Source organism: Massilia sp. 01N410, assembly GCF_056399665.1.
This window is the reverse complement of record NZ_JBFTRV010000007.1, coordinates 57,050-112,174: the sequence shown is the minus strand read 5'-3', so window position 1 is coordinate 112,174 and position 55,125 is coordinate 57,050. Positions and strand designations below refer to the sequence as shown.

Sequence of the window (55,125 nt, the reverse complement as noted above, 5' to 3'; positions counted from 1 at the left end):
TCGCCGGGCTCCGCCGCTTGCGGACGCGGCTCGACGGTCGGGCGCGGCCGCGTGACTTGCTCGGCGGCGCCAGGGATTGGCGGCTTGGACTGCGCTGAGCCGCTTTCGTTGAGATCCTGCAGGAGTTGAGGCTTCATGGTGCGGTAGATCGCTTCTGCTTCCCCGCAGTTTAACGAATCGCCGACCATGCCGGAGCGCGCCTGAACACGGGCGCGCCCCCAACTCAAGCGTATGGGGCCCTGCTCAGAGCGCGATCGCCACCGCCATCGGCGCCTGGCGCAGAGCCGGCAGGCTCACTTCCAGCAGGCGCCGGCGGGCGTCCCAGCGGAAGACCTGGGCCTTGCCGTTGACCTGCACGGCACGTGGTTGTCGCCCCACGTTGTGGACCTTCAGCGTGAAGGCATGCGAAGTCGGGGCATAGCTGGCGCCGGTCTCCGGTTGCAGGGCGATCTCGAGCCTGCCGGCATCGAGCCGGCTGCTGAAGCGCACCAGCTCGTACTTGCCGGCCTCGAAGGCGTTCGGGGTCTTGCCGTCGTCGTCGTACAGCTGGCCGGACGAACTCTTCACGCCGGCGTCGTGCCAGTAGTGCAGGTCGAGCGCACGGGTCGAGTAGTCGCGGGTGCTCTGCACCACCTTCGCCAGCGGCACGAAGGCGCCGGCCCGCACATAGGTCGGAATATGGTCGGCGACGGGCTTGACCACTTCGGTGATGCCGCCACGGTGCGGTTCGTCGGTATGGAAATCGAACCACGTAACGCCCTTGTCGGGGAAGTGCACTTCCTTGCGCGTCGCACCCGGCTCGACCACCGGCGCCACCAGGAAGCTCGGGCCCCACAGATAGGTCGAAGAGATCGCCGCCGCCGCTTCCTCGTCCTGCTCCTCGAACAGCATCGGACGCATCATCGGCATGCCGCTGCGGCTGTTCTCGAAGGCGATCGTGTAGCTATACGGCAGCATCGCGTAACGCAGGCGCACCGCCTCGCGCGCCAGCGCTTTCGTCTTCGGTTCGCGGAACACCGGCTCGGCCGCCACCTCTTCCTGGGCGTGCGGGCGGAACAGCGGCTGGAACACGCCGTACTGCAGCCAGCGCACATAGAGTTCGTCGTCCAGCACCGGACCGGCAAAGCCGCCGAGGTCGGAATGCATCCAGGCCTGGCCCTGCATCCCCATCTGCAGCGAGATCTCCATCTGCGACTGCAGGCCGCCCCAGCCGCGGCTGACGTCGCCGGACCAGGGGATCATGCCGAAGCGCTGCGAGCCCGAATAACCCGAGCGCATCAGGATGAAGGGGCGCTCGTCGGGATAGTCGCGCGCATAGCCGTCGTGGATCAGGCGCGCCCACTCGTGGCCGTAGATATTGTGGACCTGGTCGGCCGTGCCGGCCGCGTGCCGGGCTTCGGCCGGATGCACTTCGGGCTCACCCAGGTCGCCCCACCACCCGGCCACGCCGCCCGACTTCAGGTTCTTGTAGATGTTCCAGAACCAGGTCTGGGCTTCCGGCTTGAAGACGTCGACCAGGCCCGTGTTCCCGAAATAGAAATCGTAGCGCAGGGGCTTGCCGTCGCTGCCGGTGGCGAGCACGCCCCGCTGCGCGGCTTCATTCCAGCGCTTCGAGGTCGTCAGGATGAAGGGCTCGGTGATCAGGACGGTCTTGACGCCCTTCTGCAGGAAGTCCGCCATCATCTTCTCGGGCTGGGGGAAGTTGTCGCGGTCCCAGGCCAGGTTGCCCATGGTGCCCTTGACGGTCTTGCCGAACCAGTAGAGGTCGAGCACGACCGCGTCCAGCGGAATGCCGTCGGCGATGAACTTGTCGACCACGGCGCGGGTTTCAAGCTCGGTGTGATAGCCGAAGCGGCTCGCGAAATTGCCGAAGGCCCAGCGCGGCGGCAGCGGCTGGCGGCCCGTCAGGCGGGTATAGCCGTCCATGATCTGGGCCCAGTCGTCGCCCGCCACCACCTGGTAGGTCTTGGGACCGCCGATGGCTTCGAAGCGCAGGGTGCCGTCCTTGCGGCTGTCGAGATCGAGGTAGCCGGCCTGCGGATTGTCGAAGTGGATCGCATAGCGCTTCGAGGACAGCGCCATCGGAATCCCGTAACCCATCTGCTCGGCGTGGCTGCCGAAGCCGTAGGAGGCCTTGTTATACAGCGGGAAGCGGTAGCCGCGGCGGTTCATGCCGACCGCGCGCGAACCGGCGCCGTACAGGACTTCGCCGCCGTCGACCGCGAATTCGATCGACTCCAGCTGGTCGCCGCGGCCGTAGCCGCGCTTTTCGGCCACCAGCGGCTTGCCCTTGTAGCTGTAGCCGATGCGGAAGGGCGACTTCTCGACCGTGACCGTGATGCCCTCGGTGGCGAGCACGACGCGCGCCGCGTCTTCCTGCACCCGGACCGGCACCTGGCCCGCCGCCAGCACCACGGCGTGGGAGGCGGCCTGCGGCATGCCCTCTTCCGCGCTGGGCACGAAGCTGGTCTCGACGATGTTGGGCGCGTAGGGCTTGATCAGGTAGCGGCCGTCGCTGGTGGCGATCTCGTAGCCCTTGCCGCCGACGCTCTTGAAGCCGAGGAAGTGGCGGTCGGCGTTCTGGGCCTGGGCGAACGGGCTGGCGGTCAAGGCGGCGAACGCGCAGGCGAACGCCACCGCAAAGGTGGTGAATTTCATGGTCTCGTGGTCGTTGTCGTGATCTTGGCGGCCTGGGCGGCCGCAGGCAAGAGCATGCCAGAATTTACATGGTTGAGGTAGTTAATTTACACGCACGGGGCAAACGAGCTGGTATACCTCAGAAATTGCATGCGACAGCCTTACGTAGTTTGACTACGCCGGCTCAGCCCCTAACCGGTGCGGCAGCCCCTCCTCTGCTTGAGGTAACATCCAGGGGCCAGCCAGGAGAGCCATGAGTCCGACTACCCAACCCCAAGTACCGCCGCTTGTTCACACCGTCGTTTTTGATCTCGGCAATGTTCTGATTCGATGGGATCCGCGCATCCTGTACAGGAAGCTGTTTGCCGACGACGAAGCGGCAATGGAGCATTTCCTGTCCGAGGTGTGCAACATGGAATGGAACGAGCAGCAAGACCGGGGCCGTTCATGGAAGGATGGAATCGACATGGCGATTCAAACACACCCTTCCCATGAACGTCATATCAGGGCTTTTCGTGAGCGTTGGGAAGAGATGATACCGGGCGCGATCGAGGAGACCGTAGAGGTCCTCGCGGAACTCCGCGCGCTCGATGTCCGTCTGCTGGCCCTCACCAACTGGTCGGACGAAACCTTCCCCATCGCTCTCAGGCGTTTTCCATTCCTTGCCTGGTTCGAAGGCATCGTGGTGTCCGGCCGCGAACAACTCGTGAAGCCGGATCCGGCGATCTTCAGGCTTCTGATCGATCGCTACAAACTGGTCCCGGAGAACACCGTTTTTATCGATGACAGCATTCGCAATGTCGAGGCCTCCACCAAGGAAGGCCTGCGCGGCATTCATTTTCAATGCGCCGCCGACTTGCGCTTCAGGCTGAGGGCATTGGGACTTCCCCTGCCTGTGACGGAATAAGAATGGAAAACGAATGGCTGACGTATGCCAAGCGCCTGCAGGCTTCGGCGCTGACCGGCCTGGCATACGCCAAAGGGGAATACGACATCGAACGCTATCGGGAAATCAAGGAGATAGCCGATGCCATGTTGTCGAAGCTGTTCATGGCACCGACTACGCAGATCGCTGCGCTTGCGCCAGGCTCCAGGACCTATGTGACCCCGATGAACGACGTCCGCGGTGCCGTGATCGAAGATGACCGGATTCTGCTGGTTCGGGAAAGGGTCTCGGGCTTGTGGACTCTGCCAGGCGGATTCGCCGATGTCGGGCTCTCCGCCGCGGAGAATGTCGTCAAGGAGATCGCGGAAGAAGCATGCATCGATGTCGTCGCAAAGCAGCTCTACAGCGTCAGGCACAAGGCCAAGGGGCCGTTCAAGCCCGATGCCCGCGAGTTCTACAAATTCTATTTCCTTTGCGAGCGTACCGGCGACGCAGTCCCCAGGCCCGGCCCCGAAGTGTCGGACGCCGCATTCTTCCCGCTGGACCGCCTGCCCAGGCTGTGCAAGGATAGAATCGTCGAGGAGGACATCGAGCGGGCATTCGCGCACTATCGTAGCCCTGGCCAAAGCACATTGTTCGATTAAAACAACCACATGGATACGGACCATGAAGCGAAGAATGAGAGTGGCGACCTTCAACGTCAACGGCATCAACAGCCGCCTGCCCGCCCTGCTGCAATGGCTGGAAGAGACCCGGCCTGACGTCGCCTGCCTGCAGGAGCTGAAGGCGCCGCAGGAAAAGTTCCCGGAAATGGAGATCCGTGCCGCCGGCTATCATCCGATCTGGCACGGCCAGAAAAGCTGGAACGGCGTCGCCATCCTCGCGCGCGATACGGAACCGCAGGAAATCGGGCGCGCCCTGCCGGGCGACCCGGAGGACGAGCAGAGCCGCTACATCGAAGCGGCGGTGAACGGCATCCTGATCGGCTGCCTGTATCTCCCGAACGGCAATCCGGCGCCGGGTCCGAAGTTCGACTACAAGCTGCGCTGGTTCGAACGCCTGCATGCGCGCGCCCAGGAATTGATCGACACCGGCGCGCCGGTGATCCTGTGCGGCGACTACAACGTGATGCCGACCGAACTCGATGTCTACAAGCCCGAGCGCTGGCTCGACGACGCCCTGTTCCGCCCCGAGACCCGCGCCGCCTACCGCAAGCTGCTCGACCAGGGCTGGACGGATGCCCTGCGCACCATGCATCCGGACGAAGTGATCTACACCTTCTGGGATTACTTCCGCGATGCCTACGGCCGCAACGCCGGCCTGCGCATCGACCACCTGCTGCTCAGCCCGGCGCTCGCGCCGACGCTGAAAGCGGCCGGCGTCGACCGTGACGTGCGCGGGCGCGAGAAACCGAGCGACCACGCGCCGACCTGGGTGGAACTGGACTGGCCATGAGCGAAGACATGAGCGCAGACCTGAGCGAAGACCAGCAAACGCCGGTGCCGGCCATCTGGCGGCCAACCCTCGCCGCCATTGTCGACGCCTTCCGCGAGGGCGACTTCGAACTGGCGCGCGGCATCCCCGAGGTCAGCCCCCTGTCGCCGGAGGACGCGCAGATCACCGCCGATAACATCGAGGATTATGGCGCGACCCTGGTCAGCCTGCCCGACGAAGCCTGGGAGACCTCGGTCTCCCAGTGGATGGACGGCTACTGGCATGTACTGGTCGACCTGTACACCGAGGCCGAAGGCGCCAGCGACCTGGTGCTCGATGTGCGGGTACGCGAGCATGGCGCAGGCTACCTGTTCGAAGTCCACCTGGTGTACGTGCCGTGAGCGCCGGCCGCTAGGCGTCCAGCAGCGCCGTCCCGTAGGAATTATCGATCGCGCACAGCCAGCGCCCGTCCGCGCCGCGCCTGAACACATAGGTGGCGCGGCGGTTCGCGTGCACCTGCGTCCCGTCCGCGTCCATGTAATCGAGGGTCGATTCCATGATCACCAGCGCGCTGTCGCCGGCCTCCAGCACCTCCATCCTGCCCTGGCCCACGCGCAGGGTATGGCGGACGATTTCCGCGATCTTCACGAAGGCCGCGCGAATGCCGTCCTTGCCGGCCACGTTCAGTCCGGGCTTGACGACCAGGACGGCGTCGTCGGTATAGAAATCCATGAGCGCGTCGAAATCCTCGGCGGTGATGGCGCGGTCGGCGGACTGGATGAGTGCTTGCAGCGGATGCGGTGCCATAGGTGAGTCTCCTTGAAGTGAATGCGCGGAGACAGGCACTGGACAACCCGCCTCCAGGCGGGTTGCGATGATTGACAAGCGCTAACCCACCATCGAGGGAATGGCGGGAATAATGATGGCCAGGGTGGCGGATGCGCTCTTCATGCCTTCAGGCTAACAGCGAATCCAGGGCCGTGCAAGCTCAGGGCGCGGGCCTGGGCCTGGCGTCGACCATCACCAGGCGCATCGCGCTGTCGGTGACGCTGTCGATGTCCGGGCTGTAGTCGTCCTCGATCCAGCGCAGCGCGATGTGGATCACGCCGCCCACCACGCCGGCCTGCAGCAGCGGGTCGGCGCCTTCCGCTTCGGGTCCGGCGATGCGGCCGACTTCCTCGCCGATCGCGCGCAGCGATGCATCGAAGGCCTTGTCGACGGCACGGCTGACGCCACGGATTTCGACCAGGAACACGCGCGCCGAGCGCGGATCCCTTTGCAGGGCCGTGAAGTAGGCGCGCAGCATGGCGCGCGCGCGCCCGGTGCGGACCGGCCCCGCTTCTTCGGCGGCCTTGCGGATCTCGCCGAACACGGAATACGTCACTGCGTTGTACGACGCGATCAGCAGGTCCTCGCTGTTGGCGAAGGATTCGTAGAAGTAGCGTTCCGTCAGGCCTGCCGCTTCGCAGACCGCCTTCACCGTGGCCTGGCGGTAGCCGCGCTCTCCGTACACTTCGATGGCGGCGGCGATCAACTGGCTGCGGCGCTGGGCGCGGCGCTCGTCTTGCGACATGCCGCGGTAGGGACGCGCTGGGAGAGTTTCTCGAGACATCCCTCTATTCTGGCATAGAACATTGCAAAATTGTTGTCAGACATAAACTGACAATGTACAGTGTCAGTACCAAGAACCAGAACAAGAGACACCATGCCCCAAGCTTCCACTGCGGGCGGCGAGATCCTGGACGTGCTGATCGTCGGCGCCGGCCTCTCCGGCATCGGCGCCGCCCGGTACCTGCAGCAGCGCTGCCCGGACAAGCGCTACGCGATCCTCGAGGCGCGCGCTGCCATCGGCGGCACCTGGGACCTGTTCCGCTATCCCGGCGTGCGCTCCGACTCGGACATGTACACCCTCGGTTACGGCTTCCAGCCATGGACCGCGGGCAAGGCGATCGCCGACGGCCCCTCGATCCGCGGCTACATCCGCGACACCGCGCGCGACAACGGCATCGACCGCCACATCCGCTTCCGGCACAAGGTGGTCGCGGCCGCATGGTCGAGCGCGGACGCCTGCTGGACCATCGAAGCCGACCACGACGGCACCCCTGGCACGATCCGCACCCGCTTCCTCTACATGTGCAGCGGCTACTACAGCTACGAGGAAGCCTACCGTCCCGCCTTCGAGGACGAGGACCTCTACCTCGGCCGCATCGTGCATCCGCAGTTCTGGCCGCAGGACCTCGACTACGCCGGCAAGCAGGTCGTGGTGGTCGGCAGCGGCGCCACCGCCGTGACCCTGGTGCCGGCGATGGCCGGCGCGGCGGCCCACGTGACCATGCTGCAGCGTTCCCCGAGCTATGTGGTGACCCGGCCCTCCGAATACGGCTTCGCGCAGCGCTTCCGCAAGTGGATGCCGGAACGGGCCGCCTACTGGGCCACGCGCTGGCGCGTGATTCTTGAATCCATGCTGCTGTACCGCCTGGCGCGCAGCAAGCCGGATCTGGCCAGGCAGAAGATCGTGGCGATGGCGCGCCACCAGCTCGGCAAGGATTTCGACGTCGCCACCCACTTCACGCCCGATTACAAACCCTGGGACCAGCGCGTCTGCGTGGTGCCGGACGGCGACATGTTCAAGGCCATCCGCAAGGGCCAGGCCTCGGTCGTCACGGACCACATCGAGCGCTTCACCGAAACCGGCATCCTGCTGAAGTCCGGCAAGGAGCTGGCGGCCGACGTGGTGGTGCTGGCGACCGGCCTGAAGATCAAGGTGCTGGGCGGCGTCGCCGTCACCGTCGACGGCAAGCCCTTCCACGCCGGCGAATCGATGTCCTACAAGGGCATGATGCTGAGCGAGCTGCCGAACTGCGTGATGACCTTCGGCTATACGAACGCGTCCTGGACCCTGAAGGCCGACCTCACCGCCGCCTATGTGTGCCGGCTGCTGCGCTACATGGACCGCAAGGGCGTTGCCATCGCGGTGCCGCGCCGCGAAGCCGGGGTCGAGCCCGAACCCTTCCTGAACTTCACCTCGGGCTATGTGCAGCGCGCCAAAGGCGAATTGCCGCAGCAGGGCTCGCGCCGCCCCTGGCAGGTCTACCAGAACTACCTGCAGGACATGATCACCATCCGCTACGGCCGCATCGCCGACGGCGTCATGCATTTTGGAGCGAAAGGAGTACTGCCTTGAAGCTGAAAAACCGGGTTGCCCTGATCACGGGCGCGGGCGGCGGCATCGGCCGCGCCACCGCGCTGGCGATGGCCAGGCGCGGCTGCCACCTGGCGCTGGCCGACATCGACCATGAGAGCGTCGCCGAAACTGCGCATCTGGCCCAGGGATTCGGCGTACGCGCCACCGCCCACCGCCTCGACGTCGCCGACCGCGAGGCCGTGCGCGCCTTTCCCGACGAGGTCCGGGCCGCGCACCGCAAGCTCGACATCCTGATGAACAATGCCGGCGTGGCCCTGGGCGGCACCTTCGAGCAGGTCAGCGAGGCCGATTTCGACTGGCTGCTGGAGATTAACTTCCAAGGCGTGGTCAGGATGACGCGCGCCTTCCTGCCGCTGCTGCATGGCTCGGACGATGCCCGCATCGTCAATGTCTCCAGCATCTACGGCATCATCACACCGCCCGGCCAGGCCGCCTACTCGGCCAGCAAGTTCGCGGTGCGCGGCTTCTCCAACGTGCTGCGCCACGAACTCGAAGGCAGCACGGTCGCCGTCTCCGTCGTGCATCCGGGCGGCGTCGCCACCTCGATTGCGAGGAATGCGCGGATCCCTCACGGCGCCCCGCAGGACGAGGTCGAGCGCGGGCGCAAGACCATGGAAAAGCTGCTGCGCATGCCGCCCGAACAGGCCGGCGAGATCATCGTGCGCGGCATCGAGAAGCGCCAGGCCCGCATCCTGGTCGGCAGCGACGCCAAGGCCGCCGCCCTCCTCGAACGCCTGGCTCCGGTCGGCTACTGGAAGCTCCTGAAGAAAGCGATCAAGCGATGACTACCCTCCTGACCGTCGCCGGCTTCCTGCTTGGCGCGCTAGTGGTGCTGGCCGCCATCCTGGTCCTGTTCAGCGCCTGGACGGCGCGCAAGGTGCAGTCCGTGCTGCCGCCCAAGGGACGCTTCGTCGACGTACCCGGCGCACGCCTGCACATCCGTGAATTCGGCGAAGCGCGCGCAGGCGAACCGGCCATCCTGATGATCCACGGCCTGGCCGGGCAGCTCTCGCACTACACCTATGGCGTGGTCGGCCGGTTGGCCGCGCATCACCGCATCGTGGTGGTCGACCGCCCCGGCTCCGGCTATTCGACCCGCGCGCCGGACACCTCCGCCGACCTTTCGGCCCAGGCCGCATCGATGGCGGCCCTGATCCGCACCCTGGGTCCCGGCCAGGCCTTCGTGGTGGGCCACTCGCTGGGCGGCGCGGTCGCGCTGACGCTGGCGCTCGAACATCCGCGGCAGGTGGCGGGACTGGCCCTGCTGGCGCCGCTGACCCATATGCGCGACGACGTGCCGCCGGTGTTCAAGGGCCTGGCGATCGAGTCGCCCTTTGTGCGCAAGCTGGTGGCCTGGACGCTGGCGATTCCGGCCTCCGTCAAGAACAGCGCCGCCACGCTGGAAGCCGTGTTCGGGCCGGAAGCGGTGCCGCGCGATTTCGCGACCAAGGGCGGCGGCCTGCTCTCGCTGCGTCCTTCCGCCTTCCTGTCCGCCTCGGCCGACATGCAGGCCCTGCCGGCGCACCTGCCGCTGGTACAGGCGCGTTACGAGGAATTGCGGTTGCCCGTACACGTCCTGTACGGGAAGGACGACCGCATCCTCGACTGGAAGGCGAACGGTCAGGCGCTGGTGGACAAGGTGCCGGGTGCGAAGCTGGAGCTGGTCGAGGGCGGCCATATGCTGCCGGTGACGCAGGCGGCCCTGAGTGCGCGCTTCATCGAAGAAGCGCTCAGCGCTGCCGGCGCCGGCGCCGGAGTACAATAATCGGATGACCACGATCCGCCCAGCCCTCGCCGCCGACGCCCCGCTCGTCGCTCCCCTGTTCGATGCCTACCGCCAGTTCTACGGCAAGCCGGCCGAGCCCGACGTCGCCCTGCGCTTCGTGTCCGAGCGCCTGGCGAACGCGGACTCGGCGATTTTCCTGGCGCTCGGCGACGATGGCGAGCCGCTCGGCTTCACCCAGCTCTACCCGTCCTTCTCCTCGGTGTCCGCGGGCCGCATCTATATCCTGAACGACCTGTTCGTGGCGCCGCAAGGCCGCGGCAAGGGCATCGGCCGCGCCCTGCTCGACGCCGCAGCCGCCTTCGGCCGCGAACAGGGCGCCCTGCGCCTGGCGCTGTCGACCGCGCGCACCAATACCACCGCCCAGGGCTTGTACGAGTCGCAGGGCTGGGTACGCGACGAATCTTTCTACGAGTACTCGCTCAAGCTGTAACAGCCACGTTGGTCAGCACTGCCGCCAGCGCCATCAGGTCGTAGGGCTTGCGCAGCACCACCGCATCCGGCCAGTTGCTGACCTCGCCCTTGCCGGTCGCGAACACGATCCGGATCCCCGGCGCCAGCACGCGCGCCTCGGCCGCCAGCATGTCGCCGGACATGCCCGGCAGCTGGACGTCGGTGATCAGCACGCCGGATTCGTTCGAGATCAGCGCCAGCGCATCCTCCGCGGTAGCGGCCGAGCGCACCTCGTGGCCGAGGTGGATCAGCAGGGCTTCGGTACTGTCGCGGATTTCCTCTTCGTCCTCCACCAGCACGATGCGCAGCGCCGGGCCCACCGTACTCTCGTCGGCACGCGGGCGCAGCGGCGCCGGTCCGCCCAGCGCGCGGCTGCGCTGGTTGGCCAGCACCTGGCGGATCCGGCGGGCCAGGCTTTCGCGGGTGTAGGGCTTACCGAGCAGCTCGACCCCAGGATCGAGGCGCCCGCCGTGGACGATCGCGCTTTCCGTATAGCCCGACGTGAACAGCACCGCCAGGTTGGGCAGGCGCTCGCGCGCCATGCGCGCCAGTTCCGGACTGCGCAGGGTGCCGGGCATGACCACGTCGGTGAACAGCACGTCGATCGGCACCCCGGATTCCACCACCGCCAGCGCGCTGGCGGCATCGGCCGCCTTCAGTACGCGATATCCGAGGTCGGTCAGCATCTCGACCACCGTGGTGCGCACGGCTTCGTCGTCTTCCGCCACCAGGATGGTCTCGGTGCCGCCGACGGGCGGCGAGGGCTCGACCGGCGGCGCCATCGCGTCCTCGGCGGCCAGGGTGCGCGGCAGGTAGATCTTGACCGTGGTGCCCTGCCCCGGCTCGCTGTAGATCTTCACGTGGCCGCCGGACTGCTTGACGAAGCCGTACACCATCGACAGGCCGAGGCCGGTGCCCTTGCCCTCTTCCTTGGTCGAGAAGAAAGGCTCGAAGGCCTGGCGCAGCACCTCCGGCGTCATGCCGGCGCCGGTGTCGGTCACGCCGATCATCACGTACTGGCCGGGCGCGACGTCGGCATGGTTGCGGCAGTACAGGTCGTCGAGCACCGCATTGTTCGCCTCGATGGTGAGCCGGCCGGCCCCGTTCATCGCATCGCGCGCATTGATGGCCAGGTTCAGCACCGCATTTTCCACCTGGGCGACGTCGACCGCGGTATTCCACAGGCCGCCCGAGATCACCAGCTCGACCTCGATTTCCTCGCCCAGCGACCGGCGCAGCATGTCTTCCATGCTCATCACGACGCGGCTGATCTTGACCACGCGCGGCTCCAGCGGCTGGCGGCGGCCGAAGGCGAGCAGATAGCTGGCCAACTTGGCGCCCTTCTCGACCGCCGAGCGGGCATTGCCGATCCAGCGCAGGGCTTCGCCGCCCTCGCACTGCACCTCGAGCAGCTGCAGGTTGCCGGAAATGATCTGCAGCAGATTGTTGAAGTCGTGGGCCACGCCGCCGGTGAGCTTGCCGATGGTCTCCATCTTCTGCGACTGCTGCAAGGCCAGCTCGGTGCGGCGGATCTGCTCGGCCTGTTCGCGGTCGGCCGTGATGTCGCGTCCGATCGCGTGGATGTAGACGGTGTCCGGCGCGGCCGACCACGACAGCAGGCACCAGCTGCCGTCCTTGCGGCGCAAGCGGTTCTCGAACTTGTACACGTGATGGCCTTTGCCCAGCGAATCCATCTGCGTCGTCGTGGCGGCCTGGTCTTCCGGGTGCACCAGATCGAGGAAGTTGCGGCCGACGACGTCGGCATCGCTCCAGCCCAGCAGCGAGCCGAAAGCCGGGCTGACCGCTTCGACCCGTCCGTCGAAACCGGCCACCAGCATGATGTCCTTCGACAGCCGCCACATGCGGTCGCGCTCGGCGGTGCGCAGGGACACCGTCTGCTCCAGGCTGGCGTTCAGGTGTTCGAGGCGCTGCTCGCCCCGCTTGCGGTCCTCGATGTCGGTATTGGTGCCGACCCAGCCGCTGACTTCGCCGTCCGCACCGCGCTGGGCGACCGCGCGCGACAGGTGCCAGCGGTAGCTGCCGTCCTGCGCGCGCAGGCGCATCTCGGCCTCGTAGGTCGAGCCGGAAGCGACCGCGATCGCCCAACGCGTGGTCACCTGGGCCAGGTCGTCCGGATCCACGATGGCGGTCCAGCCTATGCCGCCGAGTTCGTCCAGCCCCAGGCCGCTGTAGGCATAGGCGTGCTGGTTGAACCAGTCGTTCTTGCCGTCCGCGGTCGCGCTCCAGACCTGGTGCGGGATCGCCTGCGCAAAACTGTGGAACTTCGCCTCGCTTTCCCTCAGCGCCTGTTCGGCCAGCACCCGCTCGGTGACGTCGTGGCCCTGCACGAACACGCCGGTGACGTTGCCGCCTTCGTCGCGCATCGGCTGGTAGACGAAGTCGAGGTAGTACAGGCAGCGCTGGTGGCCGTCCTCGGCCAGCCATATCGGCGCGGCATGGGCCGTGTGCGGCTCGCCGCTGTGGTAGACCCGGTCGAGCACCCCCACCAGGCCCTGCGGCACCGTCTCCGGCAGCGCCAGGCGCAGCGGACGGCCGAGCACCGGGCGTCCGCCAATCAGCGCGCTGTAGGAGGCGTTGACGAGGGCGAAGACGTGGTCGGGTCCGGTCAACTGGGCGACGAAGCCGGGCGCCTGCTGGAAGATCGCGCGCAGGCGGCTGTGTTCCGCGCTCAGGCCGGCCTCGGCCATGACCTTGGCGGTGGTTTCGGTCACCACCGCCAGCACGCCGATCGCCTCGCCATCCTCGCCGGTGACCGGCGAATAGTCGAGGTCGAACCAGCATTCCGGCGGCTTGCCCTTACGCTCCAGACTCAATGGATGGTCGCGGTAGGACAGCGTGCCGCCCGCCAGCACCACCTCGAGCACATTGGCATTGAAGGCCGCGGCTTCCGGCCAGGCCTCGGCCACCCTGGCGCCGAAGATGGCCGGATGGCGCGCGGCGGACAACCCCGCATAGCCCTCGTTGTAGATCAGGACGCCCTCGCGTCCCCACAGGGTGGCGATCGGCACCGGCGAGCGCAGCACCAGTTCGAGCGTGGTGCGCATCGCAGCCGGCCAGCGGTCGACCGGCCCGAGGCTGGTCGCGCTCCAGTCGGCATCGTCGATCAGCTGTCCGAGGAGTCCACCGTTGCTGCCGAAGGTCCTGGCCGGGGCCGCGTCGCGCATCGCCATGTTGTCAATAAGTCCAGGAAATTGTGAAGTCAGCGATTGTAAGGGGTTTCACCTTTCTATGGAACACAGTTCACCTGAAGTAATATCAGGAGCGATACCAAATTTATAACGATGACACGATGGAGGCCGTATGCGACGCCGTCTTGCCGGTGCTGCCGCGCTGTTGCTGATTGCCCTGGGCGGCTGTCTGAGCCGCAAGCCGCTGGCGGTCGATCCGGTGGCCTGGGAAGCGCCGCCGAACCCCGGCTACACCGGTGTGTACGCAGCCAACCGCCGGCTCACCGGCCTCCGGACCATCGGCCTCGATGGCGCCATCGGTCCCGAACACATCGCTCTCGGGCCCGAGGGCCTCCTGTATACGGGGGTCGAGGGCGGCAGCGTGCTGCGCATGCGGCCGGACGGCGGCGGCCTCGAAGTGTGGGCCCAGACCGGCGGCCGGGTGCTGGGTTTCGATTTCGATGCCGATGGGCGGATGATCGCCGCCGACGCGTATCGCGGCCTGGTGGCGATCGCCGCGGCGCCGCCCCATCACGTGACGGTGCTCGCCGACCGCTTGCCGGATGGCGATCCGATCCGCTTTCCGGACGCGGTGACGCTGGCGCGTGACGGCAGGGTCTACTTCACCGACGCCAGCCGGCGCTTCTCGCCGGCCGAGAATGGCGGCCCCTTCGAGGCCAGCGTCCTCGATTACCTCGAACACCGGCCGACCGGCCGCGTGCTGGTCTATCAGCCAGGCGGCAAGGTCGAAGTGGTGGCCGACGGCCTGTCCTTCGCCAACGGCATCGTCCTGTCGCGCAACGAGCGCTCCCTGTTCGTGGCCGAGAGCGGCGCCTACCGGGTCTGGCGCATCGATGCGGATGCCCGCGGCCTCGACCTCACCCGCGCTCCCGGCGCCCAGGCCCGTGTCATCCTCGCCGATCTGCCGGGCTTCCCGGACAACCTGATGCGCGGCATGGACGGCCGCATCTGGCTGGGCCTGGCGAAGCCGCGCACCGCCTCCGGCGACGTGGCGGCCGCCCATCCCTTCATGCGCAAGCTGGCCTTGCGCCTGCCGCGCTCCTTGTGGCCGGTGCCGCCCGCCTACGGCCATGTACTTGCCTTTACCGAGGATGGCCGGGTGGTCGCCGACCTGCAGGACCCGACCGGTGCCTATCCGGACACGACCGGCGTGCTGGAAACCGCGGACCGCCTGTACATCCAGAGCGTGCACGCGGGCGGCATCGGCTGGCTGCCGAAATCCCGCGCCGGCCTCGCCGAACGGTCCAATCAGCGCTGAGCAGTGCCGCGCACGCTTGCCGCAATCGGCATGGCTTCGCTGCGCCGCGTGCTAGTGTCTTGACCTGATCCCGCGGGCAGCCGCGATCTTTCCAGGCGCTATCCGTGCTGCAAAGCAGCAGAAAAATATTCTCGCAAAACATGCGTGCGCGGTCTTGCCGCAATTAATATGTTTTCTGCTGCACACACCTTTACCGAGGGGAAAGCGAACTATGAGCCAGAGTCAACCTCTGTCGCTGCACGTCCCGGAGCCTACCGGCCGCCCGGGTTGCAAGACTGATTTTTCGTATCTTGGAATTAATCCCGCGGGCATCGTCCCGCGTCCGCCCGTCGACGTGCGCTACCAGGACACCGCGGAGATCGCCTCCAGCCTGATCCGCGTGCTGGACGACAACGACGACGCCGTCGGCCCCTGGGTCCCGGCGCTGGACCAGGAGACCCTCCTGTCCGGCTTGCGCACCATGATGAAGACCCGTATCTTCGACGCCCGCATGGTCATCGGCCAGCGCCAGAAGAAGATGTCCTTCTACATGACCTCGCTCGGCGAGGAGGCCATCGGCACCGCCCACGCGCTGGCCCTGAAGGATGGCGACATGTGTTTCCCGACCTATCGCCAGCAAAGCCTGCTGATGGCGCGCAAGTACCCGATGGTCGACATGATCTGCCAGCTGCTGTCGAACGAGCGCGACCCGCTGAAGGGCCGCCAGCTGCCGGTGATGTACTCGTCCAGGAAAGATGGCTTCTTCACGATTTCCGGCAACCTCGCCACCCAGATTCCGCAGGCGGTCGGCTGGGCCATGGCCTCCGCCATCAAGGGCGACACGAAAATCGCCTCCGGCTGGATCGGCGACGGCGCCACCGCCGAAAGCGACTTCCACACCGGCCTCACCTTTGCCCACGTCTACCGCGCCCCGGTGATCCTGAACGTGGTCAATAACCAGTGGGCCATCTCGACTTTCCAGGCCATCGCCGGCGGCGAGAGCGTCACCTTCGCTTCCCGCGGCGTCGGCGCCGGCATCGCCTCGCTGCGCGTCGACGGCAACGACTTCCTGGCCGTGTACGCGGCCTCCTGCTGGGCCGCCGAACGCGCCAGGAGCAACCTGGGGCCGACCCTGATCGAATGGGTCACCTACCGCGCCGGCCCGCACTCGACCTCCGACGACCCCTCGCGCTACCGTCCGGCCGACGAATGGACCTATTTCCCGCTGGGCGACCCGATCGGCCGCCTGCGGCGCCACCTGGTCAAGAAGGGCTGGTGGTCGGACGCCCAGCACGAGGCCTTGCAGTCCGAGCTGGAAGCCGAAGTCCTGGCCGCGCAGAAGGAAGCCGAGCAATCCGGCACGCTGATCGATGGCCGCGTGCCGAGCGCCGCATCGATGTTCGAGGACGTCTACAAGGACATGCCCGAACACCTGCGCCGCCAACGCCAACAACTGGGGGTGTGAAGTGATGCGAGATATCGAGAAGGATGTAGTAGTAACCCCGATGACGATGATCCAGGCCCTGCGTTCGGCCATGGACGTGATGATGGAACGCGACGAGAACGTGGTCGTCTACGGCCAGGACGTCGGCTATTTCGGCGGCGTGTTCCGCGTCACCGACGGCCTGCAGGCCAAGTACGGCAAGCACCGCGCCTTCGACGCCCCGATCTCCGAAGGCGGCATCGTCGGCACCGCGGTCGGCATGGCCGCCTACGGCCTGCGTCCGGTGGTCGAGATCCAGTTCGCCGACTACTTCTATCCGGCGACCGACCAGATCGTCTCGGAAGCGGCGCGCCTGCGCTACCGCTCGGCCGGCGACTTCACCTCGCCGCTGACCATCCGCATGCCCTGCGGCGGCGGCATCTATGGCGGCCAGACCCACAGCCAGAGCCCGGAAGCCTTCTTCACCCACGTCTGCGGCCTGCGCACCGTGATGCCGTCCAACCCCTACGATGCGAAAGGCCTGCTGATCGCCTCGATCGAGAACGATGACCCGGTGATCTTCCTGGAACCCAAGCGCCTGTACAACGGCCCCTTCGACGGCCACCACGACCGTCCGGTCACTTCCTGGGCAAAACACCCGCTGGGCAAGGTCCCCGAAGGCTACTACAAGGTCCCGCTGGACAAGGCGGCGATCTTCCGTCCCGGCGCCGACCTCACCGTGCTGACCTACGGCACCATGGTCTGGGTCTCGGAGGCCGCCGCCAACGAGACCGGCATCGATGCCGAGATCATCGACCTGCGCACCCTGTGGCCGCTCGACCTCGACACCATCGTCGAATCGGTCAGGAAGACCGGCCGCTGCGTCGTGGTCCACGAGGCCACCAGGACCAGCGGCTTCGGCGCCGAACTCGCCGCCCTGGTGCAGGAGCACTGCTTCTACCACCTGGAAGCGCCGATCGAGCGCGTGACCGGCTGGGATACCCCTTATCCGCATGCGCAGGAGTGGGCGTACTTCCCCGGACCGGACCGCGTCGGCGCGGCATTCAAACGAGCGATGGAGGCATAAAGGTGGGTATTCACGTCATCAAAATGCCCGACGTGGGCGAAGGTATTGCGGAATGCGAAGTGGTGGCCTGGCGCGTGCAGCCCGGCGACACCGTTACCGAAGACCAGATCCTGGCCGACGTCATGACCGACAAGGCCACGGTCGAGATCCCGTCGCCGGTGCATGGCACCGTCATGGCGCTGGGCGGCAAGGTCGGCGAATCGCTGGCCGTGGGCGCCGAACTGGTGCGCCTCGAAATCGAGGGGGCCGGCAATTTCAAGGGTGAGGCTGCGAAGCCGGCGGCTGCCGCCGCCCAGGTTGCGGACGAGCCGGCCGATCTGCCGCACGGCTTCGTGCCGGAGCCGCAGCGCATCGTGGCCGGCGCGGCGAGCGTGCCGGTCCCTGCCCCGGCGGCGAAATCCGCGGGCTCCGGCGACCGCGCCGGCAATGGCGCCGCCTCGCGCGCGACTTTCCGTGATGCGAACGAAAAACCCCTGGCCGCGCCCGCCGTGCGCAAGCGCGCCTGGGACATGGGCATCGAGCTGCAGTACGTGGGCGGCAGCGGTCCGGCCGGCCGCATCACGCATGCCGACCTCGACAACTTCGTCGCCGGCCGGAAGCAGGGCCATGCCGTGCACGGCAGCGCCGACAGCCGCTACGCCGAGCTGCATGGCGAGGAGGCGGTGCCGCTGATCGGCCTGCGCCGCAAGATCGCCGAAAAGATGCAGCTGTCCAAGCGCCAGATCCCGCACTTCACCTATGTCGAGGAAGTCGACGTCACCGAACTCGAAGCCCTGCGCACCCAGCTGAACGCGCGCTACGGCGAGGAACGCGGCAAGCTGACCCTGCTGCCGCTGCTGATGCGCGCCGTGGTGCTGGCAATCCGCAAGTTCCCCGAGGTCAACGCCCGCTTCGACGACCAGGCCGGCATCGTCACCCGCTACCAGCCGGTCCACCTCGGCATGGCCACCCAGACCGACGCCGGCCTGATGGTGCCGGTGATCCGCAACGCCGAAGCCCGCGACCCGTGGAACAGCGCCCGCGAGATCCTGCGCCTGGCGGAAGCCGCGCGCACCGGCAAGGCGGCGCGCGACGAGCTGTCCGGCTCGACCATCACCATCACCAGCCTGGGTCCACTGGGCGGCATCGTCAGCACGCCGGTGATCAACCATCCGGAAGTGGCGATCGTCGGCGTCAACCGCATCCTCGACCGTCCGGTCGTGAAGAACGGCGGCCTGGTGGCGCGCAAGCTGATGAACCTGTCGTCGTCCTTCGACCACCGGGTCATTGACGGCATGGTGGCGGCCGAGTTCATCCAGGCCGTGCGCGCTTACCTGGAAGCGCCGGCAACGCTGTTCGTGGAATAAGGGACAGAGGACATCAACAAGATGACGATGGAAACGACGACTTTACTCATCATCGGCGGCGGCCCCGGCGGCTACGTGGCCGCCATCCGCGCCGGGCAGCTGGGCATCAAGACCGTGCTGGTCGAGGGCGGCCAGCTGGGCGGCACCTGCCTGAACGTGGGCTGCATCCCGTCCAAGGCCCTGATCCATGCGGCCGAGGAATTTCATAAGGCGACGCATTACGCCGGCGAAGGCGGCGCAGAAAGCGCGCTGGGCATCCGCACGGCCGCGCCCAGCATCGACATCACCCGCACCGTGGCCTGGAAGGAAGGCATCGTCAAGCGCCTGACCGGTGGCGTCGGCGCCCTGCTCAAGAAGAACGGCGTGCAGGTGGTACGCGGCTGGGCCCGGATCCTGGACGGCAAGACGGTCGAAGTGACGGGTGCCGAAGGCGGCGGCACCGGCGCCGCCAACGATGCCGGCGGACAGACCACCCGCATCCGCTGCGAGCACCTGCTGCTGGCGACCGGTTCGGAAGCGGTCGAGCTGCCCTTCCTGCCCTTCGGCGGCAACGTGGTGTCCGCCACCGAGGCGCTGTCGCCCGAGACCCTGCCCGGCCACCTGGTGGTGGTCGGCGCCGGCTATATCGGCCTGGAACTGGGCACCGCCTACCGCAAGCTGGGCGCGCGCGTGACCGTGGTCGAAGCGGCCGGCCGTGTGCTGCCGGCCTACGACGACGAACTGGCGCGGCCGGTGGCGGCGCGTTTGAAGGCACTCGGCGTCGACCTGCACCTGGAATCGAGCGTACTGGGCCTCAGCGAGGACGGCAAGTCAGTGCGCATGAAGAACGGCGGCGGCGAAGAAGTGGCGATCGACGCCGACCGCGTGCTGGTGGCCGTCGGCCGCCGCCCGCGCACCTCCGGCTTCGGCCTGGAAAGCCTGATGCTCGACATGAACGGCCGCGCGGTCCGCATCGACAACCAGTGCCGCACCTCGATGCGCAACGTCTGGGCCATCGGCGACCTGACCGGCGAACCGATGCTGGCCCACCGCGCGATGGCGCAGGGCGAAATGGTGGCCGAGATCATCGCCGGCAAGCGCCGCCATTTCATGCCGGCGGCGATTCCCGCCGTGTGCTTCACCGATCCGGAAGTGGTGGTGGTCGGCCTGACCCCGCAGGATGCGGCCAAGCAGGGGCTGGACTGCATCAGCGCAAGCTTCCCCTACGCCGCCAACGGCCGCGCCATGACCATCGAAGGCACGGAGGGCTTCGTGCGCGTGGTCGCGCGCAAGGACAACCACCTGATCGTCGGCTGGCAGGCCGTCGGCAGCGCGGTGGCCGAGCTCAGCACGGCCTTCGTGCAGTCGATCGAGTTGGGGGCGCAGCTGGAAGACATCGGCGGCACCATCCATGCGCATCCGACTTTGGGTGAGGCGGTGCAGGAAGCGGCGCTGCGGGCTTTGGGGCACGCGCTGCATATTTGAGCTGCCGTCGTTCCCGTGAAAGCGGGAACGACGGTTTTTGTTTCGCGAGTACGACCTTGGCTATTTGCGGCTACCTTGCCCACCCGGCCGCATCTCCTCCTCCGACTGCCGGCTACCGGCATTCCCCGTACTCAGACTACCGATCCCACCCAGGCCGGTCTGCAACTCGCCCGCCTCCTCGGACGGAACCCCGGTATCCGATCCGACCACATCGTCCAGCCGCGAATCCGACTGCTTGTTGCCGACGTCGCTGTGACCCCAATCGTTGTGCTGGTTGCCGGCGCCGCCGATGTCGGCGCCGCCCTTCGGTTTCTGCGGTTCGTTCTGCACGCTCATGAAAGCCTCCTGTGCCCAGCTTTACCGCTGGCCGTCCTTGTTCGACTGCCGGTTCCCCGGGTTGCCGCCGATCTTGTTGCCCACGCCTTCCAGGCCGGTTTCGACGGCGCCCGGTTCGCTCGGGCGGTAACCCTGGCGGCGTTCCTCGTCGGTGCCGGTGGCGAGGAGATCGTCCGTGCGCGCATCCGACTGCGCGCTGCCGGTGTCGACGGCGCCCGACATGCGGCCGATGTCGCCGGTCCCGCCGGTGCCCATGGTGCCCGCCGAGCTGGTGCCGTCCTTCGTGACCTGATCGTAGTTGCGGCCTTTCGCATCCTTGCCTTCGCTTTGCATCGACATGCCGATCTCCTTGACGGTGAGGTTTCCGGTCATCATAGTCGCACGCCTCGGCACGGCGAATAGGCCCGCGCCCGGCCGAATTGTAGGACATGTCGGGCGGGCCATTGTGGAATAATCAAGTTATGAACGAACAACACATCCTTGTCCTGTATGCCCACCCTGCCCCGCACCGTTCGCCGGTCAACCGGCGCCTGGCGGATGCCGCCCGGGCCACACAAGGGGTCATCGTGGAAGAACTCTACAATACCTACCCCGATTTCGACATCGACGCCGAGCGCGAGCGCGCCCTGGTCCGCGACGCCAGCGTGCTGGTCTTCCTGCACCCGATCCGCTGGTACGGCATGCCTTCGCTGCTCAAGGAATGGATGGACGTCGTGATGGTGCCGGGCTGGGCCTACGGCAAGCCGGACTCCGTCCTGCGCGGCAAAGGCTACTGGCTGGTCGCGACCACCGGCAGCGGCCTTGACGCCTACCAGCCCGGCGGGCTGCACGGACGCCCTTTCGCCGATTTCCTCGCGCCCTTCGAGCAGACCGCCGCCCTGTGCGGGATGAACTGGATCGAACCGCTGCTGATGCACGGCGCGGCCCAGGCCGGCGAAGCGGCGGTCGAAGCCCACGTGGCCGAATTCACACGCCGCCTGCGCGGCTACGCGGGGTGAGCGGATGGAACACAGCCTGCTGACGAATGCTCTGGTCTATCTCGCCGCCGCCGTGGTCGCGGTGCCGCTGTCGAAACGCCTGGGCATGGGCACCGTGCTCGGCTACCTGGCCGCCGGCATCCTGATCGGCCCCTACGGCCTGAAACTGATTGCCAACGTCGAGGACGCCCTGCACTTCGCCGAGTTCGGCGTGGTGCTGCTGCTGTTCCTGATCGGCCTGGAACTCGAGCCGGACCGCCTGTGGGCGCTGCGCCGGCCCATCTTCGGCTGGGGCGGCGCGCAGGTGGTCGTGGTTGCCGCTGCCCTGTTCGGCGCCGCGCTGCTGGCCGGCGTCAACTGGAAGCTGGCCCTGATCGGCGGGCTCGGCCTGTCGCTGTCGTCGACCGCCATCGCCCTCGCCTCGCTGGAGGAACGCAACCTGATGCCGACCCCAGCGGGGCAGGCCGGCTTCGCGATCCTGCTGTTCCAGGACATCGCCGCGATCCCGATGATCGCCATCGTGCCGCTGCTCGGCATTCCCGACGAAGCCGGTTCGAGCGGCAACTTCTGGCTGGCCACCTTCAAGGTCGTCGGCGTGCTGGCCGGGATCATCGTCGGCGGCCGCTACCTGGTGCGTCCGCTGCTGCAGGTCATCGCCCGCACCGATACCCGCGAGATCTTCACCGCCTTCGCCCTGCTGCTGGTGATCGCGATCGCCCTGCTGATGCAGTGGATCGACATGTCGATGGCGCTCGGCTCCTTCATGGCCGGCGTGCTGCTGGCCGATTCCGAGTACCGCCACGCGCTGGAGACCGACCTCGAACCCTTCAAGGGCCTGCTGCTCGGCCTGTTCTTCATCGCGGTCGGCATGTCGGTCGATTTCGCCGTCTTCCTCGCCCATCCCGGGCTGATCCTGGGACTGGTGGCCGGCTTCCTGCTGATCAAGACCGCCGTGCTCTACATTCTGTCGCGGGTATTCGGCATGGCCCGCGGCCAGCACCTGCAGTTCGCCCTGCTGCTGTCCCAGGGCGGCGAATTCGCCTTCGTCGTGTTCGGCGCGGCCGCCACCGCACGCGTGTTCAGCGAAGATACCGCCTCGATGCTGGTGGTCGTGGTCGCACTGTCGATGGTGGTCACGCCGCTGGTGCTGATGGCCTACGACAAGCTGTCGGCCCGCCGCGAAGCCGCCGGCGCCAAGCCCGAAGCCGACGCCATCGAACCGAACGAGGACCATGTGATCGTTGCCGGCTTCGGCCGCTTCGGCCAGATCGTCGGCCGCTTCCTGAACGCGAACGGGGTCAAGCTGACGGTGCTGGACCACGACCCCGACCAGATCGAGGTGCTGCGCCGCTTCGGCTTCAAGGTCTTCTACGGCGACGCCACCCGCGCCGACCTGCTGCGCGCCGCCGGCGCCGCGCGCGCCCGAGCGCTGGTGGTGGCGATCGACGACATCGAAGACAGCCTCGACCTGGTCGAGACCGTGCGCCGCGAGTGGCCGGAACTGCAGATCTTCGCCCGCGCCCGCAACGTCACCCACTGGTACCAGCTGATGGACCGCGGCGTCACCATGATCGAAAGGGAGACCTTCGAATCGGCCCTGCAGCTGGGCCGCACCGTGCTCACGGCCGGTCTCGGCCATAACGCCTATCGCATCCGCCAGGCCGCGCTGAAGTTCCGGAAGCTCAATATCGCCAACGTGCAGGCGGTCTATCCCTACTATAAGGACCGCGAACAGTATGTGTCGATGGCCAAACGGGCGCGCGAAGAGCTGGAAGAGATGATTGCGCGCGATCGCCAAGCGCAGGAAGGCGAAACCCGGCATGACTGGGACTAGCCCGATGAATGTCGGATTTATTTACACAAATACATTCCATGTTCCGCTAAACAATTGATTTTTATAAGCAATTGTTTTATGGCACGGTATTTGCTAAGAGTCAATGGCGAGTCCACCATAAAAAAGGGAATGTTATGAAACCAAGCTACCTGAAAGCCTCCATGCTTCTTTGTGCCGTCCTCGGCGCTTTTGCCGCAGACGCGACTGCCTCGGTCATCGACAACACGTCGATCGTCTCCAGCATTTCTCCGTTTGGCTATCCCGACACAGCCACATACGGCCAGACCTTCACGGTCGGTGCCGATAATGTGTTGAACAGCTTCTCGATGTACCTGTACGGCAATAACCAGTCACTCGATTTCCGCGGCTATGTGGCCGGCTGGGACGGCAGCAAGGCCACCAGCATTCTCTACACGAGCCCAACACGCTCGGTGACCCCTGGCCAGGGGCTGATGGAATTCTCCTTCGACACCGGCTCCCTGAGCCTGACGGCGGGCCAGAAATATGTGATGTTCCTCTCGGTCTCCGACCTCGGCACCCAGGGATACAGTACCTACAACATGCCTGCGACGAACAACAGCTATGCCGGTGGCGATTTCGTCTATTTCAATAACGGCTTGGACTTCGGAGCGCTGACGACCCAGTCCTGGGAGTGCCGCGAGTGCGGCTTCGGCGACGTCGCATTCAAGGCAGCGTTTTCGCCGTCGACCGGCGATGTCCCGGAGCCGGCGTCGCTGGCCTTGCTGGGATTGGGCTTCGCCGGCATGGCTGCCCTGCGCCGCAAAGCGTAATCATTGCGATCGCCGACCGGAAGCCCGCCACGTGCGGGCTTCCTTGTTCAGGACACTATCATATCTTTCAGGCAGTTTTTTCCGGCGCCCCACGTTAGCATCCTGTCCACCTGCCCCGCAGCGCATGCGGCGGCTTCGATCACGAACCAGGAGACAAGATGCAGCTCACTATGCTTTCCCGCCGTTTCACCCTCAAGGCCGCCACAGCGGTGGCAGCCCTCGCCCTCCTCGGCGCATCCGCTGGCGCCTGGGCCGCGCCCTTCGAATCGACCCGCATCACGGTCCGCACCGAAGGCGCCGGACCGGACGTGATCCTGATTCCCGGCCTGAACTCCTCGCCGCGCGTCTGGGCCGAAATGATCAAGGCCGTGCCCGGCTACCGCTACCACCTGGTGCAAGTCTCGGGCTTCGCCGGCCAGCCGAAAGGCGGCAACGCCGACGGTCCGGTCGCCGCGCCGGTGGCCGAAGACATCGACCGCTACATCAGGGAAGCCGGCCTGAAGCAGCCGGCCGTGATCGGCCACTCGATGGGCGGCACGATCGGCATGATGCTGGCCGCGCGCCATCCGGCCGACCTGTCGCGCCTGATGGTGGTCGACATGGTGCCCTTCCTGGGCATGTTCTTCGGCGGCCCCGGCGCCACCGTCGCCAGCGTCGAGCCGATTGCTGACCGCATCGCCACCGGTATCCGGACGGCCGCGCCCGAGGAACGCAGCAAGCGCGCCGTCGAGACCATCAACGGCATGGTCGCCACCGAGTCCATGCGTGCCGGCGCGATCGACGACTCGATGCGCAGCGACGTCGACGTCGGCGCCCGCGCCTACCGCGAACTGCTGGTGACCAACCTGGGGCCGGAACTGCCGAAGATTTCAGTGCCGGTGACCGTGCTGTACGTCCAGCCGAAGAGCGTACCGATTCCGGCCGAGCAGTTCGATGCGGTCTACAAGGGCGTGTTTGCGCCGGTGCCGGCCTTGAGCCTGAAGCGCATTCCGGACAGTGCCCACTTCATCATGTGGGATCAGCCGGTGCGGTTCCAGGCTGAGGTAAAGGAATTCCTTGGCGGACGCTGAAGGCAGCGCGAACTCCGGCCTCCGATCTACACCTTCGCGGCAAGTGGCAGGGTCAGCGCGGTGCCGCCTGCTCCGTCCAGCTCGGCCCGCCGCTCACCGGCTTCCCATCGACCCAGTCGATGCGGTCGATGCACATCCGGCGCGCCGTCCGCGCCGGATCCCAGGCGTGGTAGACGATCCAGGTCTCGCCGCCGTCCGGCGACGTCGTAAAGGAATTGTGTCCCGGCCCCAGCAGCTCGCCGGAGGCCGGGGTGCGCATCAGCAGTGCCTCGTGGCCGCCTTCGGGCCGGCGGTACGGCCCTTCTGGGTGCTTGGCGATCACGTAGCTGACGCCGTAGTTCTCCTTCTCCCAGGCGCCGCCGCTGTAGAAACAGTAATAGTGGCCGTCGTGGTACAGCACCGCCGCACCCTCGACCGTGTGCCAGTCGACAACCTTGCCGTACATGGAGCGGTCCTTGCGGAACACGTGCCAGTCGTGGTGCGGGCGCACCACCGTGCGCGGCTCGCCGGCCAGGGTGCACATGTCGAGCAGGCGGTCGACCACGATGCCGGTGCCGATCCGCTCGTCGTGCGCCATCTCCAGGAAATCGACGCAGTAGTACAGCCACCAATTCCCGTCCTGGTCGCGGAAGGGATGGGCGTCGATCGAGAAGGGCTGGTCCGGCACCAGTAGCTTGCCGGCGTCGAGGAAGGGGCCGGCCGGATGGTCGGCCACCGCCACTCTCAGCTTCTGGTCGGTGCCCTCGGGCGCGTTGCCGGACGAGTAGTACATGTAGAAGCGGCCGTCGTGGCTGGCCACTTCCGGCGCCCAGAAATGCCAGCCCTGCCCGGCCTCCATGCCCGCGGCCGGCATCAGGGCGTGGCCGAGCGCTTCCCAGTCCACCAGGTCGTTCGAGCGCAGTACCGGGATCTGGCGGCCGTCATCGCCGCCGGGGGCGGTGCCGTAGGCGTAATAAACCCCTTCGTGCCGCAGCACGAAGGGATCGGCGAAGATGTCCGGATAGACCGGATTCCGGTAAGTCTTCTGCATCATGAGACCCTGGAGCGAGATGTGAGCTTAGAGCGAGAAGCGCAGGCCCAGCCCGTAGGTGGTCGGATTGTAGCGGATGTCGCGCGGACGGATCGGATCGTTCAGGTAGCTCTCGTAGTTCTCCTTCGTGATATTGATCGCGTCAAACTGCAGGGACACGTTCTTGTTGATTGCGTAGGACAAGCTCAGGTCCACGAAAGTTGCAGCCTTCACGTAACGGTCCTGGCCGAAGCGCGGCTCGGCGATCTGCTCGACGTAGTCGCCGCGGTGGGTGGACGTCAGGCGGCCGGTGATGCCATTGCCCTCGTACAGCAGGGCAAAGTTGTAGTTCTTCTTCGCCACGCCGATCAGCGGGGTGGTCGCGAACGTGTTGCCGGTCGAGGACACCAGGGTCTGGTTCTCGCCCGAGATCCAGGTGTAGTTTGCCTGGGCGCCGAAGTTGCTCCAGGGCGCAGGCAGGAAGTCGAAGAACTTCTGGATGCCGAGTTCGGCGCCCTTCAGCTTGCCGGAGCCCGAGTTCTGCGGACGCGTCACACGGTAGTTCAAGCCGCCGATGGTCTCGTTCGACTCCATGTTCTGCAGGTAGCCGTCGATATCGCGGTGGAACAGCGCGATCTGGGCATATCCATTTTTCGGGAAATAATATTCCAGCGTGGCGTCGATGTTCTTCGACTTGGTCGGCCGCAGATTCGGGTTGCCGGCCGAGCCCGTGCCCGGCGCGTTGACGGTCGGCGGGATCAGCGACAGCGCCGGGTTCAGCGAGGCGAAGTCCGGATAGGTCAGGGTCTTGCCGAAGGACAAGTGGGATTGCAGGTCCTTGCGCCAGCCGATCACCGCCGACAGGCTCGGCAGGAAGTTGTTTTCGCGCGAGGACTGGTCGATCGGGCTGATCACGTCGCCGATGCGGCTGTTGCCCACCAGGCTGCGCGTGATGTGGGCGTAACGGGCGCCGACGGTACCGCTGACGTCGATGTCGCCCATCCTGGTCTGCCAGCGTCCCTGCAGGTAGAGGGTCGTGTTGTTCTCGTTCTGACTGAAGGCGCGGGTCGGGTCTTCCACCACGCGGCCCGGGGCGGCCCCGTAGAAGGCGCGCACGGCGTCGGCCTGGTCGATCAGGAAGTCGTGCGACGGCGTGACCCAGGGACCGCCGAGCCGGTCCAGCCCTGGAACGAGGGTCTCGAAGGACGGACCGAAGGCGCCGATCGGGCTGGCGCGGGTGGGCCCGTTGATGTCGCTGTGGCCTTCGGCGCCCTTGAAGCCGGCGCGCCGCTGCGACAGGCGGATGCCGCTGTCGATGCTGCTGAAGAAGCCGTCGCCCAGGCGGTAGCTGCTGTCGAGCCGCCACTGCGACTGCTCGCCGGTCGAGATGCCCCAGTTCTGCACCATCCCGCGCAGCACGAACTGGGTCGGATCGCGCAGCGCCTGGCTGCTGGTGGGCGTCGTGACCATGTTGTAGCCGCCGTGGCCGTCGCGGCCATAGGTGTAGACGTCGATGCTGGCGCCCGGGATCTGCTGGTCGACGATCACGGTATCGTTCACGAAGGTCGACTTGGACCAGGCGTAGTTCGATGCCAGCTTCCAGGGGCCGTCCTTGTACTGCACGCCGAGGTTCAGGTAATGGGTGACCGTGTGCTCCTTCACGCCCCAGGTCGAGGTGGCGGTGTAGGGATCCCAGTCGTAGGGGCCGCCGAACCGGGCGGCGCCGGCATGGGCCGACTGGATCGGGCAGATCGAGCCGTTCGGGGTGTTGCAATAGCTGCCTTCGGGCGCCATCACCACATTGGTCAGGCGCGGGGTCCAGGTGACGATGCCGAGGATGTAGTCGACCGCGCTGCGGGCGCGGTAGCCGGTGCCGAGGTACTGGGCGCTGGCTTCCATCTGCGGGCTGACCTTCCACTGCAGGGCGCCGTGGATGCTGCCGCGGTCGCGCTTGCCCTGGTTGTAGATGCCGCCGACGTTGGGCAGCTCGCCGAGGCGGTCGCCGGGTTTCAGCGGGGCGATCGGCTGGTCGTCGTTCAGGCGCACCGCGGTGCCGTCCGGGCTGACCGAGAAGATGCGGTCGGGACGGTCGACCCATTGCACCGGATAGCCCCAGTGCTCACGGTTGAACTGGACGTCGAACAGCGCGCCGATCTCGCCGTAGCTGGTGTTCCAGCGGTTGCTGACCGCGAAGCCGCCGTTCGGATTGTTCTTGTCGCTGGTCGCGCTCGACCCGTTCACCTTCTGGCGGCGTTCTTCGATGAAGGCGGTGGCGTTGAAGCCCTTGACGTCGAAGGGCGAGCGCAGCCGCACGTTGACGGCGCCGGCGATGCCGCCTTCGAGCTGGTTGGCGGTGGCGCTCTTGTACACGTCGAGGCCGCCGATCGACTGCACCGGCAGGTCCTGGTAGGACAGGCGGCGGCCGTTGCCTGTGAAGATCTGGTTGCCGTCGAGGGTCGTGACCACGTCCGGCAGGCCGCGGATGATGACGCTGCTGGTCTCGCCGCGGTCGCGGCCCACCTGCACGCCGGCGATGCGCTGCAGGGCGTCGCCGGTGGCGCGGTCGGGGAACTTGCCGATGTCCTCGGCGTTGATGGAGTCGACCACCTGGTCCGCATTCCGCTTGATCGCCTCGGCACTGCGGATACTGCTGCGCAGGCCGGTCACCTGCACCTGCACGATCTGGCCCGGCTGGGTCGGGGCCGCCGGGCTCACCTGGTCCTGGGATTGCGAGGCGGGGTCCTGCAGCGTGGCCTGGTCGGGCTGCGAAGGCGGGGTGCCGGTACCGCTCTGGGCGCAGGCCGCCGCGTGGGCGATCAGGGCGAGGACGGCCACGCACACGGGCCGCAGCTGGAATGTGGTCATGCGAGTCTCCGAAAAAAAAATTAGTAATAATTCTTAGCAGGAAGCTAACGCAAAACCGGGCGCGGCGGCGCGCGCTTGGGCCCGTCACTAAGAGGCCGGCGGCGCCACCGAATCGCGGCTCACCAGAGGGCACTCACTCTGGAAAACGGCGTTGGAAACCTTGCCACCACGGGCCAGCGCGATCAGGGTCTCGGCCGCCCAGCGGCCCATTTCGTAGTTTGGTAACAACACTGTGCTCAGCGGCGGATGGGTATAGCGGGCCAGGTCCTGGTCGTCGTAGCCGACCACGGACAGCTCGCGCGGCACCGCCAGCTTGCGTTCGCGGGCCGCGTCCAGGGCGCCCAGCGCCATCAGGTCGTTGGCGCAGAACAGCGCGCTGGGACGGTCGGGGCCGTCGAGCAGGGACAGCGCATGCGCATAGCCGCTCTCCACCTGCCAGTCGCCTTCGCGCACCAGGGCCGGGTCGAAGGGAATGCCGGCATCGAGCAGCGCATGGCGGTAGCCCTTCAGGCGGTCGGCGGCGGCCTCGATCCAGCCTTCGCCGTTGATAAAGCCGATGCGGCGGTGGCCGCCGGCGACCAGGTGCATGGTGGCGCTGTAGCCGCCCTGCTGTTCGGCCGGCACCACCGCCGGGTGCCGGCACTCGCGCTCGTGGCAGTTGAGCAGCACGGTCGGCACGCCGTCCAGCGCCGCCGGCAACGTGACGGCGCGGGTGAAGATGGTGGCGTAGATCACGCCCAGCAGCGCCGGATGGTCGAGCATGCGGGCCAGCACCGCCTGCTCCCGCCCGGGGTCGCCACGCGTCGCGAACGCGGCGACCAGGCAGTCCTGGTCCCAGGCGCCGTCCTTGGCGCCATCCATGGTCTGCATCGCATGCGGGCTGGTGGTCAGCTCGTCGGTCAGGTAGACGATCAGGTTCGGCGCCTGCCCCGGGCGATTGTCGTGCCGGCCCTGGTGGCGCTCGAGGGGGTAGCCGAGTTCGCGGGCGATCCTCAGCACGGTCTCGCGGGTGGCGCGCGAGACCTTGGCCCCGCTCAGGTGGTTGATCACCAGCGAGACCGTCGACTGCGAGACGCCGGCCAGCTTGGCGATGTCGGTCATGGTCGGCCGCCCGCGCACCGCCTTCGTCATGACGCGCCCCTAGCCCGCCGTGGCCGCCGCCAGCACGGCGCGGCTGCGCGCCGGCATCGCCGCGCCGTCGGCGCCGAACAGATAGGCCGCGGCCGGGTCGAAAGCCAGCAGGACGCGGCTGCCGAGCGCCGGCAGCGCCTGGCCGCCGTTGCACTTCACTGCCACCATCTCGGCGACGCCCTCGACCTGCACATAGGCCAGCATGACGTCGCCCAGGTATTCGACCAGGCCCACCGTGCCCAGGATGCCCTCCCCGCCGGCGCCGCCTTCCGCCCGCTGCAGGCGCAGGTGTTCGGGCCGCACGCCCAGCGTCACCCTGGCGCCGACCGGCGCGTTGGCGGCGTCGGCGGCGACCTCGACCTCGGCGCCGCCCGCCAGCCGGACCGTGGCGATGGCGCCCTGCTCGCCCACCAGGCTGGCGTCCAGGAAGTTCATGCGCGGCGAACCCAGGAAGCCCGCCACGAACAGGTTGGCCGGCCGTTCATAAAGTTCGAGCGGCGTGCCGACCTGCTCGATGCGGCCGCCGTTGAAGACCACGATCTTCTGGCCCAGGGTCATGGCCTCCACCTGGTCGTGGGTCACGTAGATCATGGTGGTGGCCAGTTCGCGGTGCAGGCGCGCCAGTTCGACCCGGGTCTGGGCGCGCAGCGCCGCGTCCAGGTTCGACAGCGGCTCGTCGAAGAGGAAGACCTCGGGCTTGCGCACGATGGCGCGGCCGATCGCCACCCGCTGGCGCTGGCCGCCGGACAGGGCTTTCGGCTTCCTGTCGAGCAGGTGGGCGATCTGCAGGATCTCGGCGGCGCGCCCGACCCGTTCGCGGATCTCGTCCCGGGCTACCCTCGCCAGCGTCAGGGCGAAACCCATGTTCTCGGCCACCGTCATGTGCGGGTACAGCGCATAGCTCTGGAATACCATGGCGATGCCGCGCCGGGACGGGTCGACGTCGTTGCTGGGCACCCCGCCGATCTCGAGTTCGCCCTCGGTCACGTCCTCGAGCCCGGCAATGATGCGCAGCAGGGTCGACTTGCCGCAGCCCGAGGGGCCGACGAAGACGACGAACTCGCCGTCCCCGATGTCCAGGTCGATGCCCTTGATGACGGGATTGTTTCCGTAGTCCTTCCTGATGCCGCGCAGCCTTACCGATGCCATACCCGCTCCTCTTCTTGTTCCATCATCCCTTCAAGCCGCTCGCCGCCAGGAAGCCCTGCGTGACCCGGCGCTGGAAAGCGATATAGGCCAGCGCCACCGGCATCGCGCCCAGCAGCGCCGCCGCCATCAGCTGGGCGTAGCGCACCCCGAAGGCGTCGTAGGTCTGGGTCAGCCCCAGCGGGATCGTCATCATGTCGTTCGAGGTGACGATGATGAAGGGCCACAGGAAGTTGTTCCAGGCGGCGATGAAGGTCACGATCGCCATCGCCCACACGATATTTCCCGAGATCGGCAGGTAGACGCTCCACAATACGCGCAGCGGGCCGGCGCCGTCCATCGTCGCGGCTTCACGGAAGTCGGCCGGGATCTCGTCGAAGAACTGCTTGAACACATAGATCACCACCGGCGACACCACCTGCGGCAGCACGATGCCGGCATAGGTGTTGATCAGCCCGAGCTGGTTCATGGTGCGGAACAGCGGCACCAGCAGCGCCTCGAACGGCAGCAGGAACGCCAGCATGGCGACGCCGAACAGCACGGTGCGCCCGCGGAAGCGCAGCTGCGAGAAAGCATAGGCCGCCATCAGGCTGATCGCCATCGTGACGACGGTTACCAGCAGCGCCACCAGGAAGCTGTTGAACAGCCAGCGCACCACGTTGCCGGCGCCGAGGGTCCTGGCGAAGGCGTCCAGGGTCCAGGTCTGCGGCAGCCAGTGGAAGTCGGCGGAGACGGTCTCCAGCTCGGGCCGCAGGGCCGTCGACAGCGCCCACAGCAGGGGTGCCGCCCACAGCGCGGCCAGCAGCACGGCGGCCAGTACGCCGACGATGGTCCAGCCAAGGTTGGAACGGCGCGTGATGCTCTCCCTCATGCTTCCCTCCTCGCCAGCAAGCGCACGACGCCGGCCTGCAGTATCGACAGCAGGATCACGATGGTCACGAACGCCATCGCGATGGCCGCCGCATAGCCGGCGTCGCTCTGGGTAAACGCGGTTTCGTACATGTAGTGCAAGGTGACCCGGGTCGTGTTGAAGGGCCCGCCGGAGGTCAGGATATAGGTCTGGCCGAACACCTTCAGCGAGGCGATGATCTGCAGGATCAGGGCGGTGGTCGCCACCGGGCGCAGCGCCGGCCAGGTGATCGAGCGGAACAGCTTGAAGCCGCGCGCCCCGTCCAGCGCCGCCGCCTCGTAGAGATCGGCCGGGATATTGCGCAGGCCGGCCAGGAACAGCAGCATGTTGAAGCCGACCGTCCACCAGACCGTGCCGATCGCCACCGCCGGCAGCGCCCAGTAGGGATCCGCCAGCCAGGGACGCTGGCCGCCGAGGATGTGGTTGATCACGCCGGACGAGGGCTGCAGCATCCAGTCCGCAATCAGGGTCATCACCGAGATCGGCAGCACGAAGGGCAGGAAGAACACGCCCTGCAGCCAGGCCTGGGCCTTGACGAAACGGTTGACCAGCAGCGCCATCACCAGCCCCAGCACCGTCAGCGGGATCACGGTCAGCAGGGCAAAATAGAAGGTGTTCAGCACCGAATCCCAGAACGAGGGGTCGTTCAGCAGGGTGTGGTAGTTGTCCAGGCCGATGAAGGCATTGGTACGGGTCAGGCTGCTCTCGGTAAGGCTCATCCAGAAGGTGATGCCGGCCGGGATCAGGAAAAACAGCAGGAAGGCGATCACGAAAGGCGCCAGCAGCAGGGTCGCCGGCAGGCCCTCGCGGCGCGCGCTTGCCAGGACGAAGTCGTTCGGTTTCATCGATCTCCTCAGTAGCGTGGCGGCTGCTTGCGAATCAGGCGCGCGCCTTCCTGTTCGAAGCGCTTGATGGCCTGGGCCGGCGTCATGTAGCCGTACAGCGCGGCCGGCAGGAATTTGGAGGCGATCGCTTCCAGCGGACCCGCCGCGCCCATATACCAGCCATCCGGATCGTAGACCACCTTATGCGCCGCCTCCGCATACTGGGCGTTCGGCTGCAGCGCCAGCGCCTCCGGCGACTCCGCCACCGAGCGGTAGGCCGGGATGTGGCCGCCCTCGGCCCAGCCGAGGGAATGCTTGCCGACGTAGGCGACGAAGCGCAGCACGGCGTTCACTTTGGCCGTTGAGGCCGGATTGCCGGCGTTCGCGGGAATGGCGAAGGCGTGGGAATCGGCCCAGGTGCTGGCGTTCGCGTACATCTTCGGCAGCGGGACGATGCCGTAGTCGAAGCCCAGCGTGCCGGCCCTGGTGGCGCGCACCAGTTCCGGCACTTCCCACACGCCGTTCAGCATAAAGGTGGCGCTGCCGCCCATGAACTGGCTGGTGGAAGCCGGGTAGTCGAGGCCGGCCTGGGCATAGCCCTTGCGGAACCAGTCGCTGATGCGGGCCAACGTGGCTTCGCCGGCCGGGCCGTAGCTGTACTGGCCGTTGCGGACGATGGCGATGTTCTGCTGGGCCAGCATCGCCAGCCACAGGCGCCAGATCGCGAACGAGCTCTGGCTGCTCTCCATGGTCAGGCCGTGGCGGCCCGTGCGCTCGGTGGCGACGCGGAAGGCATCGCTGAGTGCGTCGACGCCCTCGATGGGCTTGAGACTGCCGTCGGCGCCCAGCAGGCCGGCCTGGCCGGCGAGTTTCTTGTTGTAGTAGAGGACCAGCGGGTGCACGTCCAGCGGCACCGCCCAGGTCTTGCCCTGCCAGCGCGCCTTCTCCCATTGGCGCGGCAGGTAGTCGCTGCCCTTCAGGCCGACCCGGGCCAGCTCGGCGTCCGAGATCGGCCGCAGCACGCCGCCGCCGGCCAGGTTGACCAGGCGCGACAAATGGATCGTGGCCAGGTCCGGCCCGGCGCCGACCACCGAGGAGGTGATCAGCTTCGTATAGAACGGCTCACCCCATTTCAGGGTCGTGCTCACCACGCGCACCTCGCGCTGGCTGGCGTTGAAGTCATCGACCAGGGCCCGCATGCGGGCGCCGTCGCCCCCGCTCAGCAGGGTCCACATCCTGACTTCAACCTGCGCCCACGCCGGCGCCGGCCCGGCGGCCAGCGTCACCAGCAGCGCGACGGCGGCGGCGAGGCTCCAGCCTCGTCTCGCCACATCGTCTCCAATCTTCTCGTTGTTTTGACCGTAGCGCCGTCGCCTGCCTCGCCTGCCCTTCAGGCTACCCGACGCCGCGGCCGCGCTCCCGCGCCACCACGGCCCCGGCGCTCGAATCCCCCAGCTCCTGCCGGCGGCGTTGCCGGTGGATCGTCCGGCCCCGGACCGTTCGATCCGCTGCCGTTCGATACGCCGCCGCTGGCCTGGCGCTCGCCCGGATAGGCTATCACTTCTGCAATTTCTCCGACGCGCGTCCATTCTATCGGGAAATCCGGTCCGCGCCGAGCCAGCCAGCGTTTCGCGTGCCCGAGGGGGTCGAGGTGCCAGTCGTGCAGGTGGGCGTCAGGGCCGCGCGTGGCCGCCGCCAGCGCGTCCACGGGCGCCTTCGGCACCCTGTCCTCGCTCAGCAGGCCGTTCTTTTCGAGGAAGGTATCGGCCAGCTGGGTGTAGCAGAAACCGGACAGCGGACGGCAGGCGTGGATCGCGGACATCAAGAGCTGGTAGCGCGCCAGCAGCTCCTTGCCGTCCTTCGCCACCGAATAGCCCCAGCCCGGCTCCTCGCTGTTCTTCATGACGGCGATGCCGCCGAATTCGGACAGGAAGAGCGGCTTGCCGACGCCGGTGAAGCCGTCGATGACCAGGCGCCGGCGGTCCGGCTGCACGTGCTGCAGGGTGTAGGCGACGGCGTCGCGGCTGCCGTAGCGCTCGACCAGCACCTTCGGGTCCTGCTCGTAGTCGTGGACGCAGACCAGGTCGCCGCAGGGCATCTCCCAGCCGTCGTTGCCGACCACCGGACGGGTGCCGTCCAGCGCCCGGGTCATGTGGTAGAGCGCGCGCACGAAGTCGACCTGGCGGCGGTCGTTCATCAGCTCCGGCACGCCCCAGGATTCGTTGGTCGGCACCCAGGCCACGATACAGGGATGGGAGATGTCGCGCTCGACCAGTTCCTTCCACTCCTCCATCACGCCGTGCACGGTGGCGCTCGAGAAGCCGTAGGCCGAGGGCATCTCGCCCCACACGCACAGGCCCAGCACGTCGCACCAGTAGAGCCAGCGCGGGTCCTCGGACTTCTGGTGCTTGCGCACGCCGTTGAAGCCCAGCCGCTTGATCAGCAGGACGTCGTGGCGCAGCTGGTCGCTGGAGGCCACCATCAGGCTGTCCGGCCAGTAGCCCTGGTCGAGCACCATGCGCAGGAAATACGGACGGCTGTTCAGGACGAAGCGGTCGCCCTCGACGCTCACCGTGCGCAGCGCCGTGTAGCTCTGCACGCTGTCGATCAGGTTGCCGTCGGCCGAGCGGATCTCGATCTCGGCGTCGATCAGTTGCGGGCTTTCCGGACTCCACATCCACAGCGCACGGGCGTCGTCGATGCCGGGGTCGGGCAGCTGGAAGATGCGCGACAGGCGCGGCCCGGTCAGCAGGCAGCGATCGGCCACCAGCAGCTTGTCGCCGAGGCTCAGGGTCACGTTGGCGATGCCGCCGTCGGGCACGTGGGCGATGTCGGCATCGAGCCGGATCTGCCAGGACGCGACGTCGGCGATCCAGCGCAGCTGGCTCACGTGGGCGCGCGGCACCTTCTCGATCCACACCGTGCGCCAGATCCCGCTGGTGCGCGGATACCAGATCTTGTGCGGCTCCGGCTCCCAGTCCATCTTGCCGCGCGCCTTGTGCATGTCCTGCGGATCGTCCTCGGCCTGCACCACCACCTCGAGCAGCGAACCGTCGAGGTGGCGGCTGACGTCGATCGAGAACGGGCTGTGGCCGCCGCGGTGCTCGACCGCGAAACGCCCGTTCACCCACACCCTGGCGCGGTAGTTGACGGCGCCGAAGTGCAGCATCAGGCGTTCCTCGCGCGACGGTGTCATCGACGGGTCGAGCTGGATCTGGCGCTTGTACCAGACCCGGCGCCGGTAGCCGCGGTCGTGGACGCCGCTGGCGCGCGCCTCGGGCGGATACGGCACCACGATGGTGCGGTCCCAGTTCACTTCGGGAGGGTCGGCGCAGGCGGCCATGTCGTCGAGCATGGCCTGCCATGGGCCATCCAGGCTGCGCCACGCGGCGCGCCGCAGTTGGGGGCGGGGGTATTCCACGATGAACTCCTGGTCTTCGGTGTTCTTATGAAGTCTATTTAATGACCCGCCGTCCATGAAAGCAAGCGCTTTCGAACACCGTTACAAACGGTTTCACGCCCTGTGTTTTTAAGGCGACAGGCTGCCGACGGCGACCCGCACGAAGGTAGCGTGCCGTCCGGCGCCGCCCATCGCGACGAGCCCGAGGCGGGCGTCCTTGCCGAGGCGGTGCGTCCAGGTTCCGCCGCCGGTCCAGGTGCGCCCGTCCTGGCTCGAATAAGCCATATAACGTTCCTGCCCCCCTGTGCGGTGGACATCGAGACGCAGCCAGGTGGTGGGGCCCGGCGTGCCGGCCAGGGTATTCCCGTAGCGCGGCTGGTACTGCTCGACGGGCGCGACCTCCTTCGCGAACTCGACCTGGCGCAGCCCACCGCGCGCCATCTCGACCAGCTTGACGTAGTTGTCGTCGTCGCGCATGACCACCAGGCCGGCCTGCACCGCGGTGGCGCAGCAGTCCTCGGGCGCATCAAGGCGGATCTCCGCCTCGACGCGGTAGTCGCCATCCGGCAGCGCCGCCTGCAGCACGCTGGCGGTGTTGCGGTCGACGTAGAGGTCGGCGTCCTGGGTCGCCATCGTCAAGCCTTTGCCGCCGAGCGACCAGCCGCCGTCGGCGCGGGGGCGCAGCCAGTGCCAGCGCGGTTTCAGGGCCTTGCCCCGGAAGTCGTCGTGCCACAGCGGGCGCACACGCGGCGCCACCTGCACCGCCAGCGGATGCGCCTCGGCGCGCGCGCCCTCGAGCACGATCGGTGCCGCCATCGCCTGGTCGCTCGGGGCCAGTCCGCCACCCGCCACCGGCCAGCCGCCGACCCAGTCGATACGGTCCAGCAGCGCCAGGCGCCGGGTCAGCTTGTCCTTGGCGCTGAAGAAGGGCTCGTTGACGTCGATGCCGTGGTAGATGGTCCACCACTGGCCGGCGGCGTCCGTGAACACGGTGTTGTGGCCGACCCCGACCCAGCGGTTGCCGTTCTGGAGCAGCAGCGGCGTGCCGCCCGCGCGTCCCTTGGCCATGTCCTTGCCGTAGCGATCGAGGAAGGGGCCTTCCGGCGTGCGTGCGCGGCCGGTGAAGACGGCGTAGCCGGTCAGCGGGCCGTTGCAGCAATCGGTGCTTGATGCGAACAGATACCACCAGCCGTCGTGGCGCTTGACCTCGGCGCCCTCGTAGCGGCCCGGCGCGCCGACCATCGTGGCCACACCGATGGCGCGCAGGCCGTCGTCGCTCAGCCGCGTCACGAAGATGCCGCCGCCATAGCTGCCGTAGTAGAGGTATTTGCGCCCTCCGTCTTCGATCACCTTGGGATCGAAGGTCCAGTGGAAGTTGCAGCCCGGTCCGGCGCGGCGCGGCATCACCACCGGCGTGGTGCTCGCCTTCCATGGACCGGCGGGCGAATCCGAGGTCGCCACGCCGATCGCGCTGTCGTTTTCGCAGCCCTTCTCGGGGCTGTGCGCGTCGACCACGTCGGTGACGGTGAAGTAGAGGTAGTAGCGCCCGTTCAGGTATTCCGGTTCCGGCGCCCACAGGCCGGAGGTCGGCGCGGCCAGTCCGGCCGGGCGGTCGGAAAAAGCGTCGGCGACGAAATCCCAGTGCACCAGGTCGGTCGAGCGGTAGATCGGGATCATGCGGAAATGCCAGCCGCCGTCCTTGCCCTGCGGGTCGCGCTCGCGCTTGCTGACCGGGTCGCTGGTGCAGTACAGATACCAGGTAGGCGCCTCGGCCCGCGGGTCGCGCAGCACGGCCGGGTCGGCGCAGTTCTGGGCCAGTTCGCCGCTGGCCAGGCGTACGGTCAGGGGATTGTGGTAGGCGCGGGTGGCGGGAGCGGGTTCGGCGGCGGCCAGCAGGGGCAGCGCGAGCAGCAATGCGTGCAGGTGCGCAAACAGGGAACGGATGTGGGGCATGACGTCTCCTTGATTTTTGCCGAAGAGAATACCGCAGTGAGTGGCGAGCTGTTGCACGTTTGAAAACAAGGATCAAGTGCGGCGGCCACCTCCTGCACCCGCCATTCCCGCGAAAGCGCGAATCCATGCTGAAGTTCCCTGCCCGCTCAGTATGGGTTCCCGCTTTCGCGGGAACGACAGGCACCTGCAGCAGGCCTAGTGCCCAGCCGTCTTCGAAAACAGATTCATCACCAGCACCCCGGCCACGATCAGCGCCATCCCCACCAGCGCCCCGGCATCCAGCCGCTGCCCGTACAGCAACCAGCCCGCCAACGCAATCAGCACGATCCCGACCCCCGACCACACCGCGTACGCCACTCCCAGCGGTATTGAACGCAAGGTCAGCGCCAGCATATAGAAGGCAATGCCATAGCCCAGTACCACCAGTGCCGAAGGCAGCGCGCGGGTAAAGCCGGCGCTGGCTTTCAGGGCCGTGGTGGCCACGGTTTCGGCAAGGATGGCGATCGCCAGGAAGACCCAGTTATTCATCTTGACACCATATTCATGAGCGAAAGCGCGATTATCCGTGCAGAACCCGGCAGGCGCCAGTCTGGTATCATGACGCCCTTTCTCCCAGCCGTAGCGACGCCGATGCAGACCAGGACCATCCGCCGTTTCTTCGCGCTTGCAGCATGCCTGCTGGCGGGCACGGCAGGCGCCGCCGATGCCATGCTGAAGCCCTGGCCGGCCATGCAGGCGACACCTGCCCTGCGCCTGAGAGACCTGCAGGGCAAGGAATGGTTGCTGAGCCAGTTGCGCGGCAAGGTGGTGGTGGTGAATTTCTGGGCCAGCTGGTGCGGTCCCTGCGTGGACGAGCTGCCGGTGCTGAATGCGCTGGCGCGCCAGGATCCGGACAAGGTGGCCGTGGTGGGCGTCAACTACAAGGAACCGCTCGACACCATCGAGCGCTTCTCCGGCGCCCATCCCTTCGCCTACCCGGTGCTGCGCGACCGCTCCGGCGACATGTTCCGGCAGTGGACCGCCGGTGTGATGCCGACCACCATCCTGGTCGACCGCCAGGGCCGCGCACGCTGGCGCAGCGTGGGCGAGATCGGGGCCGGCGATACCCGCCTGAAGGCGGCGATCGACGCCCTCGTGGCAGAATGAAGAGCACCAGGAACAACGCATAAGCGACGACAATAAGCAACGCCAATAAGCAACGACATCCAGACAGGAAGAATCGACCATGAAAGACAGCAAACCGACGAACCGCCGACACCTGCTCAAGGCCGCCACCGGCGTCCTGCTGGCCGGCGCCCTGCCGCGCACCCTGCTGGCGCAGACCGCCGCCGCCGAAGCGGAGCGCCACTTCGACCCGCGTCCGGGCGACTGGAAGAGCTACGAAGTGGTCACCCGCGTGAACCTGCAGCGAGCCTCCGGCCCGTCGACGGTCTGGATTCCACTGCCCTCGGTCGACACCGACTGGCAGCGCACGCTGTCGAACAACTGGTCGGGCAACGCCAAGAGCATGAAGGTGGGCAACGACCCGCACTACGGCGCCCGCTTCCTGGTGGCCGAATTCGACGGCTCCGCACCGCCCAGGCTGGAAGTGGTCTCGCGCATCCAGACCCGCGACCGCGCCGAGAACTGGAGGACCCGCACCCCGGGCGTCGAATCCTCGGACGACCTGAAACTGTGGCTGCAGCCGACCGACCTGATGCCGCTGGACGGCATCGTGAAAAAGACCGCGCTGCAGATCACCTCCGGCGCGAAGACCGATGAAGGCAAGGTCCAGCGCATCTACGACTGGATCGTGCTGAACACCTTCCGCGAACCGAAAGTGCGTGGCTGCGGCACCGGCGACATCAAGACCATGCTGGAGACCGGCAACTTCGGCGGCAAGTGCGCCGACCTGAACGGCCTGTTCGTCGGCCTGTGCCGCGCCGCCGGCGTGCCGGCGCGCGACGTCTACGGCATCCGCATCGCACCGAGCGCCTTCGGCTACCGCGAACTGGGCGGCAAGCCGGCGTCCCTGCAGGGTGCCCAGCACTGCCGCGCCGAGGTCTATCTGAAGCAGCACGGCTGGGTTGCGATGGATCCGGCCGACGTCGCCAAGGTCATGCGCCAGGAAACCCCGAGCTGGATCAAGGATCCGGACCACCCGCTGGTCGCGCCGGTCCGCCAGGCCCTGTTCGGCGGCTGGGAAGGCAACTGGATGGGCTACAACTTCGCCCACGACGTACGCCTGCCCGGCTCGAGCGCCGGCAAGGTCGGCTTCCTGATGTACCCGCAGGCCGAAAGCCATGGCGAGGCCTACGACTCGCTGGCGCCGGACAGCTTCGCGTACACCATCACCGCGCGCGCCATCTGAGCGCGAGCCGACGATGCGCCAACCGACCGACCGCAAACTCGGGGGCATCATGGCGTTTGCCGTGCTGGCCTCGATCCTGGCCTCCACCTGCTGCGTGCTGCCGCTGGTGCTGGTCCTGGTCGGCATTACCGGCGCCTGGATGGTCCACCTGACGGCGCTGAAGCCGTTGACCCCGTACGCGATCGCGCTCACCCTGGGCGCGCTCGGCTGGGCCGGCTGGCTGCTGTTCCGGCCGGCCGCGGCCTGCGCGGTCGACGACCCGGCCTGCGCCACCACCCGCCCGTCCATGCGCAAACTCTTCGCCGGCTGCGCCGTGTTCATCGCCCTGCTGCTGGGCTTCCCGCTGATCGCTCCCCTGTTCTATTGAGACCACGACCATGAAAACGCTGAACGCCGTTTCCCTCATCGTCCTGCTGGGCGCCGCGCCCTTCGCGCTGGCCAAGCAGCAGACCGTCAAGCTGAACGTGCCGACCATGGATTGCGCCACCTGCCCGATCACGATCAAGGCGTCCTTGTCCAAGGTGCCGGGCGTGAGCAAGGTCCAGGTCAGCTACGCGAAGCGCGAAGCCGTGATCGTCTACGACGACGCCCAGGCCACCGTGGCCGACCTCAAGAAGGCCACCGAAGACGTCGGCTATCCGTCGATGCTGAAGACGGCGCGATAGCCTGAATCGCTGACCGCAGGAAAGAACTGTTCCCTTCGTAATAGTTTGGAACAATTTCGTTCCGTGCGCGGCTGACTGCAGGATTACGATTCCTGCATGAACTTTACTTTTTCTTCAACCGACGCCGGCGTCTGCGCCGTCAAGCTGTGGGCCAGCGGGCGCTACGGCTTCTCCCTGCCGAAGAAGGTCGACATCGTCACCGCAGGCGGCATGACCGCCACTTTCCTGTACTACAACCGGAAGATGCGGCTCACGGCCGAACTCAGCAACCGTGCCATCGTCAAGATCGCCATCGCCCAGTTCCTGGCCGGCGAAGGCCGTGGTGCGGAACCCACCGAAATCGACCACACCACCCCTCCCTACGAGGGACCGTTGACGCCGATCCGCTCCAACACGCCGCGCGCACCGCTGCGGGTGCGGCCGGGAAAGCTCCATGCGCGCATGCGGCCCGAGTTGTATCCGGAACCGCAGCGCGGGCAGAGCCTGGCGGACCAGTAGGAAAGACGAGACCATCATGCGACACCAGTTCACACCAGGACAGCTCCGCATGCTCATCCAGCGCGCGGAAACACAGTTCGAACAGACCATCGCCCAATCGCTGGCAATCGATCCCGGCGGCACACACATCGCGCGCGCCTTGCACGCTGCCGTGCACGAATCGGTGGTCGGCCTGATCAAGCTGTTCCGCGACCAGATCCCCGGGGCAGCCGAGGTCGCGACCAGGCTGGCCCGCATGTACGCCAAGGGCGCGGATGCCAACGCCGGCGCACCCACCCTCGACTGCCTGCGCGCCATCGCCCAGCTCACGCGCGAGACCCGCGAGCGTTACCTGCCAGTGCCGGAGGGCGCCGAAGCGGAAGGGCGGTAGACCCGCACGTAGTCGACCAGCATGGGTTGCGGAAAGCTGCTCGAACACCCGCTCGCCCATGACCAGGTCGGGGCGCGCTGTGGTAGAGGATGCCGTCGCGGTACCTGCGGATCTCGCGCGGCTCCCATTCCACCGCATACACGTGGAAGTCGTCGGAAAGGTCGGCGGCGAAGTCCCCAACTAGACCACCTGCTTCGTGAACAAGTCGCGCCTGAAGGTCGACGGCACCCCTTGGGGTACGCTGGTGCTGAAGGACTTCCACCGGTCGATCCGCGGCCTGATGAAGTCGCGCGCCGGCCACGGCGCCTGAATCAACCCGCGCCCAGGTGCTCGTACAGGATCAGCGCACCGATCGCAATCAGCACGAAACCGCCGATCAGCTCCGCCCGCTTGCCGACCAGGTGCCCCAGGCCGCGCCCAAGCATCACGCCGATGGTCACCATCACGAAGGTGGCCAGGCCGATCGCGCCGGCGGTGGCGACGATATTCGCGTCGATGAAGGCGAGGCTGGCGCCGACCACCATGGCGTCGATGCTGGTGGCGAAACCGGTGATCGCCAGCAGCCAGAAGGCGTGACTGCTCGGCTTTTCCTCATCCTCATCGTCCGCGCTCAGGCTGGCGTAGATCATGCGCAGCCCCAGCGCCCCCAGCAGGGTGAAGGCGATCCAATGATCCCAGGCTTCGACGTAGGGGGCCGCCACCTTCCCCATGGCCCAGCCGACCAGAGGCGTCAGGCCTTCGATCACGCCGAAGATCAGGCCCGTGCGCAGTGCTTCCTTGAGGTGGGGACGATGCAGGGCTGCGCCCTTGCCGATGGCGACGGCGAAGGCGTCGGTGGACATGGCAAGCGCGATGGCTAGCGTGGCGGCTACATTCATGAATATCTCACTGGCCGGGCAGAGACGATGGCATACCCGCACGGCCCAGCCTGAGCACGCGGAATGCCAAAGGTCTTGCCAACCGAGACGGCTGCCCGTACCACGTCGCGACGGTGCAGTCAAACGGCGACGAGTATGTTGATACGAGCGCTTCCGCATGACGCGGAAGCAGGCTACTCCCCAATGGGTGCCGATATCTTACACGAAGCCTCATAAAAAACACAGCGGGGCGTTGCGGCACGGCTGGATCTATCGCGCGTAGTCACAGCCATTATGGACATGCTCGCCCTTCGTGAAGCCGCTGCCAGGGAATCCGGTGCCTCGACCATTATCTCTATTGACGCCTTCTCAGACTTCCAGTGCGGGTTCAAAAAACGCCCTCCCGGCGCTTTCAGGCGGCCTTGCGTCGGCATCCGGCAGCCTCCGACAGCGATGCGCGCAGGCTCACGCTGACCGGGAATTTGCGGGTCACCGGACGCTTCATGTCGTAGTACAGGTTGAGCAGCGCGTTGATGCCGTTCTGGGTCATCTCGCGCCACGGCATGTGGACCGAGACGAGGGCGCAACCGTGAACGCGCTGTCTCGGGATCACCCAAACAACTTCGCCGCCGTCTTCGCCACCAGGTCCCCCTGGAAGCGCGCCCCGTCCAGCTCCAGCTGGCTGGGCTGCCGCTGCCCTTGCCCGCCCGCGATGGTGCTGGCCCCGTAGGGACTGCAGCCGGTGATCTCGTCGAGGGTCATCTGGCCGGCGAAGCTGTACGGCAGGCCGACCACCACCATGCCGAGGTGCAGCAGGTTGGTGATGATGGAGAACTGGGTGGTCTCCTGGCCGCCGTGCTGGGTCGCGCTCGAGGTAAAGGACGCGCCGACCTTGCCGTGCAGGGCGCCGCGCGCCCACAGGCCGCCGGTCTGGTCGAGGAAGGCCGCCATCTGCGAGGGCATGCGGCCGTAGCGGGTCGGCGCGCCGATGATGATGGCGTCGTAATCCGGCAGCTCGTCGACGGTGGCGATCGGCGCCTGCTGATCGAGCTTGAAGTGCGCCGGCCGCGCGATGTGTTCGGGCACGGTCTCCGGCACGCGCTTGAGTGCCACCGTGGCCCCGGCCGCGCGCGCCCCTTCGGCCACCGCCTCCGCCATCTTTTCGATGTGGCCGTAGGTGGAGTAATACAGAACCAGTACTTTCGCCATGCCGTCCTCCCGGGTAGATGTGTCAGTGCCGGGCCTCATGCTATCCCAAAGCGCCGGGCCGGGACGCGCGCGTGAAATGCCGAGCACGGTCACGGGAGTGCACGTACAATGTAGCTTCTTAGCAATTTCTTAAGCCGGATGAAAGCCCGTACTTACCTGATCCTGATGGCGGCGGCCATCCTGGTGCCCGTGGTGCTGATCGCCTCGGTGGGCCTGAGCCGGCTGCTGGACTCGGAACGGGCATCGCGCATCCGCGGCGTGCAGGAGACCGGACGCGCCACCGCCCTCGTGATCGACCGCGAGATCGCCGTCGCCGACGCTTCGCTGCGCGGGATCGTCAACTCCGAGGCCCTGCGCCGCGCCGACTTCGCCCAGCTGCACCGCGAAGCCAGCGCCATGAACCGCGGCACGCCCTGGTCCTGGACCCTGCTGATGGACTACGACGGCACGCCCAGGCTGAACACCCTGGTGCCCTGGGGCTCGCCGCTGCCGGACTACAAGGCGAAATGGGTCGGCGATGTCTACGAGGCCCAGAAGACCCGCGTCTCCGGCTACTTTCTCGGCATCCTGGCGAAGCGTCCCACGATCTCGATCGACGTGCCGGTGCCGCGCGTGCTTGGCGAGCGCTACGTGGTCAGCCAGATCTTCGATGCCGCCTACTTTGCGCGTGTGTTCGACGACCCGGCCATCGGCCGCGACTGGGTGATCACGATCTTCGACGCCAGGGGCATCTCGATCGCCCGCAACCGCAACGCCGAAGAGCTGGTCGGCAAGCCGGTGCGCCCCGAGCTGTACCAGGCCTCGCGGCGCCAGCCGAACGGCATCCTGCGCCACACCACCCACGACGGCGTCGACGTCTACAGCGTCTACACCCGCGCGCCGCTGTCCGGCTGGACCCTCGCGATCGGGGTGCCGGCGCCCGAGATCGAGGGACCGGCGCGCACCGCCACCCTGTACGCGGCCCTGGCCCTGCTGGGCGTGATGGGACTGGCGATCGGCATCGCCGTGTTCCTGGCCAAGCGGCTCTCGGTATCGCTGGACCAGGCCCACGCGGCGGCCCAGGCCCTGGCCGGCGGCGCCGAACCGGCCGGTGCGCCGACCCGGGTCGTCGAAGTCGACACCCTGCTCGACGGCCTGCGCCGCACCAGCAGCGACCTCGCGCGCGAACGCGGCGCCCGCCAGCAGCTGCAGGACGAGCGCGAAGCCCTGCTGCGCAGCGAACAGGAGGCGCGGCGCGAGGCCGAGGGCCAGAGCCATGCCAAGGACGCCTTCCTCGCCATGCTGAGCCACGAGCTGCGCAACCCGCTGGCGGCGATCGCCGGCGCGCTGCAGGTGCTCGACCTGCCGGGCGTGAAGCCGGAGCTGGCCGCCCACGCGCGCGAGATCGGCCGGCGCCAGGTGCGCCACCTGACCCGCATCGTCGACGACCTGCTCGACGTGCGCGGCATCCTGTCCGGCAAGGTGACACTCAAACGCTCGCGCATCGATGCCGGCGCCCTGCTGCGCCAGTGCTGCGCGACGCGCGAACTGGCCGATGCCGGCGCCCACGTTTGGAAGGTCGAAGCCGGCGCGCTGTGGATCGACGCCGACCCGACCCGCCTCGAGCAGATCTTCGCCAACCTGCTGCATAACGCGATCAAGTACACGCCGGCCGGCGGCAGCATCGCGGTGCGCGCCCGCGCCGCCGGGACGCAAGCCGTGATCGAAGTGGCCGATACCGGGGTCGGCATCGCCGCCGAGGTCCTGCCGACCATCTTCGACGTGCTGGTGCAGGGACCGACCGCGATCGACCGGTCACAAGGTGGACTCGGGCTCGGGCTCGCGCTGGTGAAGGAGCTCACCGCGCTGCACGGCGGCAGCGTGGATGCGCGCAGCGCTGGTCCGGGGATGGGTTGTACTTTTACGCTGCGTTTTCCGTTGGCGGTGGCGGCGGCGTAGGCGGCGCGTTACCGTCGTCCCCGCGAAACAGTGTTTCAGTAATACGGACTCCGGACCCTCATTCAGGCGCTCTCGCGTTCGCGCAGGGTGAAGCCGAGGTCGATGCGGCGCGCCGGCGGCGTCTTGCCCGCGATGACGTCCAGCAGCAGCGACGCCGCGCGGTAGCCGACCTGGTAGCGCGGGGTTTCGACCGTGGTCAGCGAGGGCACCAGTTCCGGCTGGCCGATGGCGCGCGAAGCGTCCATCGTCGAGACCCCGGCGCGCACCGCCACCTGCTCCAGCGTGGCCCTGCCCGAACCCCGTCCAGCACCTCGTCCCTTGCCTGTGCCGCTACTGCTCATCGATTTCGTCCGACCCTGGATTGCGCCATGCCCTGGCAGGTTTGTCAATGTCATGTCCGAGTGATCCTACGCACCGTCCGCCTGTTTTCCGATTGTCCGCCGCCGTGGGCGGCCTACCATGGAGGCTTCGGCACGGAATAGGAGCGCATATGCCCAGTAACCAGGAATACAAAGGCAAAGGCACCAAAGGCCGCAACCATGATGAACTCAGCGGCGTAGGCACCAGCAGCGCCGGCAGGACCGGCACCGCTGGCAACCTCAACGACGGCGGCCGCGATCGCGGCATCGGATCGCCCGACCTCGCCGACTCGGGCAACCTGCAATCGGCCAACGCCGGCCAGCCGGGCGGCACCCCGGCCCAGGGTAGCTCCCAGCGCGGGCAGGCGAATCCGGGCAACAGCCAGCAAGGAGGATTAAGTAATCAGCAACAGGGCAAGCAAGACAAACAGCAACCTTGACCACCTCGAGCGGCGGGCGCCCTGCCCGCCGCGTCTCCCCTTCCGCCGACGTCGGAAGATTCTGAACTGTCGCTAACACGCACCAGTCCGCTGGAAGTTTCCATGTGGAATGATTATACTCGGCCGCGCAGATTCTACCTGGTGCGCATAAGCTCCGCCCCCCATCCCCAGTCGCTCCCCGAACGGAACCACAACATGAATGCGCCGGCCCCGATTGCCCTTGCCGCCAATGCGCAGTTGCGCATCGACGATGCCCTCGAAGAGCTGAAACGTTCGCGCGAGCGCATGGACGCCATGCTGGAGAACATCGGCGACGCCTTCTTCGCTGTCGACCGCGACTGGCGCATCATCTACGCCAACCGCAAGGCCGCCAGTTTCGTCGACATCGAAATCGGCGATGCCCTCGGCCTGCCCCTGCTGGAAGTGGCGCCCGCGCTCGAAGGCAGTTCGCTGATGGACTGCTACCGCCAGGCGATGGCCAGCGGTCAGCCCGGCATCGTCGAAGCCTGCTGGGGGCCGACCGGCGAGTGGGTCGAGGCGCGCGCCTACCCGACCCCGGACGGCCTGTCGGTCTACTTCCACAACATCACCGAAAAGCGCCGCGCCACCGAAGCGGTACGCAAGAGCGAGCAACGTTTCCGCAACCTGTTCCAGCAGGCCGGCGACAGCATCCTGATCACCGACCGCGAGCTGCGCATCATCGCCGCCAACGGGCGCGCCTGCGCCCACTTCGGCTACCGCGAGGACGAGATGATCGGCCTCTCGGCGCGCGCGATCGACAGCGGCTTCACTTACGGCCCGCACCTGCTGGACAGCCTGCGCCAGGGCCGGACCCACCTGCTGCGCATCACCAAGCGGCGCAAGGACGGCAGCACCTTCCCGGCCGAGGTGCACGTATCGCGCTTCGAGGACGGCGACCAGGAATTCTTCCAGGCGATCATCCGCGACCTGACCGAACGCGAGGAAGCCGAACGCCAGCTGCGCGACAGCGAACAGCGCTTCCGCGAAGTGATCGAAATGACGCCGGCCGGTTATGTGGTGGCGAATGCCGAAGGCCGCATCCTGGACGTCAACCCGGCCCTGTGCGCGCTCTCGGGCTACCCGCGAGAGACCCTGGTCGGCTCGCGCCTGGCGCGCCTGTTCGAAACCTTTCCCTGGGACGAGTTCGAACCCGGCCAGCAGGGCCATGCGACCGTGCAGGGCTTCGACGCCGTGCTGCGCCATGCCGCCGGCCACACATTGCACGTGCTGCTGAACGGCAGCACGCGCTGCGATGCCGACGGCCGCCTCGAGTCCATCACCGGCCTGCTGACCGACATCACCGGCCGCAAGCAGGCCGAGAGCCGCCTGCAGGAACTGGCCACCCACGACACCCTGACCGGCCTGCCGAACCGCGCCCTGCTGCACGACCGCCTGCAACACATGCTCGCGAACTGCGCGCCCGGCCAGGCGGTGGCCGTGATGTTCCTCGACCTCGACCGCTTCAAGGAAGTCAACGACTCCTTCGGCCACGACCACGGCGACGTGCTGCTGTGCGAAGTCGCCGCCCGGCTGCGCAGGATTCTGCGCCCGGCCGACATGGTGGCGCGCCTGGGCGGCGACGAATTCGTGGTGGTGGCCGCCTGCACCGGCGGCGCGGCCGATGCCGGCCGCGCCGCCGCGCGCATCGCCGCCAAGCTGCTGGAGGCGCTGACCCTGCCGGTGGCGGTCGGGAGCCAGGACGTGGTGGTCGGTGCCTCGATCGGCATCAGCATGTACCCGCGCGACGCCGCCACCCGCGAGCTGCTGTTCCAGACCGCCGACACCGCGATGTACCGTGCCAAGGCCGAGGGCCGCAACCGCTACCGATTCTTCGAGCCTGAGATGACGGTGGCGGCGCGCGCCCGCATGGCGCTCGAACTGTCGCTGCGGCCGGCGCTGGCGCGCGAGGAGTTCGAGCTGCACTACCAGCCGCGCGTCGACCTGCGCAGCATGGCGGTAGTCGGCATGGAGGCGCTGATCCGCTGGCGCCATCCGCAGCAGGGCATGGTGCCGCCGCAGCAGTTCATCGGCATCGCCGAAGAGACTGGGCTCATCAATCCGATCGGACGCTGGGTACTGCGCGAAGCCTGCCGCCAGACGCGCCGCCTGGTCGACGAGTTCGACAGGCCGATCCGCGTGTCGGTGAACGTCTCGGCACGCCAGCTGGCCCAGCCGGGCTTCGTGGCCGAAGTGCGCGAAGCGCTGGCCGACGCCGGCCTGGCGCCGTCGAGCCTGGAACTGGAGCTGACCGAGAGCGCCCTGATCGAAGACCTGCAACGCACCGCCGCCATGCTGGCCGAGCTGCAGGCGCTCGGCGTCAAGCTGGCGGTCGACGATTTCGGTACCGGCTATTCCGGCCTGGCCTACCTGCGCCGCCTGCCGATCGACGTGCTCAAGCTGGACCGCTCCTTCGTGCTGCAGGACGACGGCCGCATCAGCGCCTTCGATTTCGTGAAGGCCTTCGTCGACATGGCCCACGCGCTGCAGATGTCGGTGGTGGCGGAAGGCGTGGAGACCGCCGAGGTGCTGGACTTCCTGCGCGCGGCGTCCTGCGACGAGGCCCAGGGCTATCTGCTCGGCCGTCCGCTGCCGCTGGCGGATCTGCGCGCCTTGTTGCAGGGCTGATCAGGCCGCGCCGGGCGGCTGTTCCAGCGCATCCGCCACCAGCAGCGCCAGCCGGCCTTCCAGCGCCTCGAAGCGCAGCGGCAATGCCAGCTGGCAGACCTCGCCGTCGACCGCCACCTTGACGCGGCGGCGCCCGGACATCAGCGGCGCGCGCACCGTCATGCCGCGGAAGGCGAAGGCCCGCACGTCCTCGGCCTGGCCGAGCCGTCCCAGCGCACCGCGCAGCACCAGCGCCAGCATGCGCAGCCGTCCCACCGGGCGCGGGGCGATCGCCGCCAGCCGCCCTTCCTCCACTGCGTGGTCGAGCGGCTGCATGCCGACCTGTTCCATCTGCAGGCGGTTGTTCCCGACGAACAGGGTCGGGGTCCTCAGGCGCTGCGTATGCCCGTCCAGATCGATCGCGATACGCAGGTTGCGGTGCCGTCCCGATACCGTCTTCAGCGCCGACAGCAGGGCCACGACGCGGCTGCGCCCGAACTGGTGCTTGTCGTGCTCGCGCTCCTCGAGCAGGCGCGGATACAGGCCGACGCTGGCGTTCACCAGGAAGCTGCGGCCGTTGACCAGGCCCACCTGCACATGGCGCACCCGCGCGCGCAGCAGCGCATGCACCGCCTCGCGCAGGTCTTCGGGAATGCCGTGGGTGCGGCCGAAGTAGTTGAAAGTGCCCTGCGGCAGGACGCCGAACACGCAGCCGCGGCACACCGCCTCGTGCGCTACCGCGTTGAGAGTGCCGTCGCCGCCGGCCGCCACCAGGACGCCGCCTTCGCGCGCGGCCCGCTCCGCCACCGCGGCGGCGATTTCCGGCAGGCGGGAGCCGTCCTTCACGACCTCCAGCTCGCAGCGCCGGCCGGCCCGTTCGATCACCTCGCGGATGGTGGCGCAGCGCAGGCCGGTGTCGGTGCGGCCCGAACCGGCATTCAGCACGATATGAAACGGCGCATCGGGCCGGGGATCCTGCATGACCATCGTGAAACTGTCCTCCTGCTCGCTGGCGTCTTTACAGGATAGCAGTTGCTGACGAAGGGCCGATTACGCTTGCCGCGCAGGCTGTCGCCAATTCTGCGACGCGGCGCGCCCACCCCGGGAGTTATAATAGTGACATGAGAACCAGCAAGGAAAAAAGCGCCGAAAACAGGGCTTCCCTGGTCCGGGCCGCCAGCAAGCTCATTCGCGAGCGCGGCATCGACGGTGTCGGCGTGGCGGAGATCAGCAAGGAGGCCGGCCTGACCCATGGGGCACTGTACGCACACTTCCGTTCGAAAGAAGAACTGGCGATGGCCGCCCTGTCGTTCGGCCTCGAGCAGACCCGCGTGCGCCTCGAGGAACACGGGCGCGACGGCATGCCGGGCCTGGCGCGTTTCGTCGACCATTTCCTGTCGGCCGACTGCCGCGACGACTACGCCGGCGCCTGCCCGATCTCGGCCTCGGCCAGCGAGATCGGCCGCCAGGACCGCGCCATCAGCCTGCGGTTTTCGGCGGGTTACCTGGACATGGTGCGCACCTTCGAGCGCGAGCTCGAAGCCGCCCAGCCCGGCAACGACGCGCATGGCCGCGCGCTGACCCTGGTGGCGACCCTGGTGGGCGCCCAGGCCGTGGCGCGCGGCGCCGCCAAGGGCGACCCGGCGCTGTCGGAACGGGTGCTGAGCGCGGCCCGTAAAGTGATCGGCGAGAGCATCGTGGCGCCGGCGGACAGCCCGGCGCGCTGAGGCCCCGCGGACGCCCGGTGGGGGCTTATTTTGTGACCGCGAGCTGGGTGCGGTGACCGCCCTTGAAGGTGTACAGGGTGATGGTGCCGTCGCGGATGTCCCCGTGCGGATCGAAGGCGATATTGCCGGTCACGCCCTTGTAACGGATCTTCGCCAGTTCCGGCAGGTATTTCGCCGGCGCCGAGGAACCGGCCTTGTTCATCGCCTCGGCCAGCAGCATGGTCGCATCATAGGAATACGGTGCGATGATCTGGACGTCGATGCCGAAGCGCTTGCGATAAGCAGCGCGGAAGTTTTCCATGCCGGCCTTGCCCGATTCTTCCACGCCGCCGGCTTCCGCACACACCACCTGGCCGTCGGCCATGGTGCCGCCGGACAGCTTGTGCATCTCGTCCGAGCAGATGCCGTCGCCGCCCATCATCTTGACGTTCAGGCCGAGCTGCTTCATCTGGCGCAGCATCGGACCGGCCACCGCGTTCATCCCGCCGAAGAACACCAGGTCCGGATTGCTGGCGCGGATGCGGGTCAGGATCGCCGAGAAGTCGGTCGCCTTGTCGTTGGTGAACTCCTTCGCCACCACGTTCACGCCCTGCTGGCGCAAGCCGTTGACGAACTCGGTGACCAGGCCCTGGCCGTAGGCGGTGCGGTCGTCGATCACGGCGACGCGCTTGGCGGCCATGTTCTTGACCGCGTAGCGGCCCAGCGCGCGGCCGAGCTGGATGTCGTTGGCGACCACGCGGAAGGTGGTGTTGAAGCCCTGGCGCGTGTAGGCCGGATTGGTCGAGGAGGCGGTGATCTGCGGGATGCCGGCATCGAAGTAGATCTTCGAGGCCGGGATGGTGGTGCCCGAGGTCTCGTGGCCGATCACGCCGTTGACCTTGGCATCGGCGAGCTTCTGGGCCGCCGCCGTCGCCTGCTTCGGTTCGCCGGCGTCGTCCTCGGCCACCAGCTGCCACTTGACCTTGCGTCCGCCTATCGTTGCGCCGCGTGCATTAAGCGCGTCGATCGCCATGCGGACGCCGTTTTCGCTATCCTTGCCGAAGTGGGCCACCGGTCCTGTCATCGCGGCCACGTGGCCGATGCGAACGACTTCCTGGGCCGGTGCCAGGCCTGCGGCCGTCAGGGCAGCCAGGGCAAACGCGTACTTCTTCATTCCATCCTCGTATATACAGGTGATTCTTTATATCAAAAACGATATGTTACAGCGGAAAGCCATAACTAACAACTGTTGACAAGCCATGTCGAAACTTTCATTGTCCCTTCCGCTGCCGCCGATGTCCGCGGCGACCCTGCTGCGCGCGCTGTTCAAGCGGCCGGCGCCCTCCTCCGCCGCGACGGCGGCGCCGACCCGCTACCGGCTCGACCGCATCGAGGAGGCCAGCGTGGCCCGCTACCGCGCCGCCCTCGGTTTCGAAGGCACCCACATCCCGCTCACCTGGTACTACCTGCCGGCCCAGCGCGCCCACCTGGCGACCATGCTGGGCGCCTCCTTCCCCTTCCGCGTGGTCGGCGCCATCCACGTCGACAATGCGCTGGAAGCCGGGAGGACGCCGGCGCCCGGCCGCCCGCTGGAACTGCTGACCGAGGTGAAGGTCGAACCGCCGGCCGCCAACGGCGCCGTGCACGCCCTGCTGGACACCCGCGCGATCCAGGACGGCGAACTGGTGTTTATCTGCCGCAGCAACTACCTGGTGGTGCGCGGCACACGCGCGGGCCACCACCACCGCCCCGCCGCACCGGAAGCGCCGAAGCCGGCGCCGATCGCCGGCTGGCAGCTGTCCGCCACCAGCGGACGCGAGTATGCCTCGGTGTCGGGCGACTGGAACCCGATTCACCTCTGGCCCTGGACCGCGCGGCTGATGGGCCTGAAGGCGCCGATCATCCAGGGCATGCACACCCTGGCCCGCAGCTGCGCCGAACTGGAGCGCGCCGGCGGGCGCCGCGTGCTCCGGCTGGACGGCCGCTTCCGCGCGCCGATCGAACTCGGCGCCCGGGTGGCGCTGGCGGCCGAGCTCGAAGGCGGCCGCTACACGGTCGAGAGCGGCGGACGCCTGGCCGTCGAGGGCGGATTTGCATTTGATTCAGGTCAAACTATACTGGATGCATATCCACCATCCTGAATGAACCAGCCAACTGGGACATTCATGGAGGGAAAGCCATGTATAAGCGCATCCTGATCCCGAGCGACGGTTCCGAAGCCTCCGAACGCGCGATCCTGGCCGGCGTCGATTTCGCCCGCGAAGTCGGGGCCGAGGTCGTGGGGCTGACCGTGACGCCGCCCTTCCGCGTCGTCACCGCCGACAGCGGCATGCTGGAAGACACGCCCCAGCAGTTCGATGCCGCCAGCAGCGCCCGCGCCCGCCGCATCCTGGCCGTCATCGAGGACGCCGCGCGCAATGCCGGCGTGCCTTGCCGCAGCGAACACGCGGTCGAGGACGATCCCTGGGCCGCCATCATCGGCGCCGCCCGGCGCCTGGGCTGCGACCTGATCGTGATGGCCTCGCACGGACGCCATGGGTTGAAGGGTCTGCTGCTGGGCAGCGAGACCCAGAAGGTGCTGGTGCACGGCACGATCCCGGTGCTGGTCCACCGCTGACAGGGGTACCATCATGTACCAACGCATCCTCGTTCCCACCGACGGCACCGAATTGTGCAGCGGTGCCCTCGCCGCCGCCCTCGAACTGGCGGCGCTCGGCGGCGGTTCCATCCTCGGCCTGCATGCCGGGCCGCCCGCACGGCTGGAGCCCCTGGCCGACGAAGACCCGGTGCGCGCCGCCTGGCTCAAGGAACGCGAACGCAACGGCGCCGACGCCCTGGCCTGGATCGCGCGCCGCGCCGCCGAAGCCGGCATCCCCTGCGAGACCCTGCTGCTGCCCTATGAAAGCCCGGCCGCGGCCATCGTCGACACCGCGCGCGACCGCCATTGCGACCTGATCGTGATGGCCTCCCACGGGCGCGGCGGCCTGCGCGCGCGGCTGCTGGGCAGCGAGACCTGGAAGGTGCTGAGTATCTGCGCGATTCCGGTGCTGGTGGTGCGCGGGCCTTCCAACGGAGGATCCTAGTCGAGACCCAGCCAGCGGCGGTAGGAGGCGTAGTGATGCACCACGAAGCCGCCAAAGGAGCGCATGCCGCCCACGCTGCGCGAGGTCGCCGCCAGCTCGCGCTCCAGGTCGGGCTCGCCCAGGTGATTGAACGACACCTTCTTCAACTCGTTCGGCATGGTTTCGATGCCGATCAGGACCGGGCGGCCAATGGTCTCGCCATACGCCAGCTCGTCCATCGCATGGCTGACCAGGCCGTCGCCGCCGTCCGCATGGTCGCGGTAATCCATCAGCGCCACGTAGTCGTAGATGTCCTGCACGTGCTGGTTGACCGGCTTGCGCCTGCCATGCCAGTCGAGCTGGATGCCGTCCAGCCAGAACGGGATGGCGGGGCCGATCGGCAGCGCCTGGCCCGACTGGGCCTTCACCCGCATCAGGGTATCCGACATGTCGAGGAAGTTGGCCAGCAACTCCATCTTGCGGGTCGACCACTCGGCGAGGATATGAGGTTCGATGTCGAGGTTGATGCCGTCGAAGCGTTCTTCGGGGGCCGCAGCCTTGTTATAGTCGAGCACGCGCTGGAGCATGGCGACGGCCTCCTCGCGGTGGCGCGGCAGCACATAGCGCTCGGTGTTC

The 55,125-nt window shown here is 67.4% G+C and carries 54 protein-coding genes and 1 riboswitch (2 of these 55 only partly in view); of the genes, 30 read left to right on the top strand and 24 right to left on the bottom strand.

The window, feature by feature from the left end; translation table 11 throughout:
* Together AC1DOP_RS11780 and AC1DOP_RS11775 are read right to left on the bottom strand one after the other, a co-directional pair.
* Positions 1–137, bottom strand: partial view of a hypothetical protein gene (locus tag AC1DOP_RS11780; protein ID WP_477251275.1) — the 5' portion only. Its footprint begins 769 nt before the window's first position; 137 of the gene's 906 nt are visible here — the first part of the coding sequence; its start codon is at positions 135–137; the stop codon falls past the left edge of the window.
* A 106-nt stretch (positions 138–243) separates the two neighbouring features.
* The gene (locus AC1DOP_RS11775) at positions 244–2,658 is read right to left on the bottom strand and encodes a glycoside hydrolase family 31 protein (RefSeq protein ID WP_477251273.1); all 2,415 of its coding nucleotides are present in this window, start codon (positions 2,656–2,658) and stop codon (positions 244–246) included.
* 232 nt (positions 2,659–2,890) lie between these two features.
* On the opposite strand from AC1DOP_RS11775, the gene AC1DOP_RS11770 reads away from it, so the two are divergent.
* From AC1DOP_RS11770 to AC1DOP_RS11755, 4 genes are read left to right on the top strand one after another with little or no spacing between them, the layout of a single operon-like run.
* Positions 2,891–3,544, top strand: a complete 654-nt coding sequence (locus AC1DOP_RS11770; RefSeq protein WP_477251271.1) for an HAD family hydrolase — start codon at positions 2,891–2,893, stop codon at positions 3,542–3,544.
* Positions 3,545–3,546: 2 nt separating this feature from the next.
* Entirely contained in the window at positions 3,547–4,167 is a 621-nt protein-coding gene (locus tag AC1DOP_RS11765; protein WP_477251267.1) for an NUDIX hydrolase, read from the top strand.
* A 34-nt stretch (positions 4,168–4,201) separates the two neighbouring features.
* On the top strand, positions 4,202–4,978 hold the full coding sequence (xth, locus tag AC1DOP_RS11760) for an exodeoxyribonuclease III (RefSeq protein WP_477251516.1): 777 nt from the start codon (positions 4,202–4,204) through the stop codon (positions 4,976–4,978).
* An 8-nt stretch (positions 4,979–4,986) separates the two neighbouring features.
* Positions 4,987–5,358 (top strand): DUF7668 domain-containing protein, encoded by a 372-nt coding sequence (locus AC1DOP_RS11755; RefSeq protein ID WP_477251265.1) that lies wholly within the window; start codon positions 4,987–4,989, stop codon positions 5,356–5,358.
* A 10-nt stretch (positions 5,359–5,368) separates the two neighbouring features.
* Here AC1DOP_RS11755 and AC1DOP_RS11750 read toward each other — a convergent pair whose 3' ends face one another.
* Together AC1DOP_RS11750 and AC1DOP_RS11745 are read right to left on the bottom strand one after the other, a co-directional pair.
* Positions 5,369–5,764, bottom strand: coding sequence for a YybH family protein (locus AC1DOP_RS11750; RefSeq protein ID WP_477251263.1), 396 nt, complete (start codon positions 5,762–5,764; stop codon positions 5,369–5,371).
* Positions 5,765–5,945: 181 nt separating this feature from the next.
* Positions 5,946–6,569, bottom strand: coding sequence for a TetR/AcrR family transcriptional regulator (locus tag AC1DOP_RS11745; RefSeq protein ID WP_442121483.1), 624 nt, complete (start codon positions 6,567–6,569; stop codon positions 5,946–5,948).
* Positions 6,570–6,662: 93 nt separating this feature from the next.
* On the opposite strand from AC1DOP_RS11745, the gene AC1DOP_RS11740 reads away from it, so the two are divergent.
* Genes AC1DOP_RS11740 through AC1DOP_RS11725 form a run of 4 tightly spaced genes read left to right on the top strand, consistent with a single transcriptional unit; the run spans position 6,663 to position 10,378 of the window.
* A complete protein-coding gene (locus AC1DOP_RS11740) occupies positions 6,663–8,141 on the top strand; it encodes a flavin-containing monooxygenase (RefSeq protein ID WP_477251261.1) in 1,479 nt (492 codons plus the stop codon).
* Positions 8,138–8,947 carry an SDR family NAD(P)-dependent oxidoreductase gene (locus tag AC1DOP_RS11735; RefSeq protein WP_477251259.1) on the top strand — a complete coding sequence of 270 codons (810 nt, stop codon included), beginning with the start codon at positions 8,138–8,140 and terminating at the stop codon, positions 8,945–8,947. Before AC1DOP_RS11740 ends, AC1DOP_RS11735 begins: the two co-directional genes overlap by 4 nt.
* A complete protein-coding gene (locus AC1DOP_RS11730; RefSeq protein ID WP_477251258.1) occupies positions 8,944–9,927 on the top strand; it encodes an alpha/beta fold hydrolase in 984 nt (327 codons plus the stop codon). The genes AC1DOP_RS11735 and AC1DOP_RS11730 overlap by 4 nt, the downstream gene beginning before the upstream one ends.
* Positions 9,928–9,931: 4 nt before the next feature.
* Positions 9,932–10,378, top strand: coding sequence for an N-acetyltransferase family protein (locus AC1DOP_RS11725; RefSeq protein ID WP_477251257.1), 447 nt, complete (start codon positions 9,932–9,934; stop codon positions 10,376–10,378).
* On the opposite strand, the gene AC1DOP_RS11720 is transcribed toward AC1DOP_RS11725, so the two are convergent.
* On the bottom strand, positions 10,368–13,589 hold the full coding sequence (locus AC1DOP_RS11720) for a PAS domain S-box protein (protein ID WP_442121488.1): 3,222 nt from the start codon (positions 13,587–13,589) through the stop codon (positions 10,368–10,370). The two genes, AC1DOP_RS11725 and AC1DOP_RS11720, sit on opposite strands and share 11 nt — an antisense overlap.
* Positions 13,590–13,719: 130 nt before the next feature.
* Between AC1DOP_RS11720 and AC1DOP_RS11715 the strand changes: the two genes are divergently transcribed.
* The 5 genes from AC1DOP_RS11715 to lpdA all read left to right on the top strand — a co-directional run bounded on the left by AC1DOP_RS11715 (position 13,720) and on the right by lpdA (position 20,164).
* Entirely contained in the window at positions 13,720–14,865 is a 1,146-nt protein-coding gene (locus AC1DOP_RS11715) for an SMP-30/gluconolactonase/LRE family protein (protein ID WP_442121489.1), read from the top strand.
* 211 nt (positions 14,866–15,076) lie between these two features.
* Positions 15,077–16,309, top strand: a complete 1,233-nt coding sequence (locus tag AC1DOP_RS11710; protein WP_477251256.1) for a thiamine pyrophosphate-dependent enzyme — start codon at positions 15,077–15,079, stop codon at positions 16,307–16,309.
* Between the two features lie 40 nt (positions 16,310–16,349).
* Positions 16,350–17,354, top strand: a complete 1,005-nt coding sequence (locus AC1DOP_RS11705) for an alpha-ketoacid dehydrogenase subunit beta (protein WP_442121491.1) — start codon at positions 16,350–16,352, stop codon at positions 17,352–17,354.
* Positions 17,355–17,356: 2 nt separating this feature from the next.
* On the top strand, positions 17,357–18,700 hold the full coding sequence (locus tag AC1DOP_RS11700; RefSeq protein WP_477251255.1) for a dihydrolipoamide acetyltransferase family protein: 1,344 nt from the start codon (positions 17,357–17,359) through the stop codon (positions 18,698–18,700).
* Between the two features lie 21 nt (positions 18,701–18,721).
* Entirely contained in the window at positions 18,722–20,164 is a 1,443-nt protein-coding gene (gene lpdA / locus AC1DOP_RS11695; RefSeq protein ID WP_477251254.1) for a dihydrolipoyl dehydrogenase, read from the top strand.
* Between the two features lie 60 nt (positions 20,165–20,224).
* Here the strand turns inward: lpdA and AC1DOP_RS11690 are convergent, their stop codons facing one another.
* Both AC1DOP_RS11690 and AC1DOP_RS11685 read right to left on the bottom strand, forming a co-directional pair.
* Entirely contained in the window at positions 20,225–20,500 is a 276-nt protein-coding gene (locus AC1DOP_RS11690) for a hypothetical protein (protein WP_442121494.1), read from the bottom strand.
* 21 nt (positions 20,501–20,521) lie between these two features.
* Complete coding sequence (locus AC1DOP_RS11685) at positions 20,522–20,875, bottom strand: hypothetical protein (RefSeq protein WP_477251253.1); 354 nt, start codon at positions 20,873–20,875, stop codon at positions 20,522–20,524.
* Between the two features lie 86 nt (positions 20,876–20,961).
* On the opposite strand from AC1DOP_RS11685, the gene kefF reads away from it, so the two are divergent.
* From kefF to AC1DOP_RS11665, 4 genes are all read left to right on the top strand, one after another.
* Positions 20,962–21,498 carry a glutathione-regulated potassium-efflux system oxidoreductase KefF gene (gene kefF / locus AC1DOP_RS11680; protein WP_477251252.1) on the top strand — a complete coding sequence of 179 codons (537 nt, stop codon included), beginning with the start codon at positions 20,962–20,964 and terminating at the stop codon, positions 21,496–21,498.
* A gap of 4 nt (positions 21,499–21,502) precedes the next feature.
* Positions 21,503–23,311 carry a glutathione-regulated potassium-efflux system protein KefC gene (gene kefC / locus AC1DOP_RS11675; RefSeq protein ID WP_442121497.1) on the top strand — a complete coding sequence of 603 codons (1,809 nt, stop codon included), beginning with the start codon at positions 21,503–21,505 and terminating at the stop codon, positions 23,309–23,311.
* Between the two features lie 134 nt (positions 23,312–23,445).
* Positions 23,446–24,102, top strand: a complete 657-nt coding sequence (locus AC1DOP_RS11670) for a PEP-CTERM sorting domain-containing protein (protein WP_477251249.1) — start codon at positions 23,446–23,448, stop codon at positions 24,100–24,102.
* A gap of 158 nt (positions 24,103–24,260) precedes the next feature.
* Positions 24,261–25,172 (top strand): alpha/beta fold hydrolase, encoded by a 912-nt coding sequence (locus AC1DOP_RS11665; protein WP_477251247.1) that lies wholly within the window; start codon positions 24,261–24,263, stop codon positions 25,170–25,172.
* Positions 25,173–25,224: 52 nt separating this feature from the next.
* Here AC1DOP_RS11665 and AC1DOP_RS11660 read toward each other — a convergent pair whose 3' ends face one another.
* The 10 genes from AC1DOP_RS11660 to AC1DOP_RS11615 all read right to left on the bottom strand — a co-directional run bounded on the left by AC1DOP_RS11660 (position 25,225) and on the right by AC1DOP_RS11615 (position 38,938).
* Positions 25,225–26,205 (bottom strand): glycoside hydrolase family 43 protein, encoded by a 981-nt coding sequence (locus tag AC1DOP_RS11660; RefSeq protein ID WP_442121500.1) that lies wholly within the window; start codon positions 26,203–26,205, stop codon positions 25,225–25,227.
* 24 nt (positions 26,206–26,229) lie between these two features.
* Positions 26,230–29,046: a TonB-dependent receptor gene (locus AC1DOP_RS11655; RefSeq protein WP_477251245.1), complete on the bottom strand. Its 2,817-nt coding sequence runs from the start codon at positions 29,044–29,046 to the stop codon at positions 26,230–26,232.
* A gap of 87 nt (positions 29,047–29,133) precedes the next feature.
* A complete protein-coding gene (locus AC1DOP_RS11650) occupies positions 29,134–30,177 on the bottom strand; it encodes a LacI family DNA-binding transcriptional regulator (RefSeq protein ID WP_442121502.1) in 1,044 nt (347 codons plus the stop codon).
* Between the two features lie 9 nt (positions 30,178–30,186).
* Positions 30,187–31,326: an ABC transporter ATP-binding protein gene (locus AC1DOP_RS11645; protein WP_477251242.1), complete on the bottom strand. Its 1,140-nt coding sequence runs from the start codon at positions 31,324–31,326 to the stop codon at positions 30,187–30,189.
* A 22-nt stretch (positions 31,327–31,348) separates the two neighbouring features.
* A complete protein-coding gene (locus AC1DOP_RS11640; protein ID WP_477251240.1) occupies positions 31,349–32,194 on the bottom strand; it encodes a carbohydrate ABC transporter permease in 846 nt (281 codons plus the stop codon).
* Positions 32,191–33,078 (bottom strand): carbohydrate ABC transporter permease, encoded by an 888-nt coding sequence (locus AC1DOP_RS11635; protein WP_442121505.1) that lies wholly within the window; start codon positions 33,076–33,078, stop codon positions 32,191–32,193. Before AC1DOP_RS11635 ends, AC1DOP_RS11640 begins: the two co-directional genes overlap by 4 nt.
* 8 nt (positions 33,079–33,086) lie before the next feature.
* A complete protein-coding gene (locus tag AC1DOP_RS11630) occupies positions 33,087–34,388 on the bottom strand; it encodes an extracellular solute-binding protein (RefSeq protein WP_477251238.1) in 1,302 nt (433 codons plus the stop codon).
* 59 nt (positions 34,389–34,447) lie between these two features.
* The gene (locus AC1DOP_RS11625; protein ID WP_477251235.1) at positions 34,448–36,478 is read right to left on the bottom strand and encodes a glycoside hydrolase family 2 protein; all 2,031 of its coding nucleotides are present in this window, start codon (positions 36,476–36,478) and stop codon (positions 34,448–34,450) included.
* Between the two features lie 108 nt (positions 36,479–36,586).
* Positions 36,587–38,410, bottom strand: a complete 1,824-nt coding sequence (locus AC1DOP_RS11620) for a family 43 glycosylhydrolase (protein WP_477251233.1) — start codon at positions 38,408–38,410, stop codon at positions 36,587–36,589.
* A gap of 195 nt (positions 38,411–38,605) precedes the next feature.
* A complete protein-coding gene (locus AC1DOP_RS11615; RefSeq protein ID WP_477251231.1) occupies positions 38,606–38,938 on the bottom strand; it encodes a DMT family transporter in 333 nt (110 codons plus the stop codon).
* A gap of 69 nt (positions 38,939–39,007) precedes the next feature.
* Between AC1DOP_RS11615 and AC1DOP_RS11610 the strand changes: the two genes are divergently transcribed.
* The 6 genes from AC1DOP_RS11610 to AC1DOP_RS11585 all read left to right on the top strand — a co-directional run bounded on the left by AC1DOP_RS11610 (position 39,008) and on the right by AC1DOP_RS11585 (position 42,293).
* Positions 39,008–39,556 (top strand): TlpA family protein disulfide reductase, encoded by a 549-nt coding sequence (locus AC1DOP_RS11610; RefSeq protein ID WP_442121510.1) that lies wholly within the window; start codon positions 39,008–39,010, stop codon positions 39,554–39,556.
* A gap of 79 nt (positions 39,557–39,635) precedes the next feature.
* Complete coding sequence (locus tag AC1DOP_RS11605; RefSeq protein WP_477251229.1) at positions 39,636–40,760, top strand: transglutaminase-like domain-containing protein; 1,125 nt, start codon at positions 39,636–39,638, stop codon at positions 40,758–40,760.
* Positions 40,761–40,773: 13 nt separating this feature from the next.
* The gene (locus AC1DOP_RS11600) at positions 40,774–41,127 is read left to right on the top strand and encodes a mercuric transporter MerT family protein (protein ID WP_442121512.1); all 354 of its coding nucleotides are present in this window, start codon (positions 40,774–40,776) and stop codon (positions 41,125–41,127) included.
* 10 nt (positions 41,128–41,137) lie between these two features.
* Positions 41,138–41,425 carry a mercury resistance system periplasmic binding protein MerP gene (gene merP, locus AC1DOP_RS11595; protein WP_442121513.1) on the top strand — a complete coding sequence of 96 codons (288 nt, stop codon included), beginning with the start codon at positions 41,138–41,140 and terminating at the stop codon, positions 41,423–41,425.
* A 96-nt stretch (positions 41,426–41,521) separates the two neighbouring features.
* On the top strand, positions 41,522–41,923 hold the full coding sequence (locus tag AC1DOP_RS11590) for a hypothetical protein (protein WP_442121514.1): 402 nt from the start codon (positions 41,522–41,524) through the stop codon (positions 41,921–41,923).
* A 49-nt stretch (positions 41,924–41,972) separates the two neighbouring features.
* Entirely contained in the window at positions 41,973–42,293 is a 321-nt protein-coding gene (locus AC1DOP_RS11585; RefSeq protein WP_477251226.1) for a hypothetical protein, read from the top strand.
* A gap of 311 nt (positions 42,294–42,604) precedes the next feature.
* Here AC1DOP_RS11585 and mntP read toward each other — a convergent pair whose 3' ends face one another.
* The 3 genes from mntP to wrbA all read right to left on the bottom strand — a co-directional run bounded on the left by mntP (position 42,605) and on the right by wrbA (position 44,359).
* Positions 42,605–43,171 carry a manganese efflux pump MntP gene (gene mntP / locus AC1DOP_RS11580; protein WP_442121516.1) on the bottom strand — a complete coding sequence of 189 codons (567 nt, stop codon included), beginning with the start codon at positions 43,169–43,171 and terminating at the stop codon, positions 42,605–42,607.
* 9 nt (positions 43,172–43,180) lie between these two features.
* Positions 43,181–43,365, bottom strand: a riboswitch (yybP-ykoY riboswitch).
* Positions 43,366–43,562: 197 nt separating this feature from the next.
* Positions 43,563–43,763 (bottom strand): hypothetical protein, encoded by a 201-nt coding sequence (locus AC1DOP_RS11575; protein WP_442121517.1) that lies wholly within the window; start codon positions 43,761–43,763, stop codon positions 43,563–43,565.
* Positions 43,760–44,359 (bottom strand): NAD(P)H:quinone oxidoreductase, encoded by a 600-nt coding sequence (gene wrbA / locus AC1DOP_RS11570; protein ID WP_442121518.1) that lies wholly within the window; start codon positions 44,357–44,359, stop codon positions 43,760–43,762. Before wrbA ends, AC1DOP_RS11575 begins: the two co-directional genes overlap by 4 nt.
* Before the next feature lie 138 nt (positions 44,360–44,497).
* Here wrbA and AC1DOP_RS11565 point away from each other — a divergent pair, with 138 nt between their 5' ends.
* On the top strand, positions 44,498–46,297 hold the full coding sequence (locus AC1DOP_RS11565) for a sensor histidine kinase (RefSeq protein ID WP_477251222.1): 1,800 nt from the start codon (positions 44,498–44,500) through the stop codon (positions 46,295–46,297).
* Between the two features lie 62 nt (positions 46,298–46,359).
* On the opposite strand, the gene AC1DOP_RS11560 is transcribed toward AC1DOP_RS11565, so the two are convergent.
* Positions 46,360–46,638, bottom strand: a complete 279-nt coding sequence (locus AC1DOP_RS11560; protein ID WP_442121520.1) for a substrate-binding domain-containing protein — start codon at positions 46,636–46,638, stop codon at positions 46,360–46,362.
* Positions 46,639–46,787: 149 nt separating this feature from the next.
* On the opposite strand from AC1DOP_RS11560, the gene AC1DOP_RS11555 reads away from it, so the two are divergent.
* On the top strand, positions 46,788–47,096 hold the full coding sequence (locus tag AC1DOP_RS11555; protein ID WP_442121521.1) for a hypothetical protein: 309 nt from the start codon (positions 46,788–46,790) through the stop codon (positions 47,094–47,096).
* Positions 47,097–47,291: 195 nt separating this feature from the next.
* A complete protein-coding gene (locus AC1DOP_RS11550; protein ID WP_442121522.1) occupies positions 47,292–49,742 on the top strand; it encodes a sensor domain-containing protein in 2,451 nt (816 codons plus the stop codon).
* On the opposite strand, the gene AC1DOP_RS11545 is transcribed toward AC1DOP_RS11550, so the two are convergent.
* Positions 49,743–50,708 (bottom strand): diacylglycerol/lipid kinase family protein, encoded by a 966-nt coding sequence (locus tag AC1DOP_RS11545; RefSeq protein WP_477251219.1) that lies wholly within the window; start codon positions 50,706–50,708, stop codon positions 49,743–49,745.
* A 134-nt stretch (positions 50,709–50,842) separates the two neighbouring features.
* On the opposite strand from AC1DOP_RS11545, the gene AC1DOP_RS11540 reads away from it, so the two are divergent.
* A complete protein-coding gene (locus tag AC1DOP_RS11540; protein ID WP_477251217.1) occupies positions 50,843–51,448 on the top strand; it encodes a TetR family transcriptional regulator in 606 nt (201 codons plus the stop codon).
* Positions 51,449–51,473: 25 nt separating this feature from the next.
* Here the strand turns inward: AC1DOP_RS11540 and AC1DOP_RS11535 are convergent, their stop codons facing one another.
* Positions 51,474–52,601 (bottom strand): branched-chain amino acid ABC transporter substrate-binding protein, encoded by a 1,128-nt coding sequence (locus AC1DOP_RS11535; RefSeq protein ID WP_477251215.1) that lies wholly within the window; start codon positions 52,599–52,601, stop codon positions 51,474–51,476.
* An 85-nt stretch (positions 52,602–52,686) separates the two neighbouring features.
* On the opposite strand from AC1DOP_RS11535, the gene AC1DOP_RS11530 reads away from it, so the two are divergent.
* The 3 genes from AC1DOP_RS11530 to AC1DOP_RS11520 are packed head-to-tail and all read left to right on the top strand — an operon-like array spanning position 52,687 to position 54,510.
* Entirely contained in the window at positions 52,687–53,568 is an 882-nt protein-coding gene (locus AC1DOP_RS11530) for a MaoC/PaaZ C-terminal domain-containing protein (RefSeq protein ID WP_442121526.1), read from the top strand.
* Between the two features lie 38 nt (positions 53,569–53,606).
* Positions 53,607–54,044: a universal stress protein gene (locus AC1DOP_RS11525; protein ID WP_477251213.1), complete on the top strand. Its 438-nt coding sequence runs from the start codon at positions 53,607–53,609 to the stop codon at positions 54,042–54,044.
* Positions 54,045–54,057: 13 nt separating this feature from the next.
* The gene (locus tag AC1DOP_RS11520) at positions 54,058–54,510 is read left to right on the top strand and encodes a universal stress protein (protein ID WP_442121528.1); all 453 of its coding nucleotides are present in this window, start codon (positions 54,058–54,060) and stop codon (positions 54,508–54,510) included.
* Here the strand turns inward: AC1DOP_RS11520 and AC1DOP_RS11515 are convergent.
* On the bottom strand, positions 54,507–55,125 hold the 3' portion of the coding sequence (locus tag AC1DOP_RS11515) for a hypothetical protein (protein ID WP_442121539.1). 302 nt of this gene lie beyond the right edge of the window; the window shows 619 of its 921 coding nt (coding positions 303–921); the start codon falls outside the window, past its right edge; it ends in the stop codon at positions 54,507–54,509. The two genes, AC1DOP_RS11520 and AC1DOP_RS11515, sit on opposite strands and share 4 nt — an antisense overlap.

Excerpts from the sequence above, each read along its gene's own strand:
- AC1DOP_RS11775 (WP_477251273.1), bottom strand. The coding sequence starts at position 2,658 with ATGAAATTCACCACCTTTGCGGTGGCGTTCGCCTGCGCGTTCGCCGCC.
- AC1DOP_RS11770 (WP_477251271.1), top strand. The coding sequence starts at position 2,891 with ATGAGTCCGACTACCCAACCCCAAGTACCGCCGCTTGTTCACACCGTC.
- AC1DOP_RS11765 (WP_477251267.1), top strand. The coding sequence starts at position 3,547 with ATGGAAAACGAATGGCTGACGTATGCCAAGCGCCTGCAGGCTTCGGCG.
- xth (WP_477251516.1), top strand. The coding sequence starts at position 4,202 with ATGAGAGTGGCGACCTTCAACGTCAACGGCATCAACAGCCGCCTGCCC.
- AC1DOP_RS11755 (WP_477251265.1), top strand. The coding sequence starts at position 4,987 with ATGAGCGCAGACCTGAGCGAAGACCAGCAAACGCCGGTGCCGGCCATC.
- AC1DOP_RS11750 (WP_477251263.1), bottom strand. The coding sequence starts at position 5,764 with ATGGCACCGCATCCGCTGCAAGCACTCATCCAGTCCGCCGACCGCGCC.
- AC1DOP_RS11745 (WP_442121483.1), bottom strand. The coding sequence starts at position 6,569 with ATGTCTCGAGAAACTCTCCCAGCGCGTCCCTACCGCGGCATGTCGCAA.
- AC1DOP_RS11740 (WP_477251261.1), top strand. The coding sequence starts at position 6,663 with ATGCCCCAAGCTTCCACTGCGGGCGGCGAGATCCTGGACGTGCTGATC.
- AC1DOP_RS11730 (WP_477251258.1), top strand. The coding sequence starts at position 8,944 with ATGACTACCCTCCTGACCGTCGCCGGCTTCCTGCTTGGCGCGCTAGTG.
- AC1DOP_RS11725 (WP_477251257.1), top strand. The coding sequence starts at position 9,932 with ATGACCACGATCCGCCCAGCCCTCGCCGCCGACGCCCCGCTCGTCGCT.
- AC1DOP_RS11720 (WP_442121488.1), bottom strand. The coding sequence starts at position 13,589 with ATGGCGATGCGCGACGCGGCCCCGGCCAGGACCTTCGGCAGCAACGGT.
- AC1DOP_RS11715 (WP_442121489.1), top strand. The coding sequence starts at position 13,720 with ATGCGACGCCGTCTTGCCGGTGCTGCCGCGCTGTTGCTGATTGCCCTG.
- AC1DOP_RS11710 (WP_477251256.1), top strand. The coding sequence starts at position 15,077 with ATGAGCCAGAGTCAACCTCTGTCGCTGCACGTCCCGGAGCCTACCGGC.
- AC1DOP_RS11705 (WP_442121491.1), top strand. The coding sequence starts at position 16,350 with ATGACGATGATCCAGGCCCTGCGTTCGGCCATGGACGTGATGATGGAA.
- lpdA (WP_477251254.1), top strand. The coding sequence starts at position 18,722 with ATGACGATGGAAACGACGACTTTACTCATCATCGGCGGCGGCCCCGGC.
- AC1DOP_RS11690 (WP_442121494.1), bottom strand. The coding sequence starts at position 20,500 with ATGAGCGTGCAGAACGAACCGCAGAAACCGAAGGGCGGCGCCGACATC.
- AC1DOP_RS11685 (WP_477251253.1), bottom strand. The coding sequence starts at position 20,875 with ATGATGACCGGAAACCTCACCGTCAAGGAGATCGGCATGTCGATGCAA.
- kefF (WP_477251252.1), top strand. The coding sequence starts at position 20,962 with ATGAACGAACAACACATCCTTGTCCTGTATGCCCACCCTGCCCCGCAC.
- kefC (WP_442121497.1), top strand. The coding sequence starts at position 21,503 with ATGGAACACAGCCTGCTGACGAATGCTCTGGTCTATCTCGCCGCCGCC.
- AC1DOP_RS11670 (WP_477251249.1), top strand. The coding sequence starts at position 23,446 with ATGAAACCAAGCTACCTGAAAGCCTCCATGCTTCTTTGTGCCGTCCTC.
- AC1DOP_RS11665 (WP_477251247.1), top strand. The coding sequence starts at position 24,261 with ATGCAGCTCACTATGCTTTCCCGCCGTTTCACCCTCAAGGCCGCCACA.
- AC1DOP_RS11660 (WP_442121500.1), bottom strand. The coding sequence starts at position 26,205 with ATGATGCAGAAGACTTACCGGAATCCGGTCTATCCGGACATCTTCGCC.
- AC1DOP_RS11655 (WP_477251245.1), bottom strand. The coding sequence starts at position 29,046 with ATGACCACATTCCAGCTGCGGCCCGTGTGCGTGGCCGTCCTCGCCCTG.
- AC1DOP_RS11650 (WP_442121502.1), bottom strand. The coding sequence starts at position 30,177 with ATGACGAAGGCGGTGCGCGGGCGGCCGACCATGACCGACATCGCCAAG.
- AC1DOP_RS11645 (WP_477251242.1), bottom strand. The coding sequence starts at position 31,326 with ATGGCATCGGTAAGGCTGCGCGGCATCAGGAAGGACTACGGAAACAAT.
- AC1DOP_RS11640 (WP_477251240.1), bottom strand. The coding sequence starts at position 32,194 with ATGAGGGAGAGCATCACGCGCCGTTCCAACCTTGGCTGGACCATCGTC.
- AC1DOP_RS11635 (WP_442121505.1), bottom strand. The coding sequence starts at position 33,078 with ATGAAACCGAACGACTTCGTCCTGGCAAGCGCGCGCCGCGAGGGCCTG.
- AC1DOP_RS11620 (WP_477251233.1), bottom strand. The coding sequence starts at position 38,410 with ATGCCCCACATCCGTTCCCTGTTTGCGCACCTGCACGCATTGCTGCTC.
- AC1DOP_RS11615 (WP_477251231.1), bottom strand. The coding sequence starts at position 38,938 with ATGAATAACTGGGTCTTCCTGGCGATCGCCATCCTTGCCGAAACCGTG.
- AC1DOP_RS11610 (WP_442121510.1), top strand. The coding sequence starts at position 39,008 with ATGACGCCCTTTCTCCCAGCCGTAGCGACGCCGATGCAGACCAGGACC.
- AC1DOP_RS11605 (WP_477251229.1), top strand. The coding sequence starts at position 39,636 with ATGAAAGACAGCAAACCGACGAACCGCCGACACCTGCTCAAGGCCGCC.
- AC1DOP_RS11600 (WP_442121512.1), top strand. The coding sequence starts at position 40,774 with ATGCGCCAACCGACCGACCGCAAACTCGGGGGCATCATGGCGTTTGCC.
- merP (WP_442121513.1), top strand. The coding sequence starts at position 41,138 with ATGAAAACGCTGAACGCCGTTTCCCTCATCGTCCTGCTGGGCGCCGCG.
- AC1DOP_RS11590 (WP_442121514.1), top strand. The coding sequence starts at position 41,522 with ATGAACTTTACTTTTTCTTCAACCGACGCCGGCGTCTGCGCCGTCAAG.
- AC1DOP_RS11585 (WP_477251226.1), top strand. The coding sequence starts at position 41,973 with ATGCTCATCCAGCGCGCGGAAACACAGTTCGAACAGACCATCGCCCAA.
- mntP (WP_442121516.1), bottom strand. The coding sequence starts at position 43,171 with ATGAATGTAGCCGCCACGCTAGCCATCGCGCTTGCCATGTCCACCGAC.
- wrbA (WP_442121518.1), bottom strand. The coding sequence starts at position 44,359 with ATGGCGAAAGTACTGGTTCTGTATTACTCCACCTACGGCCACATCGAA.
- AC1DOP_RS11565 (WP_477251222.1), top strand. The coding sequence starts at position 44,498 with ATGAAAGCCCGTACTTACCTGATCCTGATGGCGGCGGCCATCCTGGTG.
- AC1DOP_RS11560 (WP_442121520.1), bottom strand. The coding sequence starts at position 46,638 with ATGAGCAGTAGCGGCACAGGCAAGGGACGAGGTGCTGGACGGGGTTCG.
- AC1DOP_RS11555 (WP_442121521.1), top strand. The coding sequence starts at position 46,788 with ATGCCCAGTAACCAGGAATACAAAGGCAAAGGCACCAAAGGCCGCAAC.
- AC1DOP_RS11550 (WP_442121522.1), top strand. The coding sequence starts at position 47,292 with ATGAATGCGCCGGCCCCGATTGCCCTTGCCGCCAATGCGCAGTTGCGC.
- AC1DOP_RS11545 (WP_477251219.1), bottom strand. The coding sequence starts at position 50,708 with ATGGTCATGCAGGATCCCCGGCCCGATGCGCCGTTTCATATCGTGCTG.
- AC1DOP_RS11540 (WP_477251217.1), top strand. The coding sequence starts at position 50,843 with ATGAGAACCAGCAAGGAAAAAAGCGCCGAAAACAGGGCTTCCCTGGTC.
- AC1DOP_RS11535 (WP_477251215.1), bottom strand. The coding sequence starts at position 52,601 with ATGAAGAAGTACGCGTTTGCCCTGGCTGCCCTGACGGCCGCAGGCCTG.
- AC1DOP_RS11530 (WP_442121526.1), top strand. The coding sequence starts at position 52,687 with ATGTCGAAACTTTCATTGTCCCTTCCGCTGCCGCCGATGTCCGCGGCG.
- AC1DOP_RS11525 (WP_477251213.1), top strand. The coding sequence starts at position 53,607 with ATGTATAAGCGCATCCTGATCCCGAGCGACGGTTCCGAAGCCTCCGAA.
- AC1DOP_RS11520 (WP_442121528.1), top strand. The coding sequence starts at position 54,058 with ATGTACCAACGCATCCTCGTTCCCACCGACGGCACCGAATTGTGCAGC.